Annotated in this window: 48 protein-coding genes; 22 read left to right on the plus strand and 26 right to left on the minus strand. The window is 74.6% G+C overall.

The window, feature by feature from the left end; translation table 11 throughout:
- From LX15_RS33685 to LX15_RS26370, 3 genes are all read right to left on the minus strand, one after another.
- A partial coding sequence (locus LX15_RS33685) for a DUF3558 family protein (protein ID WP_372502796.1) occupies positions 1 to 375 on the minus strand: 375 nt, incomplete at its 3' end.
- A 1-nt stretch (position 376) separates the two neighbouring features.
- Positions 377 to 994: a DUF3558 domain-containing protein gene (locus LX15_RS26365; RefSeq protein ID WP_253672468.1), complete on the minus strand. Its 618-nt coding sequence runs from the start codon at positions 992 to 994 to the stop codon at positions 377 to 379.
- A 2-nt stretch (positions 995 to 996) separates the two neighbouring features.
- Positions 997 to 1,413, minus strand: a complete 417-nt coding sequence (locus LX15_RS26370; protein ID WP_253672470.1) for a hypothetical protein — start codon at positions 1,411 to 1,413, stop codon at positions 997 to 999.
- 155 nt (positions 1,414 to 1,568) lie between these two features.
- Here LX15_RS26370 and LX15_RS26375 point away from each other — a divergent pair, with 155 nt between their 5' ends.
- The 4 genes from LX15_RS26375 to LX15_RS26390 all read left to right on the plus strand — a co-directional run bounded on the left by LX15_RS26375 (position 1,569) and on the right by LX15_RS26390 (position 3,410).
- Positions 1,569 to 2,396, plus strand: coding sequence for a metal-dependent hydrolase (locus LX15_RS26375; RefSeq protein ID WP_253672472.1), 828 nt, complete (start codon positions 1,569 to 1,571; stop codon positions 2,394 to 2,396).
- 97 nt (positions 2,397 to 2,493) lie between these two features.
- Complete coding sequence (locus tag LX15_RS26380; protein WP_253672474.1) at positions 2,494 to 2,886, plus strand: bacteriophage spanin2 family protein; 393 nt, start codon at positions 2,494 to 2,496, stop codon at positions 2,884 to 2,886.
- A 67-nt stretch (positions 2,887 to 2,953) separates the two neighbouring features.
- On the plus strand, positions 2,954 to 3,148 hold the full coding sequence (locus LX15_RS26385; RefSeq protein WP_253672476.1) for a DUF1918 domain-containing protein: 195 nt from the start codon (positions 2,954 to 2,956) through the stop codon (positions 3,146 to 3,148).
- 67 nt (positions 3,149 to 3,215) lie between these two features.
- Positions 3,216 to 3,410 (plus strand): DUF1918 domain-containing protein, encoded by a 195-nt coding sequence (locus LX15_RS26390; protein ID WP_253672478.1) that lies wholly within the window; start codon positions 3,216 to 3,218, stop codon positions 3,408 to 3,410.
- A 196-nt stretch (positions 3,411 to 3,606) separates the two neighbouring features.
- Here the strand turns inward: LX15_RS26390 and LX15_RS26395 are convergent, their stop codons facing one another.
- The gene (locus LX15_RS26395; RefSeq protein WP_253672480.1) at positions 3,607 to 4,290 is read right to left on the minus strand and encodes a TetR/AcrR family transcriptional regulator; all 684 of its coding nucleotides are present in this window, start codon (positions 4,288 to 4,290) and stop codon (positions 3,607 to 3,609) included.
- A 94-nt stretch (positions 4,291 to 4,384) separates the two neighbouring features.
- On the opposite strand from LX15_RS26395, the gene LX15_RS26400 reads away from it, so the two are divergent.
- Positions 4,385 to 5,377, plus strand: coding sequence for a medium chain dehydrogenase/reductase family protein (locus LX15_RS26400; RefSeq protein WP_253672482.1), 993 nt, complete (start codon positions 4,385 to 4,387; stop codon positions 5,375 to 5,377).
- 154 nt (positions 5,378 to 5,531) lie between these two features.
- Here the strand turns inward: LX15_RS26400 and LX15_RS26405 are convergent, their stop codons facing one another.
- From LX15_RS26405 to LX15_RS26425, 5 genes are all read right to left on the minus strand, one after another.
- A complete protein-coding gene (locus LX15_RS26405) occupies positions 5,532 to 5,819 on the minus strand; it encodes a DUF3017 domain-containing protein (protein ID WP_253672484.1) in 288 nt (95 codons plus the stop codon).
- Positions 5,816 to 6,673, minus strand: a complete 858-nt coding sequence (locus tag LX15_RS26410) for a bifunctional methylenetetrahydrofolate dehydrogenase/methenyltetrahydrofolate cyclohydrolase (RefSeq protein ID WP_253672486.1) — start codon at positions 6,671 to 6,673, stop codon at positions 5,816 to 5,818. Before LX15_RS26410 ends, LX15_RS26405 begins: the two co-directional genes overlap by 4 nt.
- A gap of 87 nt (positions 6,674 to 6,760) precedes the next feature.
- Entirely contained in the window at positions 6,761 to 7,768 is a 1,008-nt protein-coding gene (locus LX15_RS26415) for a DMT family transporter (protein ID WP_308213524.1), read from the minus strand.
- A complete protein-coding gene (locus LX15_RS26420) occupies positions 7,765 to 9,015 on the minus strand; it encodes an MFS transporter (RefSeq protein ID WP_253672488.1) in 1,251 nt (416 codons plus the stop codon). Before LX15_RS26420 ends, LX15_RS26415 begins: the two co-directional genes overlap by 4 nt.
- A gap of 117 nt (positions 9,016 to 9,132) precedes the next feature.
- A complete protein-coding gene (locus LX15_RS26425; RefSeq protein ID WP_253672490.1) occupies positions 9,133 to 9,729 on the minus strand; it encodes a pentapeptide repeat-containing protein in 597 nt (198 codons plus the stop codon).
- 152 nt (positions 9,730 to 9,881) lie between these two features.
- Here LX15_RS26425 and LX15_RS26430 point away from each other — a divergent pair, with 152 nt between their 5' ends.
- The 6 genes from LX15_RS26430 (at position 9,882) to LX15_RS26460 (ending at position 18,907) form a co-directional block, all read left to right on the plus strand.
- The gene (locus LX15_RS26430; protein ID WP_253672492.1) at positions 9,882 to 10,445 is read left to right on the plus strand and encodes a hypothetical protein; all 564 of its coding nucleotides are present in this window, start codon (positions 9,882 to 9,884) and stop codon (positions 10,443 to 10,445) included.
- On the plus strand, positions 10,442 to 12,109 hold the full coding sequence (locus LX15_RS32725) for a glycohydrolase toxin TNT-related protein (RefSeq protein WP_301305299.1): 1,668 nt from the start codon (positions 10,442 to 10,444) through the stop codon (positions 12,107 to 12,109). Before LX15_RS26430 ends, LX15_RS32725 begins: the two co-directional genes overlap by 4 nt.
- On the plus strand, positions 12,106 to 14,841 hold the full coding sequence (locus tag LX15_RS33285; protein WP_308213525.1) for a glycohydrolase toxin TNT-related protein: 2,736 nt from the start codon (positions 12,106 to 12,108) through the stop codon (positions 14,839 to 14,841). The genes LX15_RS32725 and LX15_RS33285 overlap by 4 nt, the downstream gene beginning before the upstream one ends.
- Positions 14,842 to 14,891: 50 nt before the next feature.
- Positions 14,892 to 16,613 carry a hypothetical protein gene (locus LX15_RS26450; RefSeq protein WP_253672494.1) on the plus strand — a complete coding sequence of 574 codons (1,722 nt, stop codon included), beginning with the start codon at positions 14,892 to 14,894 and terminating at the stop codon, positions 16,611 to 16,613.
- Positions 16,614 to 16,685: 72 nt separating this feature from the next.
- The gene (locus LX15_RS33290) at positions 16,686 to 18,179 is read left to right on the plus strand and encodes a TNT domain-containing protein (protein ID WP_253672496.1); all 1,494 of its coding nucleotides are present in this window, start codon (positions 16,686 to 16,688) and stop codon (positions 18,177 to 18,179) included.
- Positions 18,180 to 18,244: 65 nt separating this feature from the next.
- Positions 18,245 to 18,907 (plus strand): carbon-nitrogen hydrolase family protein, encoded by a 663-nt coding sequence (locus LX15_RS26460; protein WP_253672498.1) that lies wholly within the window; start codon positions 18,245 to 18,247, stop codon positions 18,905 to 18,907.
- A 314-nt stretch (positions 18,908 to 19,221) separates the two neighbouring features.
- Here LX15_RS26460 and LX15_RS26465 read toward each other — a convergent pair whose 3' ends face one another.
- The 9 genes from LX15_RS26465 to sucC form a co-directional block, all read right to left on the minus strand.
- Positions 19,222 to 22,665, minus strand: coding sequence for an error-prone DNA polymerase (locus tag LX15_RS26465; protein ID WP_253672500.1), 3,444 nt, complete (start codon positions 22,663 to 22,665; stop codon positions 19,222 to 19,224).
- 834 nt (positions 22,666 to 23,499) lie between these two features.
- Positions 23,500 to 25,179, minus strand: a complete 1,680-nt coding sequence (locus LX15_RS26470) for a DNA polymerase Y family protein (protein WP_253672502.1) — start codon at positions 25,177 to 25,179, stop codon at positions 23,500 to 23,502.
- Positions 25,180 to 25,359: 180 nt separating this feature from the next.
- Positions 25,360 to 26,163: a DnaE2-dependent mutagenesis accessory factor ImuA' gene (gene imuA', locus LX15_RS26475; protein ID WP_253672504.1), complete on the minus strand. Its 804-nt coding sequence runs from the start codon at positions 26,161 to 26,163 to the stop codon at positions 25,360 to 25,362.
- 498 nt (positions 26,164 to 26,661) lie between these two features.
- The gene (purH, locus tag LX15_RS26480) at positions 26,662 to 28,254 is read right to left on the minus strand and encodes a bifunctional phosphoribosylaminoimidazolecarboxamide formyltransferase/IMP cyclohydrolase (RefSeq protein WP_253672506.1); all 1,593 of its coding nucleotides are present in this window, start codon (positions 28,252 to 28,254) and stop codon (positions 26,662 to 26,664) included.
- Positions 28,251 to 28,868, minus strand: a complete 618-nt coding sequence (gene purN, locus LX15_RS26485) for a phosphoribosylglycinamide formyltransferase (protein ID WP_253672558.1) — start codon at positions 28,866 to 28,868, stop codon at positions 28,251 to 28,253. Before purN ends, purH begins: the two co-directional genes overlap by 4 nt.
- A 1,312-nt stretch (positions 28,869 to 30,180) precedes the next feature.
- Positions 30,181 to 31,809: a cell division protein PerM gene (locus LX15_RS26490; protein ID WP_253672508.1), complete on the minus strand. Its 1,629-nt coding sequence runs from the start codon at positions 31,807 to 31,809 to the stop codon at positions 30,181 to 30,183.
- A 136-nt stretch (positions 31,810 to 31,945) separates the two neighbouring features.
- Positions 31,946 to 32,719, minus strand: a complete 774-nt coding sequence (locus LX15_RS26495) for a DUF5336 domain-containing protein (RefSeq protein WP_253672510.1) — start codon at positions 32,717 to 32,719, stop codon at positions 31,946 to 31,948.
- 201 nt (positions 32,720 to 32,920) lie between these two features.
- The gene (gene sucD, locus LX15_RS26500; protein ID WP_253672512.1) at positions 32,921 to 33,811 is read right to left on the minus strand and encodes a succinate--CoA ligase subunit alpha; all 891 of its coding nucleotides are present in this window, start codon (positions 33,809 to 33,811) and stop codon (positions 32,921 to 32,923) included.
- Positions 33,812 to 33,824: 13 nt separating this feature from the next.
- On the minus strand, positions 33,825 to 34,991 hold the full coding sequence (sucC, locus tag LX15_RS26505; protein WP_253672514.1) for an ADP-forming succinate--CoA ligase subunit beta: 1,167 nt from the start codon (positions 34,989 to 34,991) through the stop codon (positions 33,825 to 33,827).
- Positions 34,992 to 35,916: 925 nt separating this feature from the next.
- Between sucC and LX15_RS26510 the strand changes: the two genes are divergently transcribed.
- Positions 35,917 to 36,138: a hypothetical protein gene (locus LX15_RS26510; protein ID WP_191892528.1), complete on the plus strand. Its 222-nt coding sequence runs from the start codon at positions 35,917 to 35,919 to the stop codon at positions 36,136 to 36,138.
- Between the two features lie 206 nt (positions 36,139 to 36,344).
- Here the strand turns inward: LX15_RS26510 and icmB are convergent, their stop codons facing one another.
- Together icmB and LX15_RS26520 are read right to left on the minus strand one after the other, a co-directional pair.
- A complete protein-coding gene (gene icmB, locus LX15_RS26515; RefSeq protein WP_253672516.1) occupies positions 36,345 to 36,752 on the minus strand; it encodes a coenzyme B12-dependent isobutyryl CoA mutase small subunit in 408 nt (135 codons plus the stop codon).
- Between the two features lie 179 nt (positions 36,753 to 36,931).
- On the minus strand, positions 36,932 to 38,833 hold the full coding sequence (locus LX15_RS26520) for a hypothetical protein (RefSeq protein WP_253672518.1): 1,902 nt from the start codon (positions 38,831 to 38,833) through the stop codon (positions 36,932 to 36,934).
- A 419-nt stretch (positions 38,834 to 39,252) separates the two neighbouring features.
- On the opposite strand from LX15_RS26520, the gene LX15_RS26525 reads away from it, so the two are divergent.
- Positions 39,253 to 40,137, plus strand: coding sequence for an esterase/lipase family protein (locus tag LX15_RS26525; protein ID WP_253672520.1), 885 nt, complete (start codon positions 39,253 to 39,255; stop codon positions 40,135 to 40,137).
- A 231-nt stretch (positions 40,138 to 40,368) separates the two neighbouring features.
- The gene (locus LX15_RS26530) at positions 40,369 to 41,151 is read left to right on the plus strand and encodes a M23 family metallopeptidase (RefSeq protein WP_253672522.1); all 783 of its coding nucleotides are present in this window, start codon (positions 40,369 to 40,371) and stop codon (positions 41,149 to 41,151) included.
- A 1,196-nt stretch (positions 41,152 to 42,347) separates the two neighbouring features.
- Here the strand turns inward: LX15_RS26530 and LX15_RS26535 are convergent.
- Entirely contained in the window at positions 42,348 to 43,100 is a 753-nt protein-coding gene (locus LX15_RS26535) for a thioesterase II family protein (protein WP_253672524.1), read from the minus strand.
- A 328-nt stretch (positions 43,101 to 43,428) separates the two neighbouring features.
- On the opposite strand from LX15_RS26535, the gene trxA reads away from it, so the two are divergent.
- Positions 43,429 to 43,755, plus strand: coding sequence for a thioredoxin (gene trxA / locus LX15_RS26540; RefSeq protein WP_191892483.1), 327 nt, complete (start codon positions 43,429 to 43,431; stop codon positions 43,753 to 43,755).
- 162 nt (positions 43,756 to 43,917) lie between these two features.
- On the opposite strand, the gene pcrA is transcribed toward trxA, so the two are convergent.
- Positions 43,918 to 46,368 carry a DNA helicase PcrA gene (gene pcrA, locus LX15_RS26545; RefSeq protein WP_253672526.1) on the minus strand — a complete coding sequence of 817 codons (2,451 nt, stop codon included), beginning with the start codon at positions 46,366 to 46,368 and terminating at the stop codon, positions 43,918 to 43,920.
- A gap of 240 nt (positions 46,369 to 46,608) precedes the next feature.
- Here pcrA and LX15_RS26550 point away from each other — a divergent pair, with 240 nt between their 5' ends.
- Positions 46,609 to 47,265, plus strand: a complete 657-nt coding sequence (locus LX15_RS26550; RefSeq protein ID WP_253672528.1) for a DedA family protein — start codon at positions 46,609 to 46,611, stop codon at positions 47,263 to 47,265.
- A gap of 144 nt (positions 47,266 to 47,409) precedes the next feature.
- Here the strand turns inward: LX15_RS26550 and LX15_RS26555 are convergent, their stop codons facing one another.
- Complete coding sequence (locus LX15_RS26555) at positions 47,410 to 47,547, minus strand: hypothetical protein (RefSeq protein ID WP_253672530.1); 138 nt, start codon at positions 47,545 to 47,547, stop codon at positions 47,410 to 47,412.
- On the opposite strand from LX15_RS26555, the gene LX15_RS26560 reads away from it, so the two are divergent.
- Positions 47,546 to 47,854, plus strand: coding sequence for a chorismate mutase (locus tag LX15_RS26560; RefSeq protein ID WP_253672532.1), 309 nt, complete (start codon positions 47,546 to 47,548; stop codon positions 47,852 to 47,854). The two genes, LX15_RS26555 and LX15_RS26560, sit on opposite strands and share 2 nt — an antisense overlap.
- A 92-nt stretch (positions 47,855 to 47,946) precedes the next feature.
- Here LX15_RS26560 and LX15_RS33295 read toward each other — a convergent pair whose 3' ends face one another.
- The 3 genes from LX15_RS33295 to LX15_RS26575 all read right to left on the minus strand — a co-directional run bounded on the left by LX15_RS33295 (position 47,947) and on the right by LX15_RS26575 (position 51,582).
- Positions 47,947 to 49,419 (minus strand): PucR family transcriptional regulator, encoded by a 1,473-nt coding sequence (locus LX15_RS33295; protein WP_253672535.1) that lies wholly within the window; start codon positions 49,417 to 49,419, stop codon positions 47,947 to 47,949.
- A gap of 84 nt (positions 49,420 to 49,503) precedes the next feature.
- Positions 49,504 to 50,262 (minus strand): 3-hydroxybutyrate dehydrogenase, encoded by a 759-nt coding sequence (locus tag LX15_RS26570; RefSeq protein ID WP_253672537.1) that lies wholly within the window; start codon positions 50,260 to 50,262, stop codon positions 49,504 to 49,506.
- 186 nt (positions 50,263 to 50,448) lie between these two features.
- Positions 50,449 to 51,582, minus strand: coding sequence for an arginase family protein (locus tag LX15_RS26575; protein WP_253672539.1), 1,134 nt, complete (start codon positions 51,580 to 51,582; stop codon positions 50,449 to 50,451).
- 96 nt (positions 51,583 to 51,678) lie between these two features.
- On the opposite strand from LX15_RS26575, the gene LX15_RS26580 reads away from it, so the two are divergent.
- The 5 genes from LX15_RS26580 to LX15_RS26600 all read left to right on the plus strand — a co-directional run.
- Positions 51,679 to 51,984: a hypothetical protein gene (locus tag LX15_RS26580; RefSeq protein WP_253672541.1), complete on the plus strand. Its 306-nt coding sequence runs from the start codon at positions 51,679 to 51,681 to the stop codon at positions 51,982 to 51,984.
- Between the two features lie 524 nt (positions 51,985 to 52,508).
- Complete coding sequence (locus tag LX15_RS26585; protein WP_253672543.1) at positions 52,509 to 53,246, plus strand: PIG-L deacetylase family protein; 738 nt, start codon at positions 52,509 to 52,511, stop codon at positions 53,244 to 53,246.
- Positions 53,247 to 53,378: 132 nt separating this feature from the next.
- Positions 53,379 to 54,413, plus strand: a complete 1,035-nt coding sequence (locus LX15_RS26590; RefSeq protein ID WP_253672545.1) for a hypothetical protein — start codon at positions 53,379 to 53,381, stop codon at positions 54,411 to 54,413.
- A 155-nt stretch (positions 54,414 to 54,568) separates the two neighbouring features.
- Positions 54,569 to 55,393 carry a hypothetical protein gene (locus LX15_RS26595; RefSeq protein WP_253672547.1) on the plus strand — a complete coding sequence of 275 codons (825 nt, stop codon included), beginning with the start codon at positions 54,569 to 54,571 and terminating at the stop codon, positions 55,391 to 55,393.
- Positions 55,394 to 55,909: 516 nt separating this feature from the next.
- On the plus strand, positions 55,910 to 56,830 hold a 921-nt coding region (locus LX15_RS26600; protein ID WP_253672549.1), incomplete at its 3' end, for a serine/threonine-protein kinase.

Here is a 56,830-nt window from a genome sequence, read left to right on the forward strand (position 1 = left end):
GCCGGCCATACCATCGCCCTTGGTCACCAACGTCAGGGTGAGAAACATTTTCGATGGCCCGTTGTCGTCCGACCAATCACAGGCAGGACCTGTCGAGGCGCTGCGAGGCTTTCCAGTCGCGCTGATGTTCAGAGCCTGTAGCTGGGCCACCCCCAGCATCGAGCACGGATCCTGCTGATACTTGGACGTATCCAACGCCTGCGGAACCCGAGGGGCGCCGCCCGCGCCCGAACTGGCACCGGCCGAGAAGCTGGGTGTCGTCGGAGGTGCGTCTCCGGCGACGGACGGAGAACATGCGGTGAGCGTCAGGGCTGCCAGAAGGGAAGCGGACACCACAGCACGTTCCCGAGCCACTACTCCTCGCGCCCGGCACATCTCAACCGCCCGCCTTCATCGTCTTGATCATCTCAGCGGCGACGGTCTGCGCACGACCACACGGATTGTTGAAGTCAGCAGGCTTCTCGACACCCGTGTTGAACAACAGCTGAACCTCGTAAACAAGCTTCTCGGTGACTCCGATGCTGATGTCACACATACCGTCGGGGCGAGAGTCAACGGAGCGGCTAGCGATAACGGCCGGATAACCCTCGATCTCGATCGGCTCAAACACCTTGTAGGTGCCACGCCGACTGTAGAGGCCAGGAAGGCCGTCGCCCTTGACGATAAACGTACCGTGAACCGACATTTTCGAGGTCCCACCGCTGTCCGGCCACGCACAGCCAGGTCCCTGGGTAGCGCCGTTCGGCTCACCCGGCTTGCTGATGCGCAACAGCTGAAGCTGCGCGGGCGTCAAAACGCCGCACGGATTCTGCTGGAACTTGGCGGTGTCCAACGGCTTGGTGACGGGAGGAGCGCCTGACGAACCGGCACTGGTGGAAGCGCCCGGCCCGCTTCCCCTGCCCGCGGGTTCGGCTTTCCCCGTTGTCGGGGACGAGCAACCGGCGAGCGCCGCCGCCAGGAGAACTCCCGACAAAACCACAGTCCCCTGCCGCATCGTCAGACTCGCTTCTGCCGCATCGAGGACCGAGCCGAGTCCTCCGCGTTGTCGTAGGACCTCATTGCAGCATTCAGACTGTCGATCATGTTTTGGATGTCCTGCTGGTACCGCTTGTTGGCATCGGTGTGGTTCTGCACCAGCTTCGGCCCCATCTGCTCGGCAGCTGTCGGACTGTAGGGATCTGTTCCCGGAGCGGGGAAGTTGTCAGCACGCGCGGCCTCGACCAGGGCGAGGTTCACCATCTCCTTGGCCTTCTCCAGCTGCTCGATCAGGCTGGGGATGGCGTCGCGGTCGATCGTGTAGCCCACCGTGCCGCCCGAGGCGCCGGCCCCCGCAGCCGCCTTGGCTACGGCACCGGCGATGCCGCCGACCGCGGCGCCCACACCCGACCAGACACCACTGACCAGATCAGCCATGACACTCTCCCCCAGACGTACGCGCCACAGGCATCCTGCCGTATGACTCCGGGCGAGAACCCCTGGTTCCCGAAGAACGTGCATGTTTCCCGCGCGGGGCGTGCCCGCCGAACCATGATCGGTACCCTCCCAGGTGAGATCACCTGGGGGGCGGGATGTCGACGGGTCCGACGCATGCCATCAGCGGCCTCGCGGCGTGGGCGGGGGTGACCGCCCTGGCCAGCGGGCACGCGATCGGCGAGCTCACGCCCCAGGCCTGGGTGGTGGGGGCCGCGCTGGCCTCCGGGGCGGCGCTGCTGCCCGACATCGACCACCCCTCCTCCACGGTGGCCCGCACGTTCGGGCCGTTCAGCCAGGCGGTCTCCGGTGTGATCAACACGGTCAGCGGGTGGACCTACCGGGCGACCAAGACCAGAAAGGACCCGAAGCGGGACGGCGGGCACCGGGGTCTCACCCACACGGTGCTGTTCGCCCTGGTCGCCGGGCTGGTCACGACGGCGATCGTCCAGGCGGGCAACCGCTACGCCCTGCCGGTGCTGATGTTCGTGTTCTGCGGCCTCGCCGTGCGCGGGCTGATGAACGAGTGGTCCCCCAAGCGCGACGCGGTGGCGATCGCGGTCGCCTCCGGCGTGCTGACGCTGGCCTGCCTGCGCTGGGTCGTCGAGGCCCCGGAGAACGCCGCGGCAGCCGGCATCGCCGTGATGATCGGGTGCGTGGCGCACTACCTCGGCGACGCGATCACCGAGCAGGGCTGCCCGATGCTGTGGCCGATCCCGATCAAGGGCAAGACGTGGTTCCCGGTGGCCCCGCCGAAGCCGATGCGGATGCGGACCGGCGGCGCGGTGGAGCTGTCGCTCGTGCTGCCGGGGCTGACGCTGCTGGCGGTGTACCTCTCGGCGGCCGCGTTGCAGCGCACCGGCGCGGTCCCCTGGCTGGGGTTCGACCTCCTCGGGTGGCTGCCGGGCGCGGCGGCCTCCTCCTGACCTCGTCCACCGGAGTCCACCTGAGTCCTTCGGAGTCCTCCGGAGTCCTCCGGAGAGGTGGCCCCACACCCCGCCTCTGGTCGGTAGTGTCGGGTTCATGCGGTTCGCCGGGTCCCGCCCCGTCCCCATGCTCGCCACCGCCGTGGCCGGCCCCCTGCTCGCGCTGGCGCTCTCCGGGTGCGGCGCCCTGGACAGCGCCTCGAACGCGGTCGACAAGGCCCAGCTCTGCACGCAGGCGATCAGCGCGGTGACCGGCTTCAACCCCAGCCTCTCCGACCCGCGGCGCAGCGTGGACGAGGCGCAGCAGAAGGCCGACGAGCTGCGCCAGCTCGCCGACAAGGCGGCCGACGCCAACCTCCAGCGGGAGCTGCGGGAGATGGCCGACTCGCTCGCCCAGCTCCGGGTCACCGACGTGAACCCGCAGAACATGGCGGCGTGGGCGGACCAGAAGGTCAAGCAGCTCGACGACCTCCGCCGGTCCTGTTCCTGATCACCGTATCGGGCGAGCTGTGACCGGGGCCACCGCCTTCTAGGCTGGGCCGAGGAGGTGGTCAGCGATGCACGCGACCGTGGGCGACCGGATCCGGATCAAGGGCCGCATCGTGGGGATGCGCGAGCACGTGGGCGAGATCGTCGAGGTGCGGGGCTCGGAGGGCGAGCCACCCTACCGGGTGCGCTTCGACGACGGCCACGAGGCCCTCATCTTCCCGGGCCCCGACTGCCTCATCGAACAACGCGGCCCACAGGACTGATCCCGGCGCGACCGGGGTGTGATCCCCGCCACCTGCCCCTACCCTGAGGTCGCGGAGGTGGTCAGCGATGCACGCGACCGTGGGCGACCGGATCCACGTGAAGAGCCGTCACGTCGGCGAGCGGGAACAGGTGGCGGAGGTCCTGGAGGTCCGGGGTCAGGGCGGTGAGCCGCCGTACCTGGTCCGGTACCAGGACGGGCACGAGGCGTTGGTGTACCCGGGCGCGGACTGCGTCATCGAGCAGCGCAGACCGGAGGACTGACCGGCCCGGTCGACCGGGCGGCGCTCCTCCCCAGGCGGCGCTCCGGGCGGGGTCGCCCCGAGCGGGAGACCCACCCTCGGTGAGGGTTCTCAGGGCGTGAGCCCGACCCCGGTGCGCGCGAGCCCGGAGCGCTCGCGGCGCCCGTGACGCCGACAGTGCTCGGCCGCGGTCCTCCCGCTCACCGCACCTGCCCTGGTCACCAGGGTTCCGCGAGCAGGGCGTCGAGCTCGGCCCGGAACAGCAGCTCGCCGTCCACGCCCATCGGCGTCAGGTGGCCCGCGATCTCCAGGCTCACCATGCCGTGCAGCCTGCTCCACACGGCCAGCCCCCTGCGCAGCACGGCCGCCGGCAGGTGCCCCGCGCCCTGGCGCTCGCCCCACGCGCCGAGCTGGCGGTCCAGCGCCGACCGCCTCGGCCGCGCCGCCAGCTCGGGGGGCGCCAGCGCCGCGAGCACGTCGAGGATGGCTGCCATCGAGCGGTGCGCGGCGTTGACCGTGTCCGGCGGCGCGACGTAGCCGGGAACGGGCGTGCCGAAGAGCAGCAGGTAGCGGTGGGGCTGGGCCAGGGCCCACCCCCGGAAGGCCGAGGCCACCTCCCTGAGCCGGGTCGCCGGCGCGCGACGGGCCGACTCCCGCGCCGCGCCCTCCACCGCGTCGGCCAGGTCGTGGTAGGCGTCCCTGATCAGTTCCGTGAGCAGCTCGTCCCGTCCGGCGAAGTACCGGTAGAGCGCCGGTCCGGTGACCCCCATCCGCCGGGCGATGGAGTTGACCGAGACCCCGGCCGGCCCCGACGCGGCCAGTTGCTCCAACGCGATCCGCTTGGCCTCGGCCCGTGTCTGCTCCCGGTACCGCTCGCGCGGTGTCCGTGCCTGGTCGGCCACGTCCGACCTCCTTCCCGCTTGACAGCCGACGCTAACACCTTCACTCTTGCGTTAGAGGTTCTAACAAACGCAAGAGGACATCATGGAGGCGTGGATGCGGTCGGTCGAGGTGGTCATGACGGGTCGGGGCGGTCCCGAGGTGCTGGACGTGCGCGAGCGCGACGTGCCCGCGCCGGGGCGGGGCAGGGTGCTGGTGCGGACCGAGGCCGCCGGGGTGGCGTTCTCCGAGGTGCAGATGCTGCGCGGCCGATACCTCAACCAGCCGCGGTTCCCGTTCGTGCCGGGCTACGACCTGGTGGGCCGGGTGGCGGCCGTGGGCGAGGGGGTCGACGCGGCGCTCGTCGGCCGGCGCGTCGCGGCGATGACGCGGTTCGGCGCGTGGTCGGAGCTGGTCGAGGTCCCCGCGCGGCATCTCGTCCCCGTGCCGGAGGAGGTCGACGCGGGCGAGGCGGTGGCCCTGGTGACCAACGGCGTGACCGCGTGGCAGATGGCGCACCGGGCCGCTCGCGTCAAGGCCGGCGACACGGTGCTCGTGCAGGGCGCGGCCGGCGGCGTGGGCACGCTGCTCGCGCAGTTCGCCGGCGCGGTGGGCGCCCGGGTGATCGGCACGGCGTCGGCCGGGAAGCACGACGCGCTCCGCGAGCTGGGGGTCGAGCCCGTGGACTACCGCGGGGACCTGGCCTCGGCCGTCCGGCGGCTCGCTCCCGAGGGGCTCGACGCGGTGTTCGACCACGTCGGCGGCCAGGGCATCCGCGCGCTCTGGCCGTTGCTCCGTCGGGGCGGCACGCTCGTGAGCTACGGCTCCAGGTCCACCCTGAAGGACGAGGGGCACCCGTTGCGGCCGTACCTGCCGTTGGCGGCGCGCGTGCTCGCCTGGAGCCTGCTGCCCAATGGCCGGCGGGCGAAGTTCTACTACGTCCGTCCCACCGCGACGTTCCGCTCCGACCTGAAGACGGTGCTGTCCCTGCTCAGGGACGGGGAACTCGACGCAAGGGTGGCCCACCGGCTGCCGCTGGACCGGGCCGCCGAGGCGCTGGGCCTGCTGGTGGACGGCGGGGTGACCGGGAAGGTCGTGCTCGACGCGTGACCCGGCCGGACACCGTGGCCCGCGCCCGAAAATCGGTGATCACGGTGAGGGGCGGGGAAAGGCGGGAGCGCCGCGCCACCCTTCGTCCGTCCACAGTGGACTACTGGACCGGGGGCCGCCCGGTGGCGGGTGCGCGCACCCGCCACCGGAGGGCTCAGCCGAACAGACCGCCCTGGATCGTGACGGCCACGACCACGATCGCCACGCCCAGCGCCGAGTACAGCACCACGTCCACCACGCGGCTGCGGATCGCCAACAGGCCGAGCCGCTCCTGCGGGAGGAACACCCGGAGGCCGGCCGCGAGCAGCATCGCCGCGCCGATCAGCAACGAGCCCTTGCGCCAGTGCGCGGTGGACACGAAGCCCATCCCGACCAGCACGACGAACAGGACCAGGGCGAACGGCAGGTGCCGTCGGTCGACGGAGCGCTCCCTCGGGGTCACGCCAACCCTGCGGCCCGCTCCGCCGCCTCCACGACGTTGGTGAGCAGCATCGCCACGGTCATCTGACCCACGCCGCCCGGCGTGGGCGCGAGGAAGCCGGCCACCTCGCGGACGTCCGGGCGCACGTCGCCGACCAGCCCCTCCTCGGTGCGGGTGATGCCGACGTCGAGCACGGCCGCCCCCGGCCGGACCATGTCCGGCGTGATCAGCCCGGCGCGGCCGGCCGCCGCCACCACGATGTCCGCCCTGCGCACCTCGGCGGCCAGGTCCCTGGTGCCGGTGTGGCACAGGGTCACCGTGGCGTTCTCGCTGCGGCGGGTGAGCAGCAGGCCCAGCGGGCGGCCCACGGTGACGCCACGCCCGACGACCACCACGTTCGCCCCGGACAGCGGGACCTCGTACCGGCGGAGCAGCTCGACGATGCCGCGCGGGGTGCAGGGCAGCGGGCCGGTCTCGCCGAGCACCAGCCGGCCGAGGTTGACCGGGTGCAGGCCGTCGGCGTCCTTGGCCGGGTCGATGCGCTCCAGCAGCGCCCCGGTGTCCAGGTGGCCGGGGACCGGGAGCTGCACGATGTAGCCGGTGCACTCCGGGTCGGCGTTCAGCTCGTCGAGCGTCGCCTCCACCTCGGCCTGGCTGGCGTGGGCCGGCAGGTCGCGCCGGAGGGAGGTGATCCCGATCCGGGCGCAGTCCCGGTGCTTCTGCCGGACGTAGGCGTGCGAGCCGGGGTCGTCGCCGACCAGCACGGTGGCCAGTCCGGGGGTCAGCCCGCGCTCGGCGAGGGCGGCGACCCGCTTGCGCAGGTCCTCGTAGATCGCTGCCTTGGTGGCCTTGCCGTCGAGGATGGTGGCGGTCACGGCCCCCAATCGTGCCAGGCGCCGTCCGGCGCGGTGGACGCCAGCCCCCACGACGCCCGCGCCACGGGGCCGGACGCGGAGCGCGGGTCAGGACGAGACGCGGGAGACGCGGCCAGGAAGGACCGCGAGGACGATCGCGACCAGCGTCAGCCCGGTCCCCACGAAGGTGGCGGTGTCCACCGACTGCCCGGGAGCCGGCACGAACACGTCGAGCAGGACCGCCCCGACGAGCTGGCCCGCCACCGACCCCAGCCCGAGCACCAGCACGCCGGTGATCCGCACGACCGCGGCCGCCCCGGCGATGAAGACGATGCCCAGCGGCCCACCGGCGTAGAGCCACCAGTCGGCGGGCGCCGCGTCCGGCAGGCCCCGCACGGCCAGGTCGACGACGAGCACGAGCAGCAGCGCGGCCGTGCCGGTCAGGAAGTTGACGAAGGCGGCGGGCAGCGCGGCCCCCGCCGCGCCGCGCACCCGGCCGTTCACGGCCTGCTGCCAGGCGAGCCCGGCCCCGGCCAGCGCGGGCAGCAGCGCGAGCGCCCACCCCGCGGGGTCCCCGAGCCGCCCGGACACCGCGATCACGACGGCGACCACGGCGAGCCCCGCGCCCAGCACCCTCGGCAGGGTCAACGGCTGGGGGCCGGCCGGGCCGAGCCCCGCCCGGTCCACGGCGAGGCCGCTGGCGGCCTGGCCGGCGACGACGGCCACGGTGAACAACGCGACGCCCAGCGTGGCCACCGTCAGCCCCTGGCCGACGACGAAGAACGCGCCGCACACGCCACCCAGGCACTGCCACGGCCGCAACGAGCGGTCCCGCAGCGCGGCGCGCAGCCGGGTGAGGCCACGCCGTCCCCACGGCGAGGCCGGCACCAGGACGAGCAGCACGACCAGGCCGCCGCCGAAGGAGACGACGGCGGCCGCGATCCCGTCACCCAGCCGGTGCCCCAGTTCGCCGTTGACCCGGGACTGCGCGGCGATCACCAGGCCGATGCCCAACGCGGCCACCAGGCCGATCCCGCGGTGCGCGGCCCGGTGCCCCGGCTCCCCGGTGGCGCCGTCGTCGTCCACCAACACCGAGGACTCCCGAACGTGGCTCACGTACGAGCATCCTCCCGCACGGACTCGTCCGCCGGGCGCGGGAGCTTCGGCACCCGGCGAACGACGAGCACCCCGACCCACGCGGTGGAGGAGGCCAGCGCGACCGCGGCGGCGGGTCCCAGCCCGTCGAGCAGCGCTCCGGCCAGCGGAGCACCCACCGCCGCCCCGGTCGTCGCCGTCGTCGACAGCCAGCCGAAGGCCTCGGCCCGCCGGCCGGCCGGGGCCACCTCCCCCAGCCGGGTGTAGATCGCGCCGATGGCCGGGGCGATCGTCGTGCCCGACACGAGCAGCGCCGCGCCGAGCACGACCGGATGACCGGCCATCAGCGGCGGCAGGAACGGCGCGACCGCGAGCTGGCCGACGGCGGCCAGCAGGACCCGGCCGACCAGCCCCGGCCCGCCGCCCCTCGCCGCGTACAGGCCGCCCACGAGCGACCCGAGGGCCCACACCAACGCGAGCACGCCGGCCAGCCCCGGCGTTCCCCGGTCCCGCGCCCACGCGACGAGCGCGAGGTCCAACGCGTTGAACCCGACGCCCAGCAGGCCGTAGGCGGCCGCCAGGGGCAGGACTCCAGGCACCGCGAGCACGCCGCCCCGACGCGGCGCGGCAGATGCCGCGGGACGGGCGCCATCGGCGGGGTCGGCGTCGGGGCGCTCGGGCTGGCTCACCCCGGCCCGGCGCACCGACCAGGCGAAACCGAGCGAGCCGGCCAGGGCCATGCCGGCGCACAGCAGGACGGCGGCCCGCGCGCCCGACAACGACACGGCCGCGGCCGCTCCGACCGGGCCGGCGATGAACAGCAGCTCCTGCATCGCCGCCTCCATCGAGTAGACGGAGGCGCGCAGGCGTTCCGGGACCATGCGGGGGAGCACGACCCGGCTGACCTGGGTGGCCGGCGGAAGGAACAACCCGGTGGCCAGCGCGATCACCGGCCCGAGCCACCACAGCGACGGCGGGAGGAACGCCAGCGCGGCCAGCCCCGCCGAGTAGAGCACGCCGGTGATCACCAGTATCGGCGCGGACGGCCGGCGGTCGACGGCGCGCCCCCGCAGCGGCCCGGCGGCGCCCGAGCCCAGCGCGAGTCCCGCGCTCACGACGCCGGCCCACAGGTAGGAGTCGGTCCACCCCGCGACGTGCAGCGACAGGGCGATGCCCGTGGCGGTGACGTGCAGCCGCGCGAGCAACGACCACGCCCACACCGAGGGCAGCCGGGGCGTCCTGAGCAACTCCGCCAACATCGCCCGCATCGGAAAATCGTCGCCCACCGCCGCCCGGAAGTCAGTCGCTTTTTCCCGCACAGCGGGACGACGGACGGACGAGGGGAGGCGAGGGGAGGCGAGGGGGGCGACGGGCGCGGCCGAGGATCAGTCGACCACCAGCCCATGGGCGGCCGCGAACGCGATCGCCGTCGGAAGGTCGACCCGCGCGCCGGCGAGCCGGGCCTGCACGAGACCGTGCGCGTCCACCCTGGCGCCCCGCAGGTCGGCCTCCTCAAGACGGGCGCCCAGGAGCCGGGCGCCGGTCAGGTCCGCCTCACGGAGGTCCGCGCGGCGCAGGTCGGCGTCGACGAGGTTGGCCTCGCGCAGCCGGAGCCCGCGCAGGTCCGTCCCCCTCAGGTCGGCCCCGCCCAGTCCGACCAGCGTCAGGTCCGCCTCGACCAGGCGCGTCGACCGCAGGCCGCAGTCGGCGAGGACCGACCCCAGCAGGCTGCACTGGCGGAACTCGGCCCGGTTCACCACGGCACTTCGGAAGGTGCAGCCCCGGAAAGCGGTAGCGATATGCCGCGAACCAGTGAGATCGGCCCGGCTGAAGTCACAGTCGGTGAACGCGCAGCCCCGAGTCTCCACCCCGGCGAAATCCGCTCCGGTGAAGTCGCACCGGGTGAAGGTCCGGCGTTCCCAGCGTTCGCCGGCCCACACGGTGTCCGAGAGGTCCTCCCCCGTGATCACGTCGTCGGTCACGCCTGCCACCCTGCCAGTGACCCCCGACACCGACCCGGGTGGAGATGGCGGGGATCGATCCCTGTCGTCCACCCGTTCGCACTAACGTCGCAACCCCGACTCCTGCCGCCGAGGCGGCACCGAACCGCGACCGACCCCGGGAGCCCGTCACCATGCACGAACCACCGCACCCAGACCAGCGGGTGGCAGCGCAGGACCCGCAGGAGGACGAGGACCGCACCGACGAGCTGCTCCAGGTGATCGGCGGCGGCCTGCTCGCCGCGGCCCCCGCCGGCTGGCGCCGGATCGACCTCAGGGCGCTCATGGCGAGCACCGTGCACGACCTCACGCTCACCGTGGTCATGGAGGACGGGACCACCCCCGCCTTCGCCCCGCCGCCCCAGGTCGTCTCGGCCGCGACCGACCTGCGCCAGCTCATGTACCAGCCGGGGCTGGGGACCTGGTTCTCGATGCGGTACACGATGGACCCGCCCAGCCAGTTCCACGTCAGCTTCAACTTCGAGCACGACCCGCTCTGGGACCCCCCGGTTCCCCCGGCGGTGTTCGCCCAGGATCTGGAAGCATTCCCGCGCGACGACGAGCACGTCCCGGGGTGGCTGCGGGCCCGGCTGGCCGGCGCGCGGGAGGCTGCGCCGGCGCCACCGGCACCGGCGGCGCCGACACCGGCCGCCACGCACGCCGCGCAGGGCGCTTGGCAGGAGGACGCGAACCGATGACGGGCCCCAGGCCGCTGAACCCCGTCGACCAGGACCAGTTGTTGCAGCAGACCACGGTCCAGCTCGTGCACACCCTCCCCCCGGGGTGGGAGGAGGTCGAGATCGACTACCGGGCCGCCGGCCGGTACGTCGAGATGCCGGTCACCGTCCACTTCGTCACCGGCGCCACGCAGAGCTGGAACCCCCCGCCCGAGGTCGGGCAGCGGTTCGCGGAGCTGCGGGCCGGCATGTACCGGCCGGGCAGGGGCACCTGGTTCAGCGCGCGGTTCCAGCTCAACCACCCCGACCGCTACTCCATCCAGTACAACCGGACCGACGAGCCGAGCTGGCACGGGCAGCCGCCGCCCCCCGCGGCGTTCGTCGACGAGCTGCGGTTCTTCCCCAGGGACGAGGAGAACACCCCGGAGTGGCTGCGGCAACGCGCCGGGCAGCTCCGGCAGCCCCAGCCGCCGGTCCCCCCGGTGGCCCCGCCGCCGGCGGCCCAACCCGGTCCTGGCCAGATCGGTCCTGGCCAGGTCGGCCCTGGCCAACCCCCCGGCCCGGCGCAGCCCGGTCCCGCGGGAGGCCCGCCGATCACGCCGGAGGAGGACGCCACGCTGCGCCGGCTGCGCCAGCGGCTCGACGAGCTGGGCGTGCCGCCGACCGCCTATCGCGTCGGCGGCGCTGCCGAGCGGGCGTGGTGCCTGATCAGGGAACCCGCCGGCTGGCTGGTGTTCTGGTCAGAGCGCGGCGCCCAACTCCATCCGGTCGGCTTCGACACGGTCGACCAGGCCGCCGCCCAGCTCGTCGGCACGCTCCTGCTGTCCCCGGTCCCGGGTGAGCCCGCCCCGCCGCACCCCGCGTCGGTGGGGGCGCCCCAGGGCATGTCGGCGCAGGGCGGGCAGCCCGGAGTGGGGCAGCCGGTCCCGCCCCCGTCCCCCGCCCTCCAGCCGGGTCCGGTCGCACCGGGTCCCGTCCAGCCCGGCCCCGTCCAGCCCGGCCCCGTCCAACCTGGCGCTGTCCAGCCCGGCCCCATCCAACCCGGCGCTGTCCAACCCGGCCCAGGGCACCCGGCTCCCGGCCCGCAGGGACCCGCGCCGGTCCAGCAACCGAGCGCGCCGCCGGCGCAGCACCCGCAGCCCGCGCCCTCGTCGGACGCCACGGCGCCGGTGGCGGCGTTCACCCCGCTGCCCGACCAGGCGCCGAACGGCCAGCGGGCCGAGCCGCCGGTCGCCGGCCAGGAGCCGGCGCCCCCTTTGGAGGCGCGCCAGCCGGAGCCCCCGGCCGAGCCGGAGCCGGAACGCCCCTCGGAGATCACCCCGTTGCCCGGCGAGCCGCCGTTGACCCTGTTCCAGGACGTCACGCCCGGCACGCTGAGCGCGGGAACGGACGTCGATCGGTTCGGCACCCCCGAGGGCAACCTCACCTACGCGGCGGGCACCCCCTTCCCGCACCGCTCCCTGCCGGCGGACTGGGTGTCCCGCGAGTACCACGTGTACCGGGTGATGCGCCCGGTCCCGGTGCTCAGCGGCGTCGCGATCCCCTGGTTCGGCCAGCCGGGTGGGGGCACCGCGCACGTCCTGCCGAGGTCCATCAAGGAGCTGCTGGACGACGGGAGCCTGGCGGAGATCCCCGGGCGCGCCGGGCCGAGCGGCGACGACGCCGCTGGAGAGGAGTCCGGGTGACCTCGCCCCAGCTCACCGAGGAGGAGCAGCTCGCGCTGGAGCAGCGGTGCTGCCGGCTGCTCGCGCGGGTGCTGCCCGCGGACTGGCGCGAGCTGCACTTCCAGCTCGTCGCGGTGCACACGGCCGACGCGCACGCCTACGAGGTGACCAGGGCCGACGGCGAGACCGTCGCCGGACGGCTGCCCGACGAGGTGTGCCAGGTCCTCGGCGAGCTGCGGGAGCGGATGTACCAGCCGGGCAGGGGGACCTGGTTCTCCGTGCTGGGCTGGCTGACCCCGCCCAACCAGGCCCGGCTGCGGTACGAGTTCGACGAGGAGCCCGCCTGGGGCGACCAGGAGCCGCCGGCCGCGTTCTACGCGGCCGACCTGGAGCGCTTCCCCAGGGACCCGGCCGCGGTGCCGGACTGGTTGCGGGCCAGGCTGGACGAGGCGTCCCGTTCGGCGTCGCCCGCGCCGGCGGCGCCCGTCCCGCAGGCGCCCGTCCCGCAGGCGCCCGCCCCTCCGGCGCCGGTCACGTCGGCGCCCGCGCCGCCGGTGGCCGTCCCCGAGCGCGGTCCGCTCGACGAGGCCCAGCAGCAGGCGCTGCTCACGAGGATCGTCGACGAGCTGCGCCCGCTGGCCCCCCCGGGTTGGGAGCGCCTGCGGATCGTCGCCCAGGTGGTCGGCTACCACGGCGAGTTCGGCATGGAGGTGGTGGGCGCGGACGGGAGCGCGCACCGCGTGGACGTCCCCCGCCCCACGGCGATGGCGTTCCTCCGCCTCCGGTCCGCGCGGTACGAGCCGGGAGCCGGCACGTGGTTCCGGATGCGGGTGCTGGTCAGGGCCAACGGCGAGCTGAGCGTCGGCTACGACCACGAGGAGGAGCCCCGGTGGGGGCGGCCGCCGAGCGCGGCGGACGTCGCCGACGAGCTCCAGCTCTTCCCCCTGCCCGCCGACCGGGTCCCCGCCTGGTTGTCCCGCCTGGCGTCGTCGCAGGAGGGCGTGCGGGGCCACTCCGGCGCGGACGAGCCGCCGGCCGGCCAGCCCTCGGCCCGGGACGGCCGGCGCGAGGAGGCGTCGGGCGAGCCGCCCCGCGCCGCCGAGGCCGCGCCGGGCGAGGACGTCCCGCCGGACGCGGGCTTCGTCACCGAGCCGCTCCCGGCGATCGGGGCGGACGGGCCGGCGCACCGGGGGGACGCGGACCGGTCCCACGGCCGGCAGGACCACGGCGGCGGCCGGGCGTCCCACTCCGCCGAGCCGCTCGGCGAGCACGATCGCGAGTCCCCCTCCGAGCACGGGGCCGACGAGGCGGCGGCGCACCACGCGGAGCCGGTGGCGCAGCGGCCTCAGCCGGAGCCGGCCGACTTCGGCACCCAGCCCCTGCCCGCCTTCACCGCGCCGAACGCCGACGCGGGCGGCGAGCCACCCCGGTCGCGACGCAACCGGCGGGTGGAGCTTGGCGAGGAGCAGCCGGGGGCGTTCCGCTCCCGGGAACCACGCGCGGAGCAGTCGGGCGCCCACAGCGCCGAACCCGACGTGGCCACGCACGTGTTGCCGGCGGGGGTCATGCCCTTCGCCGGGGAGCAGGGCGGGTCGGCGTCGGGCTCCGAGCCCGACCACCACGGGGGTCAGCCGGGCCGGTGGCAGCACCCCGTCGAGGAGCGCGAGCGGGAGCATCTCCGGCCGCACGACCGGCAATCCGCCGCTCCGCGTGGCGCGCAGGGCCGGTCGGACGTCGAGGGCCACTCCACCGAGTTCGCCGACGGCGACCGGACGCGCCAGCCGTTCCCCGGCGAGGAGCGGTCGGCCCGGCACGAGCCGCCGGCCGACGCGTTCGCCGCGCGCGACCAGCACGCGGAGGTCCCGGTCGGCCTCGGCCCCTTCTCCGGAGCGGGCCAGGACGCGCCGACGACCTTCACCGCCCCGCCGATCGAGCGGGTCAACGGCTTCACCCCGCCCGAGGGCGACCGGCACGACGGGGTGGACCGGCGCCCTCAGTCCACAGTGGACGACTTCTCCGGGCGGGAGCGGCTGTCCGCCGGCCCGACCCCCGTCCCGTCGGAGGCGGCGCCCTCGGCGGCGCGTGACCAGGGCCAGGCCGGGTCGTGGCGGTCGCCGGAGACCGAGCTGCTCCCCGCCCCCGGGGGGACCGACGCCGCCACGCGGTTCGACCGTCCGGCCCGGCACGCCGACGCCGGGGTGACGGACGGCGGCCCGGAGGGCGGCCGGAGCACGCGGTCCCGGTTCGTGGAGCCACCTCCCGCGCCCGTCGCGGAGCACGTGCCCCACGTCGCCCACGGGGGCCACGCCCCGTCGGAGGTCGCCCCAGGGCCGGCGCCCGGTCCGGCCGCCGCGGGCCAGGAGCCCGAGGCCGACCCCTGGCCGACGTACCCGCTGCCGGGTGAGCCGCCGCTGCGGTTGTACCGGGACAAGCGCGTCGCGACCCTCCCGCCGGACACCGAGGTCGACCGCTTCGGCGGGGACGGCGGCAACGTGGTCTACGCCGCGGCCACCCCCTTCCGGCAACGCTCGCTCCCCCGGGAGTGGGCGAACCGGAGCTACCGGGTGTACCGGCTGCGCCAGTTCGTCGAGGTCGTCACCGGGACGGCGGTGCCGTGGTTCGGCCAGCCGGGTGGCGGCACCGCCTACGTCCTGCCCAAGGCGGTCGACGAGCTGCTCGCCGAGGGCGTGCTGACGGAGATCGACGCCGCCACCACCCCGCCGCCGCGGCCCCGCCCCACCGCGCCACACTGATCACCACGTCCCGTCCCGCGCTCCCACCGCACCCCCTGAGGACACCCGCGATGCCGCCGTCGACCCAGCAGATGGTCGAGCAACAGGGTCTGCTCGACCAGATCGCCCAGACCCTGGCGCGTTCCGCGCCCGGCCAGTGGCGACACGTCTCGGCCGAGTTCCGCACCGTCGGCCGGCACGTCGAGCTGTCGACCACGGTGGCGCTCCCCGAGGGGGGCACCCGCCCGCTGCCGCCGCCGGTCCAGGTCGTCGAGATGTGCGTGGTGTTGCGCCGCAACATGTACAGCAGCGGCACCGGGAGCTGGTTCACCGCGCGCTTCCTGGTGACACCGGACGGTCGGATGACCAACGAGTTCGACTACGACACCGAGCCGAAGTGGCAGAACCCGCCACCGCCCACCGCGTTCGGCGAGGAGCTGCGGGCCTTCCCCCGGCCGCCGGAACGGGTTCCGACGTGGCTGCACGAGCGGGCCGCGGGGACCCCGCCACCGCCGCCCCGGGGCGCGGGCGCGGGCACGGTGCCGCCACCGGGCCGCCCGCCGGCCGAACCCCCGCCGTTCCGGGCCGCGCGCACCTTCGACCGCCCCGGCCCGGACGGTCGGCCGACGGTGCAACGCCCCCCGGTGCCGGCGGACCTGCTGCCCAGGATGCTCGACTACCTGGAGCAGGCGCCCGTGGTGGACTCGCTCGACGGGTTCGACACGGACCTGCTGGCCCCGGAGCGGACCGAGGCGGTGCCGCTGGTCTTCCACACCGACGGCGTCTGGGTGTGGCCGGGCGCGGTGGCGTACTACCTGCGCCAGCACCGGGTCCCGCCGGACCCGGGCCTGGTGGAGCACATGGTGCGGCGCGGGTTCGAGCTGCCCGAGGTGGACGCCGCGACCGAGGAGGCGGCGCGGGCGCACCTGCTCCGCCTGCGCGGCGCGGCGCCCAAGCCGCCCGCTCCGCCCGGACCGGGGCCGATGGGTCCGGGCGGCTCGGCCGGCCCCACCGACAGTTCTCCTCGGCTCCCGACGCCCCCTGCGCCGGCCCCGCCGCCTCCGGCCGAGCCACCCGCGGCGGCCACGGCCCTGGTCACCCCCCTGGACGCCGAGCCGGAGCCGTCGGCTCCCGCGTCCACCGACGCGCCCCAGCCGACGCGCCCGCCGGCCGAGTCGGCGCGGCCCGCCCCGCCCCCGGATCTCCGGACCTCGGCCGCGCCCCCGGACAGCCCGCCCACCGCCCAGGAACCGCCGACGGTCCTGGCCCGCCCCGACGGGGTGGACGCGCCCGTCGAGGCCACGCAGTGGATCGCGCCGGGACAGCAGCCGGCCACGCCCGCCGAACCGCCCCCCGCCCACCGGCCGGCGACCGCCGTGCCGGCGCGGACGCCGGCGACCTCGCAGTGGATCGAGCCCGGCCGCAGGAGCGAGCGCACCCGGCAGCTCCGACGCCGCGTCGCGCCGGCGCCGCTCGGTTCCGCGGTGCTGCGCGAGCTCCAGCGGCTGCTGGTCGTGTTCGACGCCGACCCGGCCGCGTACCGGCTGAACGCCAGCGAGGACGGGGCGTGGTGCCTCGTCCGCGAGAACGACCGCTGGGTGGTGTTCCGCGCCGACGCCGGCGAGCGGAGGGACGTCGCCGAGTTCGCCGACTGCGAGCCGGCGGCCCGGTACCTGCTCGGCGCGGTGCTCAGCGACATGGCGGGGGCGGCGGAGGCGACGTCCCCCGGCGGGCGGGAGGCGGGACGCGACGCGGCGGCCTGGCCCGAGGAGGACCCCGACCCGGTGCGCTGAGGCCACCCGCCCGGCGTGCGGACCGCCGAGGGTCGACACTGACGGGGGTCGGCGTCGCTCGGGGGAGCGGAGGTGGGGACAGTGTCCGACGAGCCGGAACGGATGAGCCCCGAGGCCGAGGAGCTGACGCGCCGACTCATGGGGGCGGTCGGCGCGGAGGCCCCGACGGACTGGGCGGAGCTGCGGCTGGTCTCCCGGCGCGTCGGCCGGTTGGCCGGCGACACGGCGCACGTCGTGCGGCAGCGGGGAGGGACCACCCAGTTCCACCCCTCCCCCGCGTGCGCCGACCTGGTCGACCAGTTGCGGTCGGTGATGCACAACCCCCGGCGCGGGACCTGGTTCACCGCCCGCATCACCCTCGTCCGGGGTGGTGAGCCGACGGCGGCGTTCGACAGGGACCGGGAGCCGGACTGGGAGTCGCCGGTCGGCCCCGACGTGTACCGGGAGGACCTGCGGGTCTTCCCGAGGGCTCCTGAGCACGTGCCCGAATGGCTGGTCCGCAAGGTCGGGCTGCTCAGGACGACGCAGGAGGAGCCGGCGCCCGCGCCGTTCCGCAGGGCGTTGACCTTCGACGGGGTCGACGCGACCGGGCGGCCCGCCGTGGACCGCCCCGTGGTGCCGCCGGGGGACCTGGGGCCGCTGCTCAACTACCTGAGCGGCGCGCCGGTCATCGGCGCCTCGGGGGTGACCGAGGTCGACCAGCTCGCGCCGCACGCGCCCCAGGTGGTCCCCGCGACCTTCCACACCGACGGCACGTGGATCTGGCCGGGCGCGGTCGTCTACTACCTGCGCCAGCACGGCGTCCCGCCGCAGCCGGAGCTGGTCGAGCACGCGCGCGCCCGGGGGTTCACCGTGCCCGAGGTCGAGGAGGCCACGCTGCACGCGGCGACGGTCGCGGTGGGCGGGCGGGTCACCGCGCCGGCGTCACCGTCCACTGTGGATGACGACACCGTGGTGCTGGAGGTGCGGCGGCGGCTCGCCGGGTTCGGGGTGCCGCCCCACGCCTACCGGATCGGCGAGACGGCCGACAACGCCTGGTACCTGATGCGCAACGCGCACGACTGGTTCGTGGGCCGGTCCCGCCCCGGCGAGCTGCCCCGGCAGCTCCGGTTCACCGAGCTGAACGACGCGGCCGCGTTCCTGCTGGGCTCCGTGCTGCTGGAGCTCGCGCCGGCGGCCGCCGAACCGGCGCCGGTCGCCGGCGCGCGGCACGTGGTCGCCCAGCAGATCGAGCCGCTGCCCGGGGAGCCGCCGCTGGAGCTCTACCGCGACCTGCGACGGATGGTGCTGTCGGTGGGGACGGAGGTGGACCGGTTCGGCTCGGCCGACGGCAACGTCCTCTACGCGGCCGGCACCCCGTTCGCCTGGCGATCGCTGCCCCCGGACTGGGCGGACCTGCCGCATCACGCCTACCGGGTGCAACGTCCGGTGGAGGTGCTGGCCGGCACCGCGATCCCGTGGTTCGGGCAGCCGGGCGGCGGGATCGGCTACGTCTTCCCGCTGCCGCTGCGCGACCTGGTCACGGACGGCGTGCTGCTGCCGTTGCGGGACTACCCCCGGCCGTAGCGCTCGCACATTGTCCTCAGTGGACACAGATCTGTCCTCAGTGGACGCTTTCTTGCGCTCGGCTCTTGCGCTCGGCGCGCGCCGCGAGCCACCCGGTCGCTGGTGGCCGCCGGAAGGAGCACGCGTCTCCGGAAGGAGCGTCCGTCTCCGGGTGTTCTCCCGGGGACGTCGACGTCAACGCTGACCGGCACGCCGAGCTGGTGGACGAGGCCGCCCGGCGGGGCGGGCGGGTGGTCTTCCCCGAGCTGTCGCTGACCGGTTACGAGCTGGACCTCGTCACGTCCGCGCGGGACCGGGTGGCCACGGCCGTCGCCGACGCCCGACTCGCCCCGGTCCGCCGGGCCTGCGCCATGGGCGGCGTGGTCGTCGTGGTCAGGGCTGTGGTCCCTGGCGGCTCTGACCTGCGCCTCGCCTCCCTCGTGTCCGGCGGTGACGGCGAGATCGTCACGACGTTCGCGAAGAAGCACCTGCACGGCCGGGAGCTGGAGCTGTTCCGCGCGGGTGAAGGGACGACCGTCGTCGACGTCGACGGTTGGGCGCTGGGCATGGTGATCTGCCAGGACGCGGCGATCCCCGAGCACGCCGAGGAGGTGTTCGCGGCCGACGCCGGACGTCTCCGTGGTGAGCGCGCTCGACGGCGCGGGCACCGAGCGGCGCAGGGACGACCACATGCGGGCACGTTCCTCCAACCGCGGCCAGTGGGCCGTGCTCTCCACCCACGCCGGTGACACCGGCAAGATCAACACCACCGGGGCAGCGGCGTGTGGGGCCCAGCGGCCGCGCGGTCAGCCGTGCGGGGGTGGGCGCGCCGGATCTCGCGGTGGCCACCCTGCGCCCGACGACGGGTGAACGCCGGCGCTACCCGCGCTGTCGGTGCCCTCGGGTTGTCTGTGCACTCGGGGTTGTCTGTGCACTCGGGATTGTCGGTGCTCTCAGGTTGTCGGTGCTCTCAGGTTGTCGGCGCCCTCAGGTTGTTGTCTGTGCACTCGGGTTGTCGGTGCTCTCAGGTTGTCTGTGCCCTCGGGGTTGTCGGCGGAGAAGGTCAGCGGAAGTCACGGGACCGGGAGGGAACGCGCAGGTCGAGCCGTTGGAGGTGGTCGGCGCGGAGGTTGGTGACGCCGTCGGCTCGTTCCAGCACCCCCCGCACGAGCAGGGCCGGGCTGGACCGGGCCACCCGCCGGTAGCGGGCCCACAGGCCGGGAGCGCAGACGACGTTGACCATCCCGGTCTCGTCCTCCAGGTTCAGGAAGGTCACCCCGCCGGCGGTGGCCGGGCGCTGGCGGTGGGTGACCGCCCCGCCGACCAGCACCCGCGTGCCGTGCTCCACCTCGGCCAGGCGGGCCGTGGGAAGCGCGCCCAACGCGTCCAACCGGTCCCGCACGAACTGCGTCGGGTAGCTGGTCGGCGAGACGCCCGTGGCCCACACGTCGGCCACGGCCAGCTCCACCTCGTCCATGCCGGGCAGCGGTGGGGCGGTCACACCGACCGCCGTGCCGGGGAGCCGGTCCGGGCGCTCCGCGGCCACCGCGCCGGCCGCCCACAACGCGCCCCGGCGGGTCGTCCCGAAACAGTCGAACGCGCCCGCCGTGGCCAGCGCCTCCACCTGGGCGGTGCTGAGCCGGACCCGGCGGGCCAGGTCGACCATGTCCCGGTACGGCCCGTCGCGCCGCCGCTCCTCGACGATCCGTCCGGCCAGCTCCTCGCCCAACCCCCGGACGGAGCCCAACCCCAGGCGCACCGCGCGCGGCTCCCGCAGCTCGCGGGGCACCGCGACCACCTGGCTCCCGTCGGCGGTGCGCACGGCCACGCCCTCGGCCGACGCCCGCCGCCGGGCGGCCGGCTCCCGGGACAGCGGTTCGGGTCCGGAGGGGTCGACCGGCTCCAGCCCGGGGTGGGCGAGGCTGGCGTTGACGTCCGGCCCGCGCACCTCGACCCCGTGCCTGCGGGCGTCGGCGATCAGGGACTGGGGCGAGTAGAACCCCATCGGCTGGGCCCTCAGCAACGCCGCACAGAACGCCTCCGGGTAGTAGAGCTTGAACCAGGCACTGGCGTAGACCAGGAGCGCGAAGCTCAGCGCGTGGCTCTCGGGGAAGCCGAAGTTGGCGAAGGCCAACAACCTGCCGTAGATCCGCTCCGCCAGCTCGCCCCGGATGCCGTTGGCCGCCATGCCCTCGAACAGCCGGTCCCTGATCCGCTCCATGCGTTCCGTGGACCGCTTCGCGCCCATCGCCCTGCGCAGCTCGTCGGCCTCGGCTCCGGTGAACCCGGCGACGTCCACGGCGATCTGCATGAGCTGCTCCTGGAACAACGGAACACCGAGGGTCTTCTTCAACGCCGGCTCCAGCAACGGGTGGTCGACGGTCGCCTCCTCCTGCCCGTTGCGCCGGCGGATGTAGGGGTGCACCGACCCGCCCTGGATCGGGCCGGGGCGGATCAGGGCCACCTCCACCACCAGGTCGTAGAACTCCTCGGGCTTCAGCCGGGGCAGGGTCGCCATCTGGGCGCGGCTCTCCACCTGGAACACGCCGACGGTGTCGGCCCGGCGGAGCATCTCGTAGACGGCGGCGTCGGCGAGGTCGAGCCGGCCGATGTCGATCCGCACGCCGTGGTGCTCGGCCACCAGGTCGACGGCATAGTGCAGTGCGGACAGCATGCCCAGCCCGAGCAGGTCGAACTTGACCAGGCCGACCGCGGCGCAGTCGTCCTTGTCCCACTGGAGGACGGTGCGGCCGGGCATCCGCGCCCACTCCACCGGGCACACCTCGCTCACCGGCCGGTCGCAGATGACCATCCCACCGGAGTGGATGCCCAGGTGCCGGGGGAACCCCTCCAGTTGGTCGGCCAACGCCACCACGTGCTCCGGGATGTCGGTGCCGTCCGTGGCGTCGCGCAGCGGCCCCCACCGGTCGATCTGCCCGCTCCACGCGTCCTGCTGCCCCGGCGAGAACCCGAAGGCCCGCGCGACGTCGCGGACGGCGGAGCGGGCCCGGTAGGTGATCACGTTCGCCACCTGGGCCGCCCTGTCCCGCCCGTACCGGCGGTAGACGTACTGGATGACCTCCTCCCTGCGGTCGGACTCGATGTCCACGTCGATGTCGGGCGGCCCGTCCCGCTCCGGCGCGAGGAACCGCTCGAAGAGCAGCCCGTAGCGGACCGCGTCGACGTGCGTGATGCCCAGGGCGTAGCAGACCGCGGAGTTGGCCGCCGACCCCCTGCCCTGGCACAGGATGTCGTGCTTGCGGCAGAACTGGACGATGTCGTGCACCACGAGGAAGTAGCCGGGGAACCCCAGCTTCTCGATCACGGCCAGCTCGTGCTCGATCTGGTCGTAGGCGCGCGGGTTCGCCTCCGGCGGGCCGTAGCGCTCCTCGGCGCCCCGCAGCGCCAGTTCCCGCAGCCAGGTGTCCTCCGTGCGGCCGGGGGGAACCGGGAACGGGGGCAGTTTCGGCGCGACCAGCCGCAGGTCGAAGGCGCAGGCCCGCCCCAGCTCGGCGGCGGCGCGGACCGCCTGGGGATGACGGGCGAACACCGCGGCCATCTCCGCGCCGGAACGCAGGTGGGCGGCGCCGGCGGGCGGCAGCCAGCCGTCCATCTCGTCCATGCCGCGCCGGGCCCGCACGGCGGCCATCGCGGTCGCGAGGGGATACCGCGCCGGCGTGGCGTAGTGCGCCGCTGTCGTGGCCACAGTGGACAGTCCAGCCGTGGCGGCGAGCGCGGCGAGCGCCGCGTTGCGCTCGTCGTCCTCGGGCAGGCCGTGGTGGGTGAGTTCCACATGGACGTTCTCCCTGCCGTACAGGGAGACCAGGCGGTCCAGCTCCCTGGCGGCGGCGTCGGGCCCACCGGTCTCCAACGCGGCGCGCACCGCCCCCTTGCGGCACCCGGTGAGCACCGCCCAGTGGCCGCCCGCCTGCGCGGCCACCTCCTCCTCGACGTAGACCGGACGCCCCTTCTCCTCCCCCCTGAGCTGTGCGGCGCTGATCGTCCGGCACAGCCGCGCGTACCCCTCGGGGTCGCGGGCGAGCACCAGCAGGTGCCGGCCCCCGGGGTCGGCGTCCCCGCCGCGTGGTCGGGAGAGCCCGAGGCCGAGTTCCGCGCCGAACACGGTGCGGACCCCGAGTTCGGCGGCGGCCTCGGCGAACCGCACCACGCCGTACACGCCGTCGTGGTCGGTCAACGCGATCGCCTCCAGCCCGAGCCGCGCGGCCTCCGCGACCAGTTCCTCAGGATGGCTCGCGCCGTCGAGGAAGCTGAAGTTGGAGTGGCAGTGCAGCTCGGCGTACGGGACGGGTCGTGGCTGGTCGGGAGTGGCGGCGGGTGCGGGCGGGCCGAGTTCCGGCGGGACGCCCCTCGCCCGCCGGCGGGTCCACGCGGGGCTGTCGCCGCCGTCGCCCGGGTGCGGTTCGTCGCGGGGCGACCGCCCCCTCGCGTCGCCGGACAACGCGCGTTCGAACTCCTGCCAGGTCAGCGGCGGGTTGTTCCACCCCATCCGTCCTCACCTCCCTGCGTTCCTGTCCTGGGCATGACCCCGGCCCCGATTCCTTCGCGGGCAGTACGTTCACGCCTCAGGGGCCTACTTCTCGATCAAGGGGTTCCGATCATTCGCGGAACCTTCTCTGATGGCGTTCGACTCCAGCCCTTCGCCAGATGGTCCACCCCTTGCCGGGTGGCCGTTTTCTCCTGCTGCTCAGGGAGATCAGAGTCCCGACCTCCGGGGCTGGCTGATGTACCTGCCCCACCCCAGGAAAGATCCACTCAGGCTGTTTCTCCTTACTGGAGAGCCGCTCTTCTTGAGTAGTTCTCTTCCCAAGCGGCGCGCTTCTGGGAGCTCCCCTTCTTTCGGGGGATCCCGTTCCTGGGCGCTCCCGTTCCTGGGCGCTTCCGCTCTCGGACGCTTCCGTTCTCGGACGCTTCGGTTCCTGAACGCTTCCGTTCCCAGGCACTCCTGTTTCCGGATACTCGCGTTTCCCAGGTGCTTCCGTTTCCCGGGTTACTCCCATTTCCCGGATGATTCCGTTTTCCTGATGCACTGCCGGGACACGGGTGTTCCGCATGCCTGAGCGAACGCCCAGTGGACTCCCAGGTTCGTCAAGCCCCCGAGGGAAAGAACCCCTTGTGGGGTAAGAAAACCACTCCTGCGTGAGCCGAGTTGTCCACAGCCTCCTGAGTTATCCACAGCGGACTGTTCTCGGCTTCGGCCATGCCGTGTTCTTCGATAGGCTGGAGCGGGGCTCGCCCCCCGGGACGGGTGGGGGGTGTCCTCCGGTGGGTGAGGGTGCTGGTCCGGGCGGCGAGGGCGTGGTGGGCAAGTGCCTCGGCTCGGTCAGTCATAGCGGCCCTCCACCCACCACTGGCCGGTTTCGCGGGCCAACAACAACGCGACCTGGTTGGCCTCGTCGCCCCCGTCCGCCAGCACGACCTGGAGCCGCGCCACACGCCGGGGCGGTGGACCGTCCCCCGTCCCCTGGGCCCGTGCGGGCGGTCCCGACGCCGCCGCGGCGGCGACCCACCACCGCTCGTGCGCCGGCCACGGCCCCGCCCAGGCCAGCACCCGGCGGGGCGGCTCCCCCGCCACCCGCACCACCGCCGGCCTCGCCGTGATCATGTGTCGGCCGGTGACCCCCACCGGCTGTCCGTCTCCGTCCAGCACCTCCACCGGGGTCGGCCGCTCCGGCAGCAACGTCGGCGAGGGCGGGGGCAGGCGGCCCGGCCACGGCGGCTCCGGGTCGAGCGCGGGCCGGCGCTCCTCGCCCCACGGCACCCACCGCACCCGGTCGGCGGGGCCGCGCCCCCCGCCCAGCACCGGGGTGAGCACCGCGTCCGGCCCGAGCAGGCCCTGCACCCTGACCAGCGCCCGCGCCGCCCGCTCGCCGTCGGGTGTCTCGCCGCGGAACAGGTCGAGCTGCAACGCGTCGGCGCCGACCACCTCCTCCGGCTCCAACCGCAGCGACACCACGCCGGCCGTGGGGCGGTCCGCGCCGCGCCCGGTCAACCAGCCGTCGAGCTGCCACCGCACCCGGTCGGCGGTTCCCGTGGCGGTGAGCGGCCCGGCGCAGCGCCACACCCGCGCCAGCTCCTCCCCGTGCCCGGTCCTGGCCTCGATGCGCAGCCGGGTGCAGGCGAGGCCGAGCCGGGCCAGCCGGGCGTGCAGCCGTTCCGCCAACGCGCGCGCCGCGAAGGCCGCGGCGTCGACCCGCTCCACCGGCGGGTCCAGCTCCTCGTCCACGGCCACCTCGGGCGGTGGGCGCCGGCGCCCGGGAGGGCGCTCCTCCAGACCCGCGGCCAGCCGGTGCGCGAGCACCGCGCCGGCTCCGAACCGGGACGCCACGTCGCCGGCCGGCACGGCCGCGAACGCGCCGAGCGTGCGCAGTCCGAGGCGTCGCAACAGGTCCACCAGATCCGCCATGGCTGTTCGGTCCGATGTGGACGGACGAGCCGCCTCGTCGAGCAACAGCTCGTGGACCCCCAGCGGGGCGAGGAAGTCGGCGCTGCCGCCCGCCGGCACGAGCGCGCCCCTGCGCGCCGCCAGCGTCGCGGCGAACAGCCCGTCGGCCACCCCGACCTGGCACTCCGCGCCGGCCCGCGCGGCGACGTGGTCGACGATCCGCTCCGCGGCGGCCTCCTCGCCCCCGAAGTACCCGGCGGGCCCCCGCGCGGGCACCGCGACCAGCCCGGGGCGCACCACCTCCACTCCCGGCGCCAGCTCCTCCACCGCCGCCGCCACCGGCTCGAACAGCCGGGCGTCCCGGTCGGGGTCGTCGTCGAACACCAGCAGGTGGGGGCAGCGCGCCTGGGCCTCCCGTTTCCGCAGGCCCCGACCGACCCCCTCGGCCCTCGCCGTGGCGGAGCACGCCGCCACCCGGTTCGCGACGAGCACGGCCGCCGGCGTGTGCGCCGGCGCGCCCGCGGCCGCGCACGCGGCGACCACCGGCCAGTCCGGGCACCACACCACCAGCGTGCGCACCGCAGCGGTCGTCTCCCGCGCGCCGCTCTCAGCGCCCATCGCGGTCACCTCGTCTCCGCGACCACACCACCCTCGGCCACCAGTCGCGCCAGGGGGACGTCGACCCCACCGGGCGAAGTGAGCACACCGCCCTCAGCAACAGCCCGGCAGAACCGACACCCGTCCCCGGGGCCAGCAGGTCGGGACGGACCGGTTCGGCATGTCTCCCAGCCATCCCCGTCACCCCGCCGCCACGGACAGCGCGGGCTCGTCGGCGACGCCCGTTGACGCGAACACGTCCTCGTGCCCAGCCGCCCCGGACGTCGAGACCATCCCGGGCGTCGACACCACCCTGGGCGTCGTCCCCGTCCCCGACGGCGAGATCAGCCCGGACGGCGACGCGGAGGAGTTCCCGGGCGCGGGCAACAGCATCCGCGCCGAGCGGGGACGCGCGGCGGCGCCCCGCCCGCTCACCCGCACCACGACCTCGCGCTCCCGCAGGCGACCCCAGCCGTCACCGAGCCCGGACCAGCGTCCCCCGTCGCAGCTCAGCTCCAGGTCCGCGGCCGGCCACGACCCGAACGGCACCAGCACCGCGCCGCGCTGCCTGGCCCGCGCGGACAGCCTCCTGGCCTCGCCGGGCGTGATCCGCTCCGGCTCGGCCACCACGACCACGTCCACGCCGTCGAGCACGGCGGCGACCACCGCCACCAGCTCGTCTCCCGGCCGTGGCACCAGGGCCAGCCGCTGTGTCGCCACTCCCGCCTCGGCCGCGGCGAGCACTCCCAACCCCGGCAGTCCCACGACCGCGGCCCACGAGCCGGCGGCGGTGGCCTCGGCCAGCGTCGCGAGCAGGAGCGCGGTCGACCCGCGCACCGCCACCGTGCTGCCGCGGCGCAACCCACCCCACGGCAGCACGGCGGCCAGTTCCGCCCGCACCGGCAGCATCCGCCTCGTCAGGCGGTCGCCGGAGGCCACGGCGACCCCGGATGCCGTGACCACCCCGTCCAGCGACCTCAACGACGCGACCACCGCACCGGACACCGGCCACTCCTTCCCCCGACGGTGCCTGCTGGAGACGCGACGTGCCCGCACCCTGGGCACGTCACCGCCGTGGGGAAGCCAGCGGTGCTGCGGATGTGATCACCCTCGGGAGGTTCGACCACTCCGTGCATTCGAACAACCGTTCGAACAGCACCTAGTAAACCGAGCCGGGCGGCCCCCGTCAACCCCCACCAAAGGGCGAACCTCGGGCACCGGCGCCACCCCTCGGCGACACCAACCCAGCCCGACCCCGACGCCTCGCCTGGAGGGGGCGCAGACGCGCCCTCACCTCGGACGAGGAGCGCGAACGCCCTCACAGGACACCGGGTCCGCCCCGTTCTGGCGGACGCCGAGCGGAGCGGGCCCCGCCCACAACCAAGATCATCTCAGCCGGCGTCCCGGGCCCCGCCACCGGGCCACCGCCCCGCCCCCGGGAACGCCGAGGGGCCGCTCACCCTCGGTGAGCGGCCCCTGCCGAACGTCGGTCGATCCGACGCCTCAGTGCGCGAAGTGGCGCGTCCCGGTGAGGTACAGGGCGATCCCCGCCGCCTCGGCCGCCGCGATCACCTCCGCGTCCCGCACCGAGCCGCCGGGCTGCACCACCGCCCGCACCCCGGCGTCCAACAGCACCTGGAGGCCGTCGGGGAACGGGAAGAACGCGTCCGAGGCCGCGACCGCGCCCCTGGCCCGGTCGCCGGCGCGCGTCACCGCGAGCCGGGCGGCGTCCACCCGGTTCACCTGGCCCATGCCCACGCCCACCGTGGCGCCGCCGTGCGCCAGCAGGATCGCGTTGGACTTCACGGCGCGGCAGGCCCGCCAGGCGAACCGCAGGTCGGTCAACGTCTCCTCGTCGACCGGGGTGCCGCAGGCCAGCGTCCACTTCGCCGGGTCGTCGCCGGGCGCGTCGATGGCGTCGGCCGACTGCGCCAACAGCCCGCCCGACACCGCGCGCGTCTCCAGCCCGCCGCGCGCCGGCGGCTCGGCCACCAGGATGCGCACGTTCTTCTTGCGCGACAGCACCTCCACGGCGCCGTCGGCGTAGGACGGGGCGACGATCACCTCGGTGAAGATGTCCGCGACCTGCTCGGCCATCTCGACCGTGACCTCGCGGTTGGCCGCGATCACGCCGCCGTAGGCGCTCACCGGGTCGCAGGCGTGCGCCCTGCGGTGCGCGTCGGCGATCGCCCCGCCGCCCTCCACGGAGGAGATGGCGATGCCACAGGGGTTGGCGTGCTTGATGATCGCGACGCACGGCTCGTCGTGGTCGTGCGCCGCGCGCCAGGCCGCGTCGGTGTCGACGTAGTTGTTGTACGACATCTGCTTGCCGTGCAACTGCCGGGCGCCGGCCAGCCCGCCGCCCGCGCCCGAGACGTACAGCGCGGCCTTCTGGTGCGGGTTCTCGCCGTACCGCAGCACCGCGGCCCGCTGGTAGGTCGCCCCCATCCAGCCGGGGAACCCGGAGCCCTCGTCGTCGGGCGACAGTGTCTGGCCGATCCAGGAGGCCACGGCCACGTCGTAGGACGCGGTGTGCCGGAACGCGGCCGCGGCGAGGGCCTGCCGGTCGGCGAGGGTGAAGCCGCCGGCCCGCACCCGCTCCAGCACCCAGTCGTAGCGCCCGGGGTCGACGACGACCGCCACGTTGGCGTGGTTCTTGGCCGCGGCGCGGACCATGGCCGGACCGCCGATGTCGATCTGCTCCACGCACTCGTCCGGCCCGGCGCCCGAGGCGACGGTGCTGGCGAACGGGTAGAGGTTGACCACCAGCAGGTCGAACGGCGCGATGTCCAGCCGCCGGAGCTGCTCGACGTGCTCCTCGCGGCGGACGTCGGCCAGCAGGCCGGCGTGCACCCTCGGGTGCAGCGTCTTCACCCTGCCGTCCAGGCACTCGGGGAAGCCGGTCAGCTCCTCGACCGGGGTCACCGGCACGCCGGCGTCGGCGAGGGCGCGCGCGGTGCCCCCGGTGGACACGATCTCCACGCCGGCGGCGTGCAACCCGGTGGCCAGGTCCAGCAGGCCGGACTTGTCCGACACGCCGACCAGCGCGCGTCGCACGGGCCGCCTGCCCTCCACGGTGGGCTGGGTCGCGGTCACGGGATACTCACCTCTCGTCCGGTCACGGTGCAGCCCTCACGGGCCAGCCGGGCGACGACATCCACCAGCATTCGTCGCTCCACGGTCTTGATCCGCTCGTGCAGGGCGGCCTCGGTCTCCCCCTGGCGCACCTCGACCGGCTCCTGGGCGACGATCGGCCCGGTGTCCACGCCGGCGTCGACCAGGTGCACCGTGCAGCCGGTGACCTTCACGCCGTAGGCGAGGGCGTCGCGGACCGCGTGCGCGCCGGGGAAGGCGGGCAGCAACGCGGGGTGGGTGTTCACCACCCGGCCGCCGAACCGGCGCAGGAAGCGGGGGCCGAGGATCTTCATGAAGCCGGCGGAGACGACGAGGTCGGGCTGGTGGCCGGCGACGGTCTCGGTGAGCGCGGCGTCCCACGCGTCCCGGTCGGCGTGGTCGGCCAGCCGGACGGCGTGCGTGGGCAGGCCGAGCCGCTCGGCGCGGGCGAGGCCCTCGATGCGGGGGCGGTCGGCGACCACGGCGACGACCTTCGCCGGGTAGTCGGGGTCCGCCGCGGCGTCGAGCAGGGACTGCAACAGCGTCCCCGAGCCGGAGACGAGGGCCACGACGCGCGCGGGGCTGGGCAGCCGCAGCCGGGTGACGGGCCGCCGCTCGACCTCGGGCGGCGGAGCGCCGGCGTCCCCCGCGGGGGCCGACCCGGCGGTGGGCACAGTACGGGCAGGGCGTGCTGTGTGCTCGGACGCGTGGCCGGCGTCCACACTCGACGGGCTCAGCTCGGTCTCCTGCCTGGGCTGCTGGGTCGCGCGGGTGTCGGCAGTCAGCGTAGGCGGTGCGTTTTCGATCTTGACGACGAGGTCCGCCGACGTGTCCGACGAGCCGCCCGACGCGTCACACGGACCTTCCGCGCCCCGCCGGCTCCCAGCGCTGTTGTCGCACCAGGGAGGCGTAGCCCCAGGTCGCGACGGTCATGCTCTGTATTCACCAGCGGGCCCGCCCTTTTTCACCATCGGGCACGTGGGCGGCATGGCGTCGTGCCCGTCGGCGCCGAAGGCGTGCAGGGCAAGGGGCACCAGCACGGTTTCTTCGGCGCCTCCACCACGAGGGCGCGATCGAGGGCCGCACCTCCGCCTCGTCGTGGTTCTGCGCGTACGCGACTCCACGGCGGGCACGACAGACATGGCACCCACGCGCGTCTCCCGGGTACCGCTTTGCGCGCCGAGGCCTTCCAACCCGGCGAGGGGAGCCTCCCAGCGCGGGCCGGATGGGGCTGACCGGGCTGGCCCGCGACCCGGGCCTGAGGAAGCGGAGACGCCCCGTGGGCTCGGCGTGGATCTCGCAGCTCCTGCCGAAGCCGTACAGGGTGTGGCGGAGGAGCCGAGCGCGCCACCGCTCTCCCCCAGACGAGTCTGGTCGTGCCAGGTCTCTGCGGAGCGGCTCGCTCTCGTCGCCTCGACGATCCACCGGCCGCTCCTGACGAACAGCCGCCACCCTCAGCGCGAAGACCACAGTGGACAGTGCGTGGTCGACCCGCGCCCGCACGAGAATTCCCGCGCCGCAGAGGTGAACCGAGGAAGCCTCCAGCCCCGGTGAGATCCTTCATCACAGGCCCAGTTGACCGAGATTTCCTTGTGTGCCAACCGAATGGCCCATGCATTCAGGCTTCCCGAACGCCCTCACTCCGGGAGCCTCATCGCGCGCCCACGTTCCGCGCGCCCTCCACCTCTCCCAGGACAGCCCCCACCCGCCCTGGGGGGCGAGCCCCGCTCCAGCCTACCGAGCCCAACCCGGCCGCCGCAGCGACAACAGCCCGCCTGTGGACAACTTGGGCGCCTGTGGATAACCAACATCAAGTGTTCATACAAGACACCACAGAAACACGGATCTCGTCAGCTTCGGGTTCAGCGAATAGCCGCACAGGAACCTGTACGACCTCCAAAGAGTGATTCAGCGCGAGGTGTCGTCGCCGGGGCGCCGCTCGTCGCGCACGTCCCGCTCTTCCTCGCCCCGGTCGCCCTCGGAGGAACCGGCCTCGGAGGAGACGCCCTCCGACGAGTCGCCCTCAGAGGAGTGGTCTTCGGAGAAGTCACCCTGAGAGGCGTCACCCTGAGAGGAGTCACTCGGGGAGAAGTCACTCGGGGAGAAGTCACTCGGGGAGGAGGCGTCCTCCGCCTCCTCGTCGCCGACGTCATCCCCGTCAACGTCGTCGCTGTCCTCGGGCTCCTCCTGATCTCCGTCATCAGAAGCCCCGTCCTCGTCCTCGTCCTCGGCAACGGCCGCGGCAACGGCCGCGGTCGCGGTCTCGGTCGCGACAACGTCCGCAGCCGCGACCGCGGTCGCGACCCCACCCGGAGGCGCAGCCTCAGTCGGGACCGCGGACTCAGACTCGACCACGTCATCCCGCAGCCGGCGCTCCTGACGCGGACCCGCGAACCACGCGACCACACCGCCCGGCAACGAGATCCAGCAGAACGCCGCGACCGCGACCAGGCCGGCCGGGACACTCACCGGATCGAACGCTCCCGCGCCCAACCGCCCGCCCGTCAGGGCGGCCGCCAGGAAACAGACCAACCCGACCACCACGGCCGCGACCGCGACCACCCGCAGCCGCGCCAACGGGTTCGGGTCCCAGCGCCGGCACGACCAGCCCACCAGCACGCCCACCGCCAGCGGCGCCACGAACGCCACCATCCACCACCCGTGCGCCTCGGACTCGGGAATCGCGGCCAGCAGCGGCACCGGCGGCACCGCGCCGGGCAGGGCGCTCAGGGGGGACACGGCCACCTGTCCGATGGCGAAGCCCGGCCCGACGAGGAAGGCCACAGCGGCGATCACCGCGTTGGGCAGGTAGGCCACGGACAGCAGCCAGAGCCCGAAGGCGCTCCCCGCGTCCGGCGCGACACTCGCGAACAGCTCCCGCGCCGTCCCGGAGGACACCACGAGTTTGCCCGAGGTCAGCGCCGCGCCCGCCGTGAACAGGGCCGCCAGGCCGAGGGCTCCCGCCCGCAGTCCCCGCACCGCCGAGGGGTCGGCACGGCGCCGGAACCGCCCACGGGCGCGGGAACACCAGACGACGCCGCACGTCGCGCCGGCCCCCGCGAGCAGTGCGCAGCCGAAGAACGCGGTCGTCGCGTCCGCCGACACCGGCCCGTCGACGAGCCCGGCCAACACCGCGCCGAACACCCCGTGCGCTCCGCCGACGCCGCTCACGATGGCCGTCGCCTGCTCCCATGTCCTGGGTCGCAACCGGCGGGTGGCCGTCACCGCTCCCCTGAGCGCGAACAGCACGACGAGCACGGTCGGCAGCAGGGGCAACGCGCCGAACGGCACGCCCCGCACCATCAGCGGAACCTGGTGCGCGGCCAACCACAACGGCGCCGCGCCGCCCAGCACGGCCTGTCCCGAGAACTGGGCGCCCGGGGTGGTGGAGAGCACGACGGCGATCACCGTGGCGGCGGCGGTGAAGCCGGTGAACAGCGGCCAGGCCGCCGAGACGGCCAACCCCCGCGCCCACTCGGCACGGGACGCGCCCTCGGGTTCGGCGATCCCGTGCGGTACGGGCTGGATCGCGGTCACGGCGTCCACCATCGCACCGGCGTTGGGCCATCCGAGTGAGGCACGCCGAAGCGGCACGACACGGGCGGCGCGCCCGGAACGAGCGCGGGCCCGTCATCCCCCGGAGGGGACGACGGGCCCGCGGTGGTCGACGGGATCAGTGGCCCTGGGCGCCGAAGCCACCGGGCGGCGTGCCGGGCTGGAACTGCTGGGTGCCCTGGGGGCCGGCGCCGAACTGACCGGCGTCCTGGCCGGGCTGCTGGGGCTGCCCCGGCTGGCCGAACTGCCCCGGCTGCTGCGGCTGGCCGAACTGGCCGGGCTGGCCGAACTGGCCGGGCTGGCCGAACTGGCCCGGCTGCGGCTGACCGAACTGCCCCGGCTGGGCAGGCTGACCCGGCTGCTGACCGAACTGGCCGGGCTGCCCCGGCTGGCCGAACTGGCCCGGCTGCGGGAAGCCGCCGCTCTGCGGGTTCCACCCGCCCGGCTGGCCGAACTGCGGCTTGGGCTCGGGCTGCTTGATGATGCCGGTGTCGAACAGGAACGCGGCCACCGCCGCGATCGCCTGCAACCAGCCGAAGATCAGGATCAGGATGGTGCCGGTGCCGAGGTCCACGGACGTCGCCAGCGCGCCGAAGGTCAGCGCCAGGATCATCGGCACCGCGATGGCCGCCGGCAGGACGCCCGGCTTGTGGTCTCCCGGCAGGACCACGGACGCCGCCACGACGCCGGCGACGCAGAACAGCGCCGGAATCGCCAGGGGCGACAACGCCCCGTAGAAGGACTCGGGGCGGAAGTCCAGCATCTTGGCGAAGCCGAGGAACAGGATCAGCAGGCCCAGGCCGGCGGTGGCGAGGTGCAGGATCTTGGCCAACCCGAAGCCGGAACCCGGCTGTGACGGGGCCGCACCCGGGGCACCGGTGGGGAAGGTCATCGTGGGCTCTCCCTGGGAGTCAGCAGTGTCAGCAGGTCTGGTCGACGCCCTCACGTGGACAGGCGAACGCTAACCGATCACCCGTACTGGGACGCAGGGCGGCTCGCCCAAGTTCCCCCGCCACGCGGACCGAATCGCCCATGTGACGGGGCCGGGCCGCCCGAACGGCGGCCCGGCCCCGTGCCGAGGTCACGGCGCTGGTCAGCCCAGCGACTTCATGATCTCGCGCATGAGCTCGGCGGTCTCGCTCGGCGTCTTGCCGACCTTGACGCCGGCGGCCTCCAGGGCCTCCTTCTTGGCCTGCGCGGTGCCGGCCGAGCCGGACACGATCGCGCCGGCGTGGCCCATGGTCTTGCCCTCGGGCGCGGTGAAGCCGGCCACGTAGCCCACCACCGGCTTGGTGATGTGCTCCTTGATGTAGGCGGCGGCCCGCTCCTCGGCGTCGCCGCCGATCTCGCCGATCATGACGATGGCGGCGGTCTCCGGGTCGTCCTGGAACGCCTGGAGGGCGTCGATGTGCGTGGTGCCGATGATCGGGTCACCGCCGATGCCCACGCAGGTGGAGAAGCCGAAGTCCCGCAGCTCGTACATCATCTGGTAGGTCAGGGTGCCGGACTTCGACACCAGACCGATCTTGCCGGGGCCGGTGATGTCGGCCGGGATGATGCCGGCGTTGGACTTGCCGGGCGAGATGACGCCGGGGCAGTTCGGGCCGATGATCCGGGTCTTGTTGCCGGTGGCCCTGGCGTGCGCCCAGAAGGCGGCGGTGTCGTGCACCGGGATGCCCTCGGTGATCACCACGGCCAGGCCGATGCCGGCGTCGATGGCCTCGATGACCGCGTCCTTGGTGAACCTCGGCGGAACGAAGATCACGGTGACGTCGGCGCCGGTCTTCTCCATGGCCTCGGCCACGGTCGCGAACACCGGCAGCTCGGTGCCGTCGAAGTCGACGGTCGTCCCGGCCTTGCGCGGGTTCACGCCACCCACGATGGTGGTGCCGGCCTTGAGCATGCGCCGCGTGTGCTTGCTGCCCTCGGAGCCGGTCATGCCCTGGACGATGACCTTGCTGTTCTCAGTCAGGAAGATGGCCACAGCAGATCGCTCCTCAGTTCGCCGCGGCGAGCTCGGCGGCCTTGCGGGCCGCGCCGTCCATCGTGTCCACGAGGGTCACCAGCGGGTGGTTGGCCTCGGCCAGGATCCGTCGACCCTCGTCGACGTTGTTGCCGTCCAGCCGGACGACCAGCGGCTTGGTGGCGTCGTCGCCCAGGATCCCCAGCGCCTGGACGATGCCCTTGGCGACCTGGTCGCACGCGGTGATGCCGCCGAAGACGTTGACGAACACCGACCGCACGTCCTGGTCGTTCAGGATGATGTGCAGGCCGTTGGCCATGACCTCGGCCGAGGCGCCGCCGCCGATGTCGAGGAAGTTGGCCGGCTTGACGCCGCCGAACTCCTCGCCCGCGTAGGCCACCACGTCCAGGGTGGACATGACGAGGCCGGCGCCGTTGCCGATGATGCCGACCTGGCCGTCGAGCTTGACGTAGTTGAGGCCCTTGGCCTTGGCCTCGGCCTCCAGCGGGTTCTCCGCGGCCACGTCCACCAGCTCGGCGTGGTCGGCGTGCCGGAACGAGGCGTTGTCGTCCAGCGTGACCTTGCCGTCGAGGGCGAGGATCCTGCCCTGCGGGTCGCGCACCAGCGGGTTGACCTCGACCAGGGTGGCGTCCTCGCGGACGAAGGTCTCCCACAGCTTCACGACGACCTCGGCCACCTGCTCGGCGACCTCGGCCGGGAACTTCGCGGCGGCGACGATCTCGCGCGCCTTGGCGAGGTCCACGCCGGCGATCGGGTCGATGGCGACCTTGGCCAGCGCCTCGGGCTTGGTGGCCGCCACCTCCTCGATGTCCATGCCGCCCTCGACCGAGGCCATGGCCAGGAAGTTCCGGTTGGCGCGGTCGAGCAGGAAGGAGAAGTAGTACTCCTCCGCGATGTCGGACGCCGGGGTGATCAGCACCTTGTGGACGGTGTGACCCTTGATGTCCATGCCGAGGATGGCCTCGGCCTTGGCGCGGGTCTCGTCCGGGGTCTCGGCCAGCTTCACGCCGCCGGCCTTGCCGCGGCCCCCGGTCTTCACCTGGGCCTTGACCACGACCGTGGTGCCGAGCTCCTCGGCGGCGGCACGGGCCTCGTCGGCGGTGGTGGCCACGGTGCCCGGCAGCACCGGGACGCCGTAGCGGGCGAAGAGGTCCTTCGCCTGGTACTCGTACAGGTCCACTCGAGTCTCCTGCGACGTCGGTGTCGGACTCGGCCGTGTCCGGGGGTCTTGTCCGGCGGGCTCCCGTTCGCCGCGCGTGGCGGCAGGCTGGGACTGCCACACGCGCCGGCCGACTGGAAGAACCCGGCGCGCCGGGTGGCGCCTGGCGGCGTGGCGGTCCGCGCGGGGCGCACCCGCGGCGGTCCACCGCCCGGCCAGGCGGCACCTGACGCGCCGGATGCACCCTGGCGGAAGGCCCGCCGGATGCGGCCTGCGCAGACCCTATCGACCTGTGTGGACGGTAGGGCCTCCGTACCCGGTGAGGTCTGTCACCGTGAGCGATGACACCTGGCTCGGGCCCGTCAGCACGGTACCGCCGGCCGGGCTGGCCCGCCGGGCGTTTCCCCTGGTCGGATCGGTTGAGCGCCGCTCGGGGGCCGGCGCGGGCGACATGGCGCGCGGTGAGGGGCGCAGCGCGCGGGCGGGCGCGCGGAGAGCCGCCGCGTCGACCTCGACGACCAACGGACCGTGATCGTGGCGACGAGGCGGCACGCCGTCCGCGACCGGAGCGGCCAGCACGGCCGGGCAGGCAGGGGTTTCGTCGCCTCGGGGCCGGGCCGCGCGGCACGCGTCGAGGTGGTGTCCTCTCAGCCGTTGATCAGCGCGTCTGGTAGGTCTCACCTGGCAACGCGTCCTGAGCCGGGTGGTCGTCACGATCAACTCGGCGGGCGGGCCGGAGCGGAACGTCCGTGTCCGCTCCAGCGTGGTCCGGTCCCACCAGCACACGGCAGGGACGCGGGAAAAGGGGATGCCGACCGGGCGTCCAAGCCCTCACCGTCGACGGTGAGGCGCTCGACCCCTCCGCGAGGCAGGCTGAGCGCCACGTCCACCTGGTGTTGGACGGGCGCGGCCCGCCGGTGCGGATCATCGTCACGCCGCGCGAGGGATGGTCCTGACGGTCCTGGAGGTGCTGCTGGGTGGCATCCGCGTCAGCCGCCCCGGTCCGGGGCACCCCTTCAACGTCCAGCGCTCCAGCCAGCGCACCGTGGTCGAATGCCGTGGCGACCGACTCGCGCGGTTCGGCGGCCTGACCACCCGCCATGCCCAACGCGACACCGACTACCAGGCCGAACTCGCCGTCACCGCCATCGTGCGCTGGCTGGGATGACGACTTCCAGGGCAGGGCCTGGTCGCCGGGCGGCGCGCGCCTGGTCAGACGGGCGGCACGACACGGACCAGCGGCCGCGCCGTCACCGCCTCACCCGCCGAACCGAGTCGCCTCACCCGCCGAACCGAGTCGCCTCACCCGCCGAACCGGGTCGCCTCACCCGCCAACGAACGAGTCACCTCGCGCGCCGGCGGACCCGGGACGCCTCACGCGCCGGCCGGCTGGCCGACGTGCGTGCGCACCCAGTCCACGATCTCCTGCGTGGGCGCGCCCGGCGTGAAGACCTTGGCCACGCCCATCTGGGCGAGCTTCGGGATGTCCTCGTCCGGGATGATGCCGCCGCCGAAGACGACCACGTCCTCCGCGCCCTTCTCGGCCAGCAGCTCGATGACCCTGGCGAACAGGGTCATGTGCGCCCCGGAGAGCACCGACAGGCCGACCGCGTCCGCGTCCTCCTGCAACGCGGTCTCGACCACCTGCTCCGGGGTCTGGTGCAGGCCGGTGTAGATGACCTCCATGCCGGCGTCGCGCAACGCCCTGGCCACCACCTTGGCGCCCCGGTCGTGGCCGTCCAGCCCCGGCTTGGCCACGACGACACGGATCCGACCGCTCATGGCAACCCTCCCCAGGCCCGACCCACGCCCAGGTCCCCGCACCGATGGACCAGCGAGCAGGTCACGCCAACGCCCATTCCGTCCCACAATGGTGCCCGGCCGCGGTGACCGGGTGAGTGCCGAGGGGCCGGGCGCGCCGCCGATGCGAACGATCGCTAACCAACCCCGCGAGGCGGAGACTAACGCGTCACACCGCGTCGCGGGGAGCGTCGTGCGCCACTCCCGGCCATGGCGGCGCCCGTCAGGAGCAACGCGAGGCAGGCGAGACCGCACCAGAACCCGGCCGCCGGGCCCACGTCGTCCACGCGACCGGCGGTGAGCGGGAGCTCCAGCAGGCGCACGCAGACCAGCCCGGAGGCGCCGAGCGCCAGGGCCGCCGCCCGGGCCGGCCGGCTGCGCGCCGCGACGATCATCGCCGTCGGGACCGCGAGCAGACCGAGCAGCAGCCCCCACGAGGCGGCGCGGAACTGGGTCCACACGCCGGGCGCGGCGTAACCGGGGGCGTCGGTGAGGGGGAGGCCGAACGCCCCGAGCGCGAGCACGCTGACCAGCACCGCGACGACCAGCAGCGGGCGGTGGACGGACAGGGCGGTGAGGTCGACGTCGTCCCGTTCCACTCCGCCGGCCAGGGCCGCGCAGCACCCGGCGGCCACCGCGAGCAACGCGGCCAGGCCCGCCGCCCACGCCCCGAACCCGGCACGCACGCCGGGGAGGTCGGTCGCGGTCAGCACCCCGTCCAGCGCGGCGACGGCGGTCAGCGGGACCGCCGTCCACGCGACGGCCAGCGCCGGACGCGCCGCGGCCGAGGTGGACCTGACCAGCAGCGCCACACCCAGCGCGGCGACGAGCGCTCCAGCCGGCAGCAGTGGCCGCGCGGCGTAGTTGGCGGGCTCCGCGAGACCGGTCGGGAGCGAGAGCTGCGGAAGCAGCGGGCTCACCAGCGCGGCGAGCCCCGACGCCAGGGCGAGCCCGCCGGCCAGCGCGTGCAGGCGCGCCGCGCCCGGCAGCACGACCTCACCGGGAGCGGACGAGGGGTCACGGCGCGCGCTCGCGCTCCTGCCCGCGGCCCTGCCCGTCGCGCGCCCCAGCGCGCCCAGCGCCACGGCCGCGACCAGCGCGATCACCGGGCCGGGCAGGACGTGCACCGCGGGCATGGCGAGCGCGGCGACCAGCGGCGGCGCGGCGACCCCCGCGACACCGAACGCCACGCCCAGCAGGCCGCCCTCGGCGACCTCCGGGTCGTCGGCGCCGGCCGTCACGGCGGCGGTGAGCGGGACGGCGAGCGCCACGAGGAGACCGCCGACCGCGGTCCACGCCGGGGCGTCGACGAGGGACTGCGGCCAGAGGAAGGCGTTGTCCGACGCGAAGGGGCTCAGCGCGAGACCGGCCGCGGCGAAACCCCCGACGCAGAGGGCGGGGGTGAGCGGTCGCTCTCGCCGGCCGGTCGCGTCCGCCGGGGAGGCGGTGGCCCGCAGCACCAGTCGGAGCGCCAGCAGGCCGGCCACGCCGACCGCGAGCTGGCCGACGAGCAGCAGGCCCCATCCCGGCGCGGTACCGGGCGGCACGAGGCTGGTCGGGACGAACAGTTCGGGACGGGCCGTCCTCGTCGGGTCCGCCACGATCTGGGCGTCGAGGAGGAGGCGACCGGGCACGAGGGCCGCCGGGGCCGCGAGCACGCCCGCGGCGGCGAGCTCCCGCCCCCGTGCGAGGAACCCCGCGGCCAGGGCCGGGGGGAGCAGGGCGAGGACGGCCAGCAGCGGCCAGGAGGCGAAGCCGGGCTCCAGCCCGCTCACGACGCCGACGAGCGGGGCGAGGGCCGACGACACGGCGCCGAGCGCCGCGAGCGCGATGAGCGCCCTGAAAGCGGAGGCGTTCTCGCCGTTCCCGCCCGCCGTCGCCTCGCGCGCGACCGCGCCCGCGCGCCCGGCGCGGGCGGGAGGTGGTGGCCCCGGCCGGCTCCGGAGCCGGTCCCGCTGCCGGCGGGTCACCGGCCTCCGCTGCTCCTGTCGCTGGTCGGGAAACCGACGCTCGCCGGGGGCGGGGCCCGGGGAACTGCCCTGGTTGCTGCGCCGCGAGGTCATCGCGCCGACGCTAGCAAGCAGCGGGCCGGCCGGCCGAGCGGACTCGTGATCTTGGTTCGCGCTCCCCGCCCGACCTCAGGAAGGCCAGCGCCGGTCGGCGTGGATGGCCCCCCTGTCGGGAGGGACCCCCGCACCGGACGGTTCCCGGACACCTCCGCCGGCGGGCGGCCTCCTTAATAACCCGATCGTGTGCGCATCGCCGGACGGAGCAGCGGGCAACTCCGTTCGGGAGCCCGCCACCGCGTGCAAGGGCGTCCGACGACCGTCCCGCCTCGGTTTCGACACAGGACCACAACACCGCCAACCAGGTGTAGCGCAGATCACTTACCTTCGTTCGAGTGGGGAAGACCGTGGGAACAACCGGCGCGTCAGCGTTACCCGACCGCCCTCCCCGGAGTGGCGGCGCCTTCGGCGCGCTGATGAACGTCATCACGAGCGGCGCGGGCGACCTCGCCCACGCGCTCACCCGGCCGAGCGCGCTCCGCGGACTCTCCGTCGAGGCCGCCTGGCTGGCCGCGCGCACACTCCTCTATCCCTGGGGAGCGCTGCCGGCGCCCCTGGAGTCGGAGCGGTCGCGCCAGCGCTACCGCACGGACGACCTGTCCCCCGGACGGCGCGGCCACCTCGTCACCACCCTGACGACCGGCGACGCGCCGCCGCCTCCGGTGATCCTGGTGCACGGGATCGCCGACAACCGCTCCGCCTTCGCCGTGCTCGCCCCCGCCCTGCGCCGGCGCGGCTTCGCCGTCGTCCACGCGGTCAACTACCACGTCCTGACGGCGGTGACCGGCGACGTCCGCGAGGCGGCCCGGGCGTTCGGCGACCAGGTCGAGCGGGTCCGCGAGGCCACGGGGAGCGATCACGTGCACGTCGTGGGGCATTCGCTGGGCGGCCTCATCGCGCGGTACTACGTGCAGCGCCTCGGCGGCGACCGGCGGGTCCACACGCTCGTCACCCTCGGCACCCCGCACGCGGGGACGGTGACGGCCCACCTGCTGCCCACCCGGCTCGCCCGGCAGCTCCGCCCCGGCTCGCGGCTGCTCGCCGAGCTGGCCGGCCCCGCACCGGGCTGCCGAACACGCTTCGTGGCGATCTGGAGCGATCTGGACCAGGTGGTCCTGCCGCGCGAGAACGCCCGGCTGTCCCACCCGGATCTGATGGTGGAGGTCCACCAGGTGTGTGACGTGGGCCACCTCTCGCTGCCCATGGCGCCACGAGCTGTCGACGCGACCGTCACCGCTCTCACTCGAACGGCCGAATACCCACGGGAAGGACACACGCCAAGCACGTGCATGGACCTGTGATCAACCAATTACTTTCCGTCAACACAGGTCCATGACGAGGTGAGATCGCCGCACGTTCGGCAGATGCGGCCGGGAGGGGTTTGCCCTCCCGGGTTGACCTTGGTTACTGTCCCCCGGTCCGTTGTCACGGTCTGGTCACAACCAGGACATGGAGTTGGTTACCCCGACCAGCTCCCCGGGTTCCCCCGCCCGGAGGTCCGACCGGACTCCCCGAAGACGGAAGGGCAGGCCTTGGCTCGACACCGCTCCCCCGGCGGCGAAGGACCTACCCCGGCACTCGATGAGGCGCTGCGCGACGCAGCGCCCCGAACCCGGGGCGCACACCGCCTCCCCCCGCCACCGTCCGCGCTGCGCGGGCGGGTCGCGATCGCCGCGGTCGCGGCCGGCGCGTTCGTCGCCGCCGGCCAGACCCTCGACGCCTCGGCCAACACCTCCACGGAGGGTGTGACGCCGCTGGCGAACGGTCGTGACGCCGCCGCCGCGATGGGCATGGGCGGCTCGGCCCCCGCCCCCGAGGTGCTGCCGGTCGCCAAGACCGGGGACCCCTCGGTCGAGGTGCAGAAGCTCGGCAAGAGCGGACGCATCCAGGCCGAGCGGGCCGCCAGGGAGGCCGAGGCGCGCAAGCCACTGTTCGTCAAGCCGGCGGAGGGCACGTTCACCTCCGGCTACGGCGGCCGGTGGGGCACCTTCCACTGGGGCGTCGACATCGCCAACCGCATCGGCACGCCGATCTACTCGGTCGCCGAGGGCGTGGTGATCAGCTCCGGCCCGGCCAGCGGCTTCGGCCTGTGGGTCCGGGTCCAGCACACCGACGGCACCATCACCGTCTACGGCCACGTGGACCGCACCCTGGTCCGCGAGGGGCAGAAGGTGGCCGCCGGCCAGCAGATCGCCACGATGGGCAACCGCGGCTTCTCGACCGGGCCACACCTGCACTTCGAGGTGTGGAACGCGGGCAACCAGAAGATCAACCCCCTTCCCTGGCTCGCCGAGCGGGGGATCGCGCTCACCTGAGCCCGGTTCCCGCGTCACGCCCGACCGAAACCCGCGACCGGGCGCGTGCGGCCGAACACGCCCGAAAACACCCCGTTCGGCGCAGTGCCCGTCCTGGCGGCCGTCCAGAGCCCGTCCTGGCGGCCGTCCAGAGCCCGTCCTGGCGGCGCGGCCAGACGCGTCCAGGGCCGTCAAGGCGCACCCGGGTCGCTGAGGTTCGCCCGCGCCCATCGACATCGACCCAGTCGACCCAGTCGATCCAGCGGCGTCCGCCCGCCGCCGTGTGCCCCGATGCCGCCCGGGCCTGGCCGCCGCTCCGGCACGCCCCGGCGCCGCCTCCGGCGACCGCGGTGCCCGGCCCGCTCACGCTCGTCCCGTGAATCCCACCTCGCTCACCTCCCGCTCGCACCCCACCCCCGGTCAGTCCTGACGTCGGTCGCGGCCGCGCCCCGGGCGACACCCCCAGCGACGCCCGGGGCGGCGCTCGCTGCCGATGATCAAAGCGGGGACCCCCGACAAAAACCGGGCCTCGGTCACGCGCCGTTCGCCATGACCACCCGGAAGCGGGCAACCGTTGTCGCCAATCCTCCGCCCGGACGGTTCCCGGGCCCTCGATTCGGGCCTGACCGCACACGCCTCGGCGCACGCCCCTCCTCGACAGAGGGATCTTGCCCCCCTCCGGAGTAGTGCCGGCGTCATCCTCTACCGCACGCGGGGCCGCTACGTCTAGCGTCCGACCCGCTACTTCTGGTCAGCACCGGCTGAGGTTCGCCGGTGCGCCGCACGTGTGCGACGCAGTGAGGAGAATCAGGTTGGGCGCTCTCGCGACCGGCGGCTTGGTCCTGCTTCTGGTGGGATTCCTTCTGGTCATCGCGGCGGGGCCCCAGCCGGCCCCCGCGCCCTCCCGGCGGGGCGCGCACCGCGCCAGCCGGCGGCGGCCGGCGAAGTCCGTCGTCTACTGGCGCCTCCAGTGGGCCGTTTCGCGGACGGGGTACTCGCGGGGGCGATGGACGCTGTGAGCTGGCCCCACGACGGATGACCGCGGGCGCCTGGTCGGTCAGGGTGCTCCTCGTCCCCCGCACACCACGGCGCGCGACCGCGCTCCGACGGCTGTGGTGGCGATCCACACCCCGGCGAGCCCGGTAGGCCCGTGAGGTCCGGTAGGCCCGGCCCGGCCGGGCGGTGCGGATCTCCCCGCCACCCCCGCGCGCCGGGCCTCAGCCCGCCACCCAACGCCCGACCACGTCCATGACGACGGCGCGCTCCTGGTCCACGAGGTAGAAGTGGCCGCCGGGAAAGACCCTCGTGGCGAACCCGGCCGGCGCGACCGCCGCCCACTCCGCCACCTCGGCGGGCGGGGCCTTCGGATCGTCCGCGCCGGCGTAGCCCACCACGGGGCACCGCACCGGCTCGGCCCTCCCCGGCCGGTAGGTGCCCACGATCTCGTAGTCCCCTCGGATCGCGGGCAGGACCAGCTCCCTGAGGCCGGGGTCGTCCAGCACGGCGGAGCGGACCGGGTCGAGCGCGCGGAGTTCGGCGACCACCTCGGCGTCGGACCGCAGGTACAGGTCGTCGGGCTCCAGCCGGTGCGGCGCCCGCCGCGCGGAGACGAACAGCCGGTCCAGGACCGTCCCGTGGCCCCGCTCCAGCCGGAGGGCCACCTCGTGCGCCAGCGAGGCGCCCAGGCTGTGCCCGAAGAACGCCAGCGGCAGGTCCCGGAACGACGACAGCGCCGCGGCCACGGCGTCGGCCAGTTCCTCCATGCGCCCCACGCAGGGCTCGGCCAGCCGGTCCTCCCGCCCGGGGTAGCGCACCGCCAGCAGCTCGACGTCCGGCGGCAGCCACCGGGACCAGCCGCGGTAGGCGCTCGCCGCCCCTCCCGCGTGCGGGAAACACACCAGGCGGCGGGTGGGCCGGGTCGGCGTGCTGTGGCGACGGAACCACAGGTCGTGGGCGGCGGCCGGGCTCACGCGGGCACCTCCAGGTGTTCGGGACCGACTCGGGAGCGACGCCGGCGACACTAGGTCATCCGGTCGGGGCGGAGGGTCACTCCGACAGCTTCGACACACCACCCCGCGCGTCGGGTCGCTCACGTCGGCACGGGGTGGGGGAACAACGCCCACCTACGATCGGTTGACCTGTCTGCGTCGGCCCGCCCGGGCCACGCGGGCGAGGACGGACATCGGGACGGTCGGCCGGTGGGGCCGCACCACCGCGCGGGTCGCCGCGGCCGAGGACTCGGCCGCCGGCCCGACCGGTCGTCCCGCACAGACGCCCACCACCCGCAGAGGAGAGAACATGGCCTCCAACACCGTGACCGTGACCGACAAGTCGTTCGTGGAGGACGTGCTACAGAGCGACAAGCCGGTGCTGGTCGACTTCTGGGCGACCTGGTGCGGTCCGTGCAAGATGGTCGCCCCGGTGCTCGAGGAGATCGCGGCGGAGCACTCCGACAAGCTGACGGTCGCCAAGCTCGACATCGACCAGAACCCGCGGACCGCCAGGGACCTCCAGATCATGTCGGTGCCGACCATGATGGTCTTCCAGGGCGGCAAGCCGGTGAAGACGATCGTGGGCGCGAAGCCGAAGGCCGCGCTGCTCTCCGACCTGGCCGACTTCATCTGACGAGAACAGTCGTCTCCCGGGTCGGCGGACCGCCGACGGTCCCGGGAGGAGTGACGGAACAGGGCCCGTGGCCGGACATGACGTCCGCCACGGGCCCTGTCGTGTCCGCCCCGTTCTCGTCGGGACCGGAGGGTCCGGCGCGCGGGGGCGCCGGAGCACCGGTCAGAGCTTCACCATCGGGACCCCGCCGATGAGCATCAGCCGGACGGTGCCCGCCGTGCCGAAGTCGATCGTGGCGGTGGCCCTGGGGCCGCTGCCGTCGGTCGCCACCACGGTGCCGAGGCCGTACTTGTCGTGGCTGACGCGGTCGCCGACCTCCAGGGTCAGCGCCGGCGTCTGCTGCCAGCCCTGGAACGGGGTGGACCGCATGCCCCTGGCCGCCACCTTCGCCTGCGCCGAGTCCTCGCCGGTCCCGGCGCGGCGGCCCCAGCGGGTCGCGGCGGCCGGGCCGGACCGCTCGGGCTCCACGCGCCGCCACTCGACCAGGTCGGCGGGGATCTCGTCGAGGAACCGGGAGGCCGGGTTCGTCGTCGGCTGGCCCCACGCCGAGCGCACCATCGCCCTGGACAGGTACAGCCGCTGCCTGGCCCTGGTGATGCCCACGTAGGCCAGCCGCCGCTCCTCGGCCAGTTCCGCCGGCTCGCCCAGCGCCCGCATGTGCGGGAAGACGCCGTCCTCCCACCCGGTGCAGAACACCACGGGGAACTCCAGGCCCTTCGCGGTGTGCAACGTCATCAGGGTGACCACGCCGTCCTCGTCCTCCGGGACGGAGTCGGAGTCGGCGACCAGCGACACCCGCTCCAGGAACGCCGACAGCGACCCCGGCGCGGGCAGGCCCTCCTCGACGTCCTGGTCCTGTCCCTCCGGCGCGGCCGCCAGGTCCTCAGTGAACTCGCGGGCCACCGTGACCAGCTCGTTGAGGTTGTCCAGCCGGGTGCCGTCCTGCGGGTCGTCGCTGGTCTCCAGCTCGGCCCGGTAGCCGGTGCGGTCCAGCACCGCCTCCAGCACCTCGGCGACGTCCTGCCCGTCCCGCACCAGGGCGCGCAGCTCGTCGAGCAGGTCGACGAAGCCGGCGATCGCCTTCTGCGACCGCGGGTTCAGCAGGGCGACGCGGCCGTCGGCGGCGTCGCGCAGCGCGGCGGCGAAGGAGATCCGCTCCCGCTCGGCGTGGGTGGCCACGCACGCCTCGGCCCGGTCGCCGATGCCGCGCTTGGGCACGTTGAGCACGCGCCGCAGGCTCACGGTGTCCTCGGGGTTGTCCAGCACCCGCAGGTAGGCCAGGGCGTCCCTGACCTCGCGCCGCTCGTAGAAGCGCACCCCGCCGACCACGCGGTAGGGCAGGCCGAGCCGGATGAACACCTCCTCGAACACCCGGGACTGGTTGTTCGTGCGGTAGAAGACGGCGATGTCGCAGGCCCTGGCGTCGCCGGAGTCGATGAGCCGGTCGATCTCGGAGGCCACGAACGCGGCCTCGTCGTGCTCGTTGTCGGCGACGTAGCCGACGATCCGGTCGCCCTCGCCGGAGTCGGTCCACAGCCGCTTGTCCCGCCGGTTCGGGTTGCGGGCGATGACCGCGTTGGCGGCGTTGAGGATGGTCTGGGTGGAGCGGTAGTTCTGCTCCAGCAGGACCGTGCGCGCGTTGGGGAAGTCCCGTTCGAACTCGACGATGTTGCGGATCGTCGCGCCGCGGAAGGCGTAGATCGACTGGTCGGCGTCGCCGACGACGCACAGCTCGGCCGGCGGCACGGCCGGCCCGGCCTCCCCGTCGGCGGTCGCCGTGCCGACCAGCTCCCGCACCAGCACGTACTGCGCGTGGTTGGTGTCCTGGTACTCGTCGACCAGCACGTGCCGGAAGCGGCGGCGGTAGTGCTCGGCCACCTCGGGGAACGCCTGGAACAGCTCGACCGTGCGCATGATCAGGTCGTCGAAGTCCAGCGCGTTGGCCAGCCCGAGCCGCTGCTGGTAGGCCCCGTAGACCTCGGCGACCCTGCGCTCCAGGTCGTTGGCGGCCCGCGCGGCGGCGGTCTCCGGGTCCACCAGCTCGTTCTTCAGGTTCGACAGGTGCACGGCCAGCGTCCGCGCGGGGTAGCGCTTGGGGTCGAGGTCCAGCTCGCGGGCGACGATCGTGATCAGCCGGCGGGAGTCGTCCGCGTCGTAGATGGAGAAGTTCGACGTCAGCCCCAGGTGCTTGGCCTCGCGTCGCAGCACCCGCACGCACATCGAGTGGAAGGTCGACACCCACATCGCGTTCGCCCTGGGGCCGACCAGGGCGGAGACGCGTTCCCGCATCTCGGCGGCGGCCTTGTTGGTGAACGTGATGGCCATGACCTGGCCGGGGTGCACACCCCGCGCGGCGAGCAGGTGGGCGATGCGGTGCGCGAGCACCCTGGTCTTGCCCGAGCCGGCGCCGGCGACGACGAGCAGCGGCGAGCCGGCGTGCAGCACGGCCTCCCGCTGCTGCGGGTTCAGCCCGTCGAGCAGCGCGGCGGGGTCATGGCGGTAGGAGCGGGCCTGCGGCGCGGCGCTGGGCACGCCACCCACACCCGGGAGGTCGTGCGGTCCACCCGCACCCGTCGGGGAGGTGGGCTCCGGGAGGTCGAAGAGGGTGCTCATCGTGGCCTCACCGTACCCGCGCGCGGTGACCCTCCGCCGGAGGGCACGGCCCTGCCCGGGCCGTCGTGACGCGGTTCGTCTCGTCGGTCCATCCCCACGCACAACGCCCGCGCGGCCCGGGGCAGTCCCTGGTGGCCGGGCCCCGGCTTTCAGGGTCGATCAGGGGGTCTTCCCCGATCTGGGACGGCGGCGACGCGACGACCGTGGAGGTGTTCCGCCCGTCGAGCCGCAGGGGACCCGATGACCACCGCGCTCACCGACCTGCTGCCGGACCCGGCGGCGCTGTCCGTTCCCGTCATGGTGCTGCTGCTGACGGCCGTGTGCGTGGTCGAGGCGACCCTGCTGCTGGGCTCGCTGGTGCCCGGCGAGCTGGTGGTGGTCGCCGCGGCGGGCGCGGCCGGCGTCGAGTGGTACCCGGCCGTGCTGGCGGCCGCGGCGCTGGGCTCGGTGCTCGGCCAGGTCGGCGGCTACCTCCTCGGCAGGGCGTGCGGGGACCGGGTGCGGCACGGCTGGCTGGGCCGCCGGCTGGGTGAGCGGCGGTGGGCGCGGGCGGAGCTGGTCGTGCGCGGGGCCAGCCCGATGACCATGATCGCGGTGCGGTTCGTGGCGGTCGGGCACACCCTGGCCCCGGTGCTGGCCGGCGCGGCGCGGATGCCGGCCCGGCGCTTCCTCCAGCTCGCGGCGATCGGCTCCGCGGTGTGGGGCGGGGTCTGGGCGGCGCTGGGCGTGGCCGCGCGGCAGGCGGGGGAGCTGGCCGGGAGCTGGTACGTGGCGACCGGGGTCGGCGTGCTGGGGATGGTCCTCGCCGGGGCGACCCTGACCCGCACCGTGCGGCGGGCCGGCCTCGACGAGCCGGACGCGCTCCCCTCGGCCGAGCAGGCGCCCGTCCGCGTGTGAGCCCGCTCGCCCACCCGGCGGCCGAGCGTCCACCGACCGGGCGAGACGGGCCGGAGGAACTCCTGAACGGTGGGACGTCGCTCGACCGGCCGGACGCGGCTGTGGCAGACTTGCCGCCGTGCCGCAGCGCGTTTTCCACTTTTACTACGGGTGCCGGACTCCGGTGCCCGTGGTCGCGTAGGCGCAGACGAAGCCACCACGACGCCCCTGGAGTCCACGGACCCGGGGGCGTCGCCGCTTCCGGTCCGGGGTTCCCGACAGCACCAGCCGGAGGAGACCCATGAACGTCACGCTGGACGACGGCGCGGCCGGGAACACCACCGCCGCCCCCGACGGCATCACTGGCACCCCGAACATCGACGAGCTGCGGCACGAGATCGACCACCTGGACGCGGAGATCCTCCGCCTCGTCAAACGCCGCAGCGAGGTGTCCAGGACGATCGGCGCGGCCAGGATGGCCGCCGGCGGCCCGCGCATCGTCTACAACCGGGAGATGGACGTGCTCGCCCGCTACCGCGAGCTGGGCGCCGAGGGCCGTGAGCTGGCGTTGATCCTGCTCCGGCTGGGCCGGGGTCGGCTCGGCCACTGAGTCCGGCCGCCACCGCCACACCGACACCACCAACGCCGTCGACGCCGCCGGGCGGTGGCGCCGCGCGTCGCCGCGACCGGCGAGGCGCCGCCTCACGCCGGGGGCTCGGGCACCAGGTCCAGCAGGCGCACGGCCAGCTCGACCTGGAGCAGCCGGTCGGGCCGACGCCAGTCGGCGCCGAGCAGCGCGGTGACCCGTTCCAGGCGCTGCACCACCGTGTTGACGTGCACGTTCAGCAGGTCCTTCGCCCGACCCGGGCTGCGCCCGGCGGCGAAGTAGGCACGCAGGGTGCGCACCAGCTCGGTGCCGCGCGCGCTGTCGTAGTCCAGGACCGCGCCCAGGGTGGCGCGGACGAACCCGCCGGGGTCGGCCCGGTCGGCGAGCAGGAGGCCGACGAACCCCAGCTCGCCGGCCGAGGCCGCCTCCCCGGTCCTGCCGAGCGCGACCAGCCCGCGCAGGCACCGCTCGGCCTCCTGGTGCGCGGCCGGGATTCCCGAGGGACCGCGCACCGGCCCTGCCGCGCCCGCGGTGACGGTCCGGCGCAACGCGGTGGACAGCGCCCACGCGCACCGCCGGGCCAACGCGCCGGCGTCGCGCCCCGGCAACAGCAACACGGCCCTGCCCCGGTGCTGCACGCCGAGGCCGCCGAGCAGGCGGGCGTGCCGCGCCGCGGCCTGCCCCAGCCGCTGTCGGGGCACGGCGGCCTCGGCCACGACCACGCAGTGCGCGTGGTCGAGGTTCACCCCCAGCCGGCGCGCGCGGTCCTGCACCACCGGCAGGTCGCGCCCCGGGTCGGCAAGCAGGTCGGACAGCAGCTCGCCCCGCACGCGCTCCTCGGCGGCGGCCGTGGTCCGCAGCAGGAGCAGCAGCAGGGCCGCCACCATCCCCGCGCGTTCCAGGATGCCCAGGTCGGGACCGGACAGGTCGGGCCGTCCCGCCAGCACCAGGTCGCCGAGGACCTCGTCGCCCGCGGTCGCCGGGACCAACCAGAGATCGCCGACCCGCTCCGCACGGCAGGCGCGGTCACCGCCCTGGCCCGAGGAGCTGCCCGACGCCCCCGGCGGGGGCAGCGCGTCGAGGTCGGCCACCTCGCCCACCACCGCGAGTGGCACGCCGTCGCCGTCCCTGACCAGCAACGCCCCGCCCAGGACGTCGACGACCGCCTGCGCCACCGCGGTCACCCCGCCGCCGGCGAGCACGAGCCCGGCCAACCGGTCGTGCGCGGCCGCCGCCCGTTCGACCGCCGCCGACTGGGCGCGTGCCATGGCGTGGAGGGCGGCCAGGCCCCGCATGCGGCGGTGGAGGCGCTCCGCGTCCCTGGCCGCGCCCCTCAACGCGTCGCGCTCCGCCGGCGACACGACGTGGGCCTCGGCGGAGCGGATCTCGGCCAGGAGGGGGCGCGGGTCCCCGTCGGCGGCGAGCGCGGCCAGGAGCCGGCAGGCGAGCCGAGTGGTCCTGTCTTCGCTGTTGGCGCTGTTGGCGCTGTTGGCGCTGTCGGTGCTGTGGGTGCTGCCCGCACGGCCGGAGCGGCCGGTGTCGTCGATCCCCGGGGAGGGCTCGGTCACCCGGGCCATTCTCGCGATCACGGCCCGGTCAGTCAGCCCCCGTGGGCGCGCCGGGGACCGTCCGGGCGCTCCGTCGGTGGTCCGTCAGTTGGCGGTCCAACCGCCGTCCATGCTGAACGAGGCGCCAGTGACCGAGCGGGCGTGCGGCCCGCACAGCCAGGTCACCAGCTCGGCCACCTCCTCCGGCTCGACCAGCCGCTTGATCGGGCTACGGGCCAGCAGGACGTCGTCGAGGACCTGCTCGGGCGGGATGCGGTGCGCGACGGCCTGGTCGGCGATCTGCTGCGCCACCAGGGCGGTGCGGGTGTACCCGGGGCTCACGCAGTTCGACGTCACCCCGTGCGGCGCGCCCTCCACCGCGACGACCTTGGACAACCCCTCCAACGCGTGCTTCGCCGCGACGTAGGCGACCTTGAACGGGGTCGCGCGCAGCCCGTGCACCGAGGAGATGTTCACGACCCGCCCCCAGCCGCGCTGGTACATGCCGGGCAACGCCGACCGCACGATGCGGAACGGCGACTCCAGCATGACCCGCAACAGCAGGGAGAAGGTGTCGGGCGGATACGTGTGCACCGGGGCCACGTGCTGCATCCCCGCGTTGTTGACCACGATGTCGATGCCGATGCCGAGGTGGGCGGCGGCGTCGGGGTCGGCGAGGTCGACGTGGGTGGCCGACCCGTCGATCTCCTCGGCCAGGCGGGCCGCGGCGTCGCCGTCCCGGTCCGCGACCAGCACCGCGGCCCCCTCGGCGGCGAGCCGGCGGGCGATGGCCGCGCCGATCCCGCTCGCCCCTCCCGTGACGAGCGCACGCCTGCCGGCCAAGGTTGCGGAGCGCGGTTCCATGTCCACAGAACGTATGCGTGAGCCAGGTCTCAGCCCATGGTTCGTCCGCATACACCACGCTTTTGGCCGGTGGGTCCGCGCCCCAGGGACGGGTCTCGGGCGCGTGGCAGGCGCGCCTCACGCCTCAACGCGTGTCAGGCGCGTCTATACACGTGTCAGGCGCGTCTCCGGCGCGTCTCGGGCGCCTCACCACCCCAGTTCGGGCCAGTGGGGCGCGAGCGCGGAGCGGACGGCCGCCAGGTCGGCGTCGGTCCGCTCGGGGTGGGTGGCGGACTCGTCGGGCAGGTAGGCCAGCGGGTCGGCCATGAGGGGCTCCGGCACCCCCACCAGCCCCTCGACGAGCCCGTGCAGGCACAGCGCGGCGTAGCCCCTGAGGTAGCCGCCCTCCTGCGTCACGACCGCTCGGCCGCCGGTCAGCTCGTCGGCGAGGTCGGCGACGCGGCCGCCCAGGGCGCGGTAGCCGGCCGCGGTGACGTTGTGCCGGCCGTTCGGGTCGAACGTCGAGCCGTCGAAGCCGGACGCGCAGACCAGGAAGTCGGGGCGGAACGCCCGGACCAGCGGCGCGACGACCTCGTCGAACGCCCTGGCGTAGGCGGTGTCGCCGGCCCCGAGCGACAGCTCGACGTTGACGTTGCGGCCCTTCCCCTCGGCCGTGCCCACCTCGTCGGGCGCGCCGGTCTGCGGGTGGCTCGCGCCCCACGCGCCGTGCCGCATGTGGATCGACGCGGTGAGCACGTCGGGGTCGGCGTAGAAGATCTCCTGCGTGCCGTTGCCGTGGTGGACGTCCCAGTCGACCACCGCCACCCGCAGGCCGGCGGCCCTGGCCCTGGCCACGGCCAGCGCCGGGTTGTTGACCAGGCAGTACCCGTCGGAGGCCGCGGGCTGGGCGTGGTGGCCGGGCGGCCGGACGAGGGCGTAGGCGAGGCTCGCCGAGCCGTCGAGGACCGCGTCGGCGGCGGCGAGCGCGCTGCCGGCCGCGGCCAGGACCGCCGGCCACGAGCCCGGGCCGACGACGGTGTTCACGTCCACGGCGACCCGGGCCGGCCCGGCGCAGGCCCGTTCCACGAACGCCAGGTAGTCCCGGTCGTGCACGGCGGCCAGCTCGTCGACGTCGGCCAGCCGGCCCTCGCGCCAGCGCAGGTGCGGGGCCACCGGTCCCCTCCTCAGCACCGAGCGGAAGGTGCGGAGGCGGGCGGCGTTCTCCGGGTGGGTTTCCGGCTCGTCCAGCCACGGCCAGCGCCCGGGAAGCTCCCACAGCCCCTCACCGGGGTCGTGGGCCAGGCAGGCGTCGTGCCAGAACACGTCGACGGTGCGGGTCACGACCGCCGAGGGTAGGCGGGCCGGCGGCCGGTATCAGGGGAATATCGGGGTCCTCACCCATGCCGGAACGCCGCCGACGACGGGCAGACTGGGGGCATGCTGGATTTCCTGGCGACGGTGGTGGCGGTGTTGGGCCTGCTGGCCGCGGTGGCCAACGCCGGATACCTGGCGATGCTCGGGTCCGCCGCGAAGCGGCGGGCGGGCGGCGAACCGGTGGCCCGGTTCGTGCGCGGCCGGTGGCCGGTGGCCGTGGTGACCACCGTGGTCACGTTGTTCGCGCTCGCGCTGACCAGCGGCGGTGGCTTCGCCGACGTGCTGGCGATCGTCGCCGGGGTCGGCGGCGGCGTGGGCGCGGCCAAGGCCCTGGAGGGCACCCGGAAGCGCCTCGACCGAGGCGTGTGAGGCCTGAGGCCCGAGGCCTGAGGCCCGAGGCTCAAGTAGGCGCGTCGGGCCGACACCTGACCGGCCGCGGCACACAGGACGTCCCTCGTGTGCCGCGGCCGGATTCTGGCGTGGTCTCCCGGCCCTGGCACCGCCTGACCGCCCTCCCACCTCCCCGCTTCGCCACGGCCCAGACTTCCGTCGGGATCTCCCGGGCCAGGCGGCCCCGATCCGCCGTGCCGGCTCCTCCCGCAGGTCCTTTTCGACGCGCGATATCGGAACGCGTCTTCTTCTGAATCCGGGCAGGACAATGCAAGTCGCATGAGAAGCCGGTTTTCACGCTTCGCTCCGGGCAAGTCCTGGCCGCCGGGTCGGTTCGCTCAGGCCGGGCATCCCTCGCTCTGGCGCCTTTCGACGCCCCGATCCCGACGGTCATGACGAGTTCTCGGGTTCTGATCGCCCTTCCGGGTATTCCCGGTGGCCGGCAGGGCGACCCGCCCCGGAAACACTCCGGCGGCACCTACCCCGGGCCTACCCTGTCGCCAATGACGGATGCCTTAGACGAGCCCACGAGGGACGTGCAGCGCGTGCTGGTGGTCACCGCCCATCCCGACGACGTGGACTTCGGCGCGGCCGGGACCGTCGCGACCTGGACCGCCGGCGGAGCCGACGTGGCCTACTGCGTCTGCACCTCCGGCGAGGCGAGCGGGGAGCCCAACGCCCCGCCAGGGGAGACGGCGCGCACGCGCGAGGCCGAGCAGCGGGCCGCCGCCGAGGAGGTGGGCGTGCGCGAGGTCTTCTTCCTCCGCCACCCCGACGGGCGGTTGACCCCGTCGCTGGAGCTGCGACGGGACATCACGCGGGTGATCCGCCGGTTCCGGCCGCACCGCGTGCTGACCTGGTCCCCCGAGATCAACTGGGAATTCCTGGTCACGTCGCACCCCGACCACCGGGCGGCGGGCGAGGCGGCCCTGGCCGCCGTCTACCCGGACGCCCGCAACCCGCACGCCCACCCCGAGCTGCTGGCGAACGAGGGCCTCCAGCCGTGGACGGTGTCCGAGCTGTGGCTGGCCGACGGCCCGCCGGAGCGCCGCAACCGCGTGGTGGACGTGACCGACGTGTTCCCGGCGAAGCTCGCCGCGCTCCGCGCGCACCGGTCCCAGACCGGCCACCTCCCCGACCTGGAGGGGGACACGCGGGGCTGGCTGGCGGCCACGGCCCGGCGGTTCGGGCTGCCGGAGGGCCGGTTGGCCGAGACGTTCCAGGTGGTGAACACCGCGTAACCGGGTGGGCCACCCGAGGTGACGGGGGTGAGGAAGGTCGAGACGCACAGCGGGCACGAGGCCGGACGCCCCGCGGGACCGCCGGGCGAACGCGCCAGGACGTCCTCAGCACCCTCCCCACCCTCTCCGCCCTTGACTCCGTCGGTCCCGTCGGGGTCGCCGACGGCGGGCGTCGCGCCGCGCGCCCGGGTCCGGCTCGCCGTGCTCCCGGCCGCCCGGCCGTCCCCCCCACCCCCCGGGCGCGGGTCGGGGCCCCGACGGCAGGCGCGGGAGGCGCGGTCGGCCGCCGCCGGGGCCGGCCGCCCGCTTCCCGGCGTCGACGCCGAACCGACCGCCGAACCGACCGGGCTGTGCGGCTTCGACCTGGGCTCGGTGCCGGCGTCGGTGACCCCGCCCAGGAGCTGGCGGCGGGCCGCGTGGCTCAGCGGCTCGGTCGGGGGCGGGGTGGCGGTGGCGCTGCTGGTCCTGGGCGCGGTGCTGGGCGGCCCGGGGCGCCAGGCGAACCGCATGGACGGGCTGCCCGGCTACCCCAGCGAGTTTCGCTTCCCGGAGTCCCGACCGGCGACGCCCACCTCCCGCCCGGGAAACCCGCCGAACGAGTCCGGCCCCACCCGCGACGACACCCGGACGAGCGAGCCCGAACAGCGGCCCACCGAGCCCGTCATGGCCCTGGCCGCCTCCCCGGCCCACCATCACCCCGTGACGGAGGCGGCGGCGCGGAACGTGACGCCGACGCCCGCCGCGACGACCCACGCCCACCCGACCAGCGCGCCGCCCCGCACCACCGAACCGCTGGGCCGCCGGATCCCACCCAAGGTCACGACGGTGCCGAACCAGGGCGCCGCCGGGACCGACCCCGACAAGCTCCGGAAGACGACGGTGCAGTTCTACGAGGGCGTCGGCCGCGGGCTGGACGGCGTCACCGACCTGCTCGCCGACGACCTCCGACGGGACGGGGCGGCCCTGCTCAACCAGCAGTTCGGCGACGTGGTGGGCACACGGGTCGAGGAGATCGTCATCGACCCCGCCAGGGGCGTGACCATCTCGGTGCTCCGCGTGGAGCACCGCGACGGCACCGTCACGACGGAACGGCGGGAGCTGCGGTTCGCCGTCGCCCCTCGGCCACTCGTCAGCGGCGAGCGTCTCCTCTCCCGCGCCCAACGGTGAGCGACGCACACGCGAGCCGTAGTCGTTGCTCCGCGCGGGTGACCCGTTCGCACCGCTCGTCGCCTCGGAGGGGTGAACCGCTGCCTTCCCCTGGCGCACCCCCGGCTGATCACGGTACGAGTTCTGCCGACCACAGACGGTACGGAGGCAGGACCGTGGACCCTTCGCCGAGCGGTCGCCGTCATCCCAGGGCGGGCTCGATCAGCGTCGCCGAACTCATCGGCCAGCACCCCCGGCCGGTGCGCATCCCACCCTCGCACGTCGTCGACGCGGACCGGCTCGTCGAGGAACTCCTCGGCCCGGCCCCGGCCGACGACGCCGACGACGACCCGCGCGGGGCCGGCCGGGCGCGGCGGTTCGCCGGCCTCGCGCTCGGCGCGCTCGTGCTGTGCGGCGCCGTCGCCGCGGCGGCCGTGCTCACCGGCTCCCCGCCCCGCGGGGGCGCGACCACCGGGTCGGCCGGCGCGCCCACCCAGATCAGCGGAGTCGCCGCCCTGCGGCCCGACGTCCTCGACCGCGGGCTGCCCGGCCGGAGGGAGACCGCGGGCGCGGCGGGCGTGGCCACGACCACGGGGGCGACCCCGACCCGGCCCGCCGAGCGCGGCGGCCCGACCACGACGGCCACCGGGGTGGGCACCCGGTCCATCACCACCGACCCGTCGGCCGGCGGGCTCGGCTCCGGCGTGGAGGTGGTCAGGGAGTTCTACCGCCTGCTCGCCGTCGACCCCCACGCCGCGTTCGCCCTGCTCGACCCCGGCCTCCACGGAGGCGACCCGACCGGCTTCACCGCCCCGTGGCAGGGCGTGCGGGCCGTGCGGCTGGAGGAGGTGACGCCCCGGCCCGACGGGTCGGTGGAGGCGCGGACGGCGATCCACCAGGCGGACGGCGGCTGGCTGCGCGTCCGCCAGCTCCTGTTCGTCAGCGAGACCAACCCGCCCAGGATCACCGGCGCGCGGTTGTTGTCGGCGCAACGGGGGTGACCCGGAGGCGCCGACCGGGCGTTCGGAGCAGGGGACTGCCCCGAACAGCGGCTGCGTCGGGTTGACTTCCGCCCTCCGTCTTGGAACTGTCAGCGGCTTCCGGTAACCAGGATCGGGACCGACAGCCCCCGGCGTGCCCCACGCCACGTCAGGGAGGCGCTAACGCCACGCGCTCCGTGGCGGACTACACAGGAAGACCACCCTCCGGCGGGCGGACCGGTCGGATGTCCGGATGTCTGCTTCGGCGGACTAGCCTGGCGGCGACCGGCTCCACGCGGCGGGTGGTGGTCCGACGGCGGATCCCCGCCCCGTATCGTTGGGTGCGGTGGTGCTGACCGTCACGGGGTGATCGAGGAGTGTTTTGCGGATCTTGCTACGGGATCCCCGGAACACCTCCGGGCACCGTCACCCCCAGCACAGATACAGAGCCCAGTCCGATTCCACTGGCGTTCAGTTCGGCCCACCCGCGCCCGGCGGGGCCAGCATGAGCGCCGTGACCATCACGGGGAGCCGCCGGTGAGCGACGAGGGTCGCCTGGTCGCCGGACGCTACCGGTTGCTGCAGCGCCTCGGCAGCGGCGCCATGGGTGTCGTCTGGCAGGCCCATGACGAGCGTCTGCACCGCACGGTGGCCGTCAAGGAGTTGCTGCTACAGCCCGGTCTGAGCCGGGAGGAGGCCGACGAGGCCAAACAGCGGGCGATGCGTGAGGGTCGGATCGCCGCCCGGTTGCAGCACCCCAACGCGGTCACGGTGTTCGACGTGGTCGAGGAGGACGGCGCTCCCTGCCTGGTCATGGAGTACCTGGCGTCGCGGTCGCTGGCGGCGGTGATGGCCGAGCGGGGCACGCTGCCGCCGGCGGAGGCGGCCCGGATCGGGGCGCAGGTCGCGGCGGCGTTGTCGGCGGCGCACGCGGCGGGGATCGTGCACCGGGACATCAAGCCGGGCAACATCCTGTTGGCCGAGGACGGCACGGTGAAGATCACCGATTTCGGGATCTCCCGGGCGACCGGTGACGTGACGGTGACCAAGACGGGGATGTTGGCGGGCACGCCGGCGTATCTGGCGCCGGAGGTGGCGCGGGGGCGGGACATCGGTCCGCCCTCGGATGTGTTCTCGTTGGGGTCGACGTTGTACGCGGCGGTGGAGGGTGAGCCGCCGTTCGGGTTGAACGAGAACACGTTGGCGTTGTTGCACGCGGTGGCGGCGGGGAAGGTGAATCCGCCGTCGCAGGCGGGGCCGTTGACGGCGTTGTTGATGCGGTTGTTGCGGTCGGAGCCGGATGAGCGGCCGACGATGGCGCAGGCGCGGGAGGCGTTGGCGGCGGTGGCGGCGGGCAAGCCGTTGCCGGCGGGGTTGGGTGAGACGGTGGCGGTGGTGCCGCCGTGGCAGTCGGGTGGGGTGACGCAGGCGGTGGCGACCAAGGCCGTCGCCGCGCCC

It is taken from the genome of Streptoalloteichus tenebrarius, from assembly GCF_024171885.1.
Classification (GTDB): domain Bacteria; phylum Actinomycetota; class Actinomycetes; order Mycobacteriales; family Pseudonocardiaceae; genus Streptoalloteichus; species Streptoalloteichus tenebrarius.

Coding starts and splice junctions, on each gene's coding strand:
- LX15_RS26365 (WP_253672468.1), bottom strand. CDS start 994: ATGCGGCAGGGGACTGTGGTTTTGTCGGGAGTTCTCCTGGCGGCGGCG.
- LX15_RS26370 (WP_253672470.1), bottom strand. CDS start 1,413: ATGGCTGATCTGGTCAGTGGTGTCTGGTCGGGTGTGGGCGCCGCGGTC.
- LX15_RS26375 (WP_253672472.1), top strand. CDS start 1,569: ATGTCGACGGGTCCGACGCATGCCATCAGCGGCCTCGCGGCGTGGGCG.
- LX15_RS26380 (WP_253672474.1), top strand. CDS start 2,494: ATGCGGTTCGCCGGGTCCCGCCCCGTCCCCATGCTCGCCACCGCCGTG.
- LX15_RS26385 (WP_253672476.1), top strand. CDS start 2,954: ATGCACGCGACCGTGGGCGACCGGATCCGGATCAAGGGCCGCATCGTG.
- LX15_RS26390 (WP_253672478.1), top strand. CDS start 3,216: ATGCACGCGACCGTGGGCGACCGGATCCACGTGAAGAGCCGTCACGTC.
- LX15_RS26400 (WP_253672482.1), top strand. CDS start 4,385: ATGCGGTCGGTCGAGGTGGTCATGACGGGTCGGGGCGGTCCCGAGGTG.
- LX15_RS26420 (WP_253672488.1), bottom strand. CDS start 9,015: ATGCGGGCGATGTTGGCGGAGTTGCTCAGGACGCCCCGGCTGCCCTCG.
- LX15_RS26430 (WP_253672492.1), top strand. CDS start 9,882: ATGCACGAACCACCGCACCCAGACCAGCGGGTGGCAGCGCAGGACCCG.
- LX15_RS32725 (WP_301305299.1), top strand. CDS start 10,442: ATGACGGGCCCCAGGCCGCTGAACCCCGTCGACCAGGACCAGTTGTTG.
- LX15_RS26450 (WP_253672494.1), top strand. CDS start 14,892: ATGCCGCCGTCGACCCAGCAGATGGTCGAGCAACAGGGTCTGCTCGAC.
- LX15_RS26465 (WP_253672500.1), bottom strand. CDS start 22,665: ATGGGGTGGAACAACCCGCCGCTGACCTGGCAGGAGTTCGAACGCGCG.
- LX15_RS26470 (WP_253672502.1), bottom strand. CDS start 25,179: ATGGGCGCTGAGAGCGGCGCGCGGGAGACGACCGCTGCGGTGCGCACG.
- LX15_RS26495 (WP_253672510.1), bottom strand. CDS start 32,719: ATGACCTTCCCCACCGGTGCCCCGGGTGCGGCCCCGTCACAGCCGGGT.
- LX15_RS26510 (WP_191892528.1), top strand. CDS start 35,917: ATGGTCCTGACGGTCCTGGAGGTGCTGCTGGGTGGCATCCGCGTCAGC.
- icmB (WP_253672516.1), bottom strand. CDS start 36,752: ATGAGCGGTCGGATCCGTGTCGTCGTGGCCAAGCCGGGGCTGGACGGC.
- LX15_RS26520 (WP_253672518.1), bottom strand. CDS start 38,833: ATGACCTCGCGGCGCAGCAACCAGGGCAGTTCCCCGGGCCCCGCCCCC.
- LX15_RS26525 (WP_253672520.1), top strand. CDS start 39,253: ATGAACGTCATCACGAGCGGCGCGGGCGACCTCGCCCACGCGCTCACC.
- trxA (WP_191892483.1), top strand. CDS start 43,429: ATGGCCTCCAACACCGTGACCGTGACCGACAAGTCGTTCGTGGAGGAC.
- pcrA (WP_253672526.1), bottom strand. CDS start 46,368: ATGAGCACCCTCTTCGACCTCCCGGAGCCCACCTCCCCGACGGGTGCG.
- LX15_RS26550 (WP_253672528.1), top strand. CDS start 46,609: ATGACCACCGCGCTCACCGACCTGCTGCCGGACCCGGCGGCGCTGTCC.
- LX15_RS26560 (WP_253672532.1), top strand. CDS start 47,546: ATGAACGTCACGCTGGACGACGGCGCGGCCGGGAACACCACCGCCGCC.
- LX15_RS26555 (WP_253672530.1), bottom strand. CDS start 47,547: ATGGGTCTCCTCCGGCTGGTGCTGTCGGGAACCCCGGACCGGAAGCGG.
- LX15_RS26570 (WP_253672537.1), bottom strand. CDS start 50,262: ATGGAACCGCGCTCCGCAACCTTGGCCGGCAGGCGTGCGCTCGTCACG.
- LX15_RS26580 (WP_253672541.1), top strand. CDS start 51,679: ATGCTGGATTTCCTGGCGACGGTGGTGGCGGTGTTGGGCCTGCTGGCC.
- LX15_RS26585 (WP_253672543.1), top strand. CDS start 52,509: ATGACGGATGCCTTAGACGAGCCCACGAGGGACGTGCAGCGCGTGCTG.